A 57,671-nucleotide genomic window follows, 5' to 3' on the forward strand; every position below is an offset into this window, starting at 1 on the left:
AGGCGATGCGGTGGGTGAGGGCGCGGGTCTTGCCTGTGCCCGCACCGGCCAGCACGCACACCGGACCGTGCAGGGCGGTCGCCACCTCGCGCTGCTCGGGGTCGAGGCCCTCGAGCACCGCGTCGGGAGAGTCGGGTGCCTGCGGGAAGAGCGGGGAGTCCGTTGCTGCTGTCACCCCGCCATGCTGCCAGGGCCGGGGGTGGGGAGGGGGCGGCTGTCCACAGGGTGGGGGTGTTGGTCGTACGAATGGGGTCCGGGGGAATGGCCGGGTACCGTCGCGCGTTCACCCAAGGCACCGAACGAGACGAAGGAGCACTGGACAATGGCGGGCACTGTGACGATGTACAGCACCACCTGGTGCGGCTACTGCCGCCGGCTGAAGGGCCAGATGGAGCGCGAGGGGATCGCGTACACGGAGGTCAACATCGAGCAGGACCCGGAGTCGGCGGCCTTCGTGGAGAAGGCGAACGGCGGCAACCAGACCGTTCCCACCGTGCTGTTCCCCGACGGTTCGACGCTGACCAACCCGTCCCTGGCGCAGGTGAAGGAGAAGGTCGGGGCCTGAGTCCCGCGCTTCGCGGCCCCGCGGGGCGGCCGGTCCGGCAGGACCGGGGCCGCCCGGCGGGGCCGTCGTGTTTTGGGGAGAGCGGGGGCGGGGCCTCCGTGTTCAGCCGTGGTGGCGAGGCTGCGGCAGCGGGCGGCCGTACCAGCGTTCGACCAGGCGGGCCGCGATGGAGATGCCCGAGGGGGGAAGCACCTCACCGGACTCGATGGCGGCCCGCAGGTCGTCGCGGGAGAACCAGCGGGCCTCTTCGATCTCGTCGCCGTCCACCTGGATGTCGGGGCGGGTGGCGCGCGCCATGAAGCCGAGCATCAGGCTGGAGGGGAAGGGCCAGGGCTGGCTTCCGACGTAGGCGACCGGACCGACGGCCACGCCCGCCTCCTCGGCGACCTCGCGGCGTACGGCGGCTTCGAGGGACTCGCCCGGTTCGACGAACCCCGCCAGTGTGGAGAACCTGCCTTCCGGCCAGTGGACCTGGCGGCCCAGCAGTGCGCGGTCCTGCTCGTCGGTGACGAGCATGATCACGGCCGGGTCGGTGCGCGGATAGTGTTCCGCGCCGCAGGCCGAGCAGCGGCGGACGTGTCCGGCGGCGGCGATGGCGGTGCGCTCGCCGCAGCGGGAGCAGAAGCGGTGGGTGCGCTGCCAGTTCTCCAGGCCGATGGCGTGCGTCATCAGTTCGCTGTCGCGGTCGGAGAGCAACACGCCCGCCTCGCGGAGTCCGGCGGGCCGCGCGATGTCGTCCATGCGTCCGGGCAGGGTGTCCTTCTGGAGCGCGAAGTAGCGCACCCCGTCCTCGTCCGTGCCCAGGAAGTAGCGGTGGGCCTCGGTGAAGGGCGCGTCGAAGGAGGGCATCATGACGAGTTCCGTGGTGCCGTCCTCCTTGTCCTCGATCAGGGCCTGACCGCCGGAGACCACGAAAACGCGGGTGGTGGGGTGGCTCCAGGCCGCTGCGAGCCAGGCCTCGTCCAGGCGGTGGTGGGAGGCGCGGTCGATGCCGCCGGTGGCGGTGAGGCTGATCGGCCGCTCCGCGTCGGGCGCGGCCGGCGCCGAGCCGGTGGCGTGGTCCGCGGACCGTCCCGCGGCATCGCCGGTGGAGCGTTCGGGGCGGTCCGGGCGGTCGATCGAGGTCGAGGTGGTCACTGTGTGTTTCCTACTCCCCCAGGTGTCGGGGCCTCCCTGCCCGGTGGCGGGCCAGGGGCGGTCGGTGGGCGGTGGTGAGGCGGCCGGGCGTGCCCGCGCGGGGCGCCCGGTGGGGCTCACGGGAGGGGCGGCCGGCCCGGTCTCAGCCCGCGCTCCAGTGTGCCGCGAGGTCCTCCCACAGGTAGGCGGCCGTCTCCGCCCCCTTGAACAGGAGATCCATCTCGACCTTCTCGTCGGGCGCGTGCCAGCCGTCCGAAGGGACGGAGATTCCGAGGAAGAGCACCGGGGCCCCCAGGGCGTCCTGGAGATCGGCTGCCGGTCCCGAACCGCCCTCTCTGGTGAAGCGGACCCGCTGTCCGAAGGCGCGGCTCATGGCGCGGGTGAGGGAGCGCAGCGCGGGATGGTCGAGCGGGGTGAGGCAGGGGCGGGTGGCGCCGAAGAAGGTGATCTCGTGCTCGATACCGGCCGGCACCCGGTCGGCGACCCACGCACGCAGCATCCGCTGGATCTGCTCCTCGTCCTGTCCCGCGACCGTGCGGAAGGAGAGCTTCAGCTGTGCGTGGGCGGGCACGATGGTCTTGCCGCCGGGGCCCTGGTAGCCGCCGCCGATGCCGTTGACCTCGGCGGTGGGGCGGGCCCACACCCTCTCCAGGGTGGTGTAGCCGTGCTCGCCCAGTGTCGCGTGGGAGTGAGCGGTGCGGACCCAGGCGTCCTCGTCGAAGGGCAGTTCGGCGAAGAGGGTGCGCTCCTCGTCGGTCAGCGGGAGGACGCCGTCGTAGAACCCGGGCAGTGTCACCCTGCGGTCCTCGTCGTGCAGCGCTGCCGCGATCCTGGCCGCCTCGGTGGCCGGGTTGGGGACGGCACCGCCGAACGAGCCCGAGTGGATGTCCTGGTCGGGGCCGCGCAGGTCGATCTGGCAGTCGGTGAGGCCGCGCATCCCGGTGCAGACGGTGGGGGTGTTCTCGTCCCACATGCCGGTGTCGGAGACGACGACGGCGTCGCAGGCCAGGCGTGCGGCGTGGTCGCGCAGCAGAGCGGTGAAGTGCGGGGATCCCGACTCCTCCTCGCCCTCGATCAGCAGTTTGAGGCCGACCGCCGGTGCGGTGCGTCCCGTGGCGGCCAGGTGCGCCCGGACGCCCAAGGCGTGGAAGAACACCTGCCCCTTGTCGTCGGCGGCGCCGCGCCCGTAGAGGCGTCCCTGCCGCTCCTGCGGCTCGAAAGGCTCGCTGTGCCAGCCGTCGGCGACGTCGGCGGGCTGCACGTCGTGGTGGCCGTAGACCAGCACCGTCGGCGCGGCCGGGTCGGCGGCGGGCCACTCGGCGAAGACGGCGGGCGCCCCGTCGGTCTCCCACACCTCCGCGACGGGGAAGCCGGTGGCGCGCAGCGCGGCAGCGAGCCAGTCGGCGCTGCGCCGCACGTCGTCCGCACGCCCCGGATCGGCCGAAACGGAAGGGATGCGCAGCCACGCCGACAGGTCGGCGAGGAAGGCGGCACGCTGGTCGTCGATGAAGGCCCGGACGGCGTTGTCCGGAGGAGCCGGGGTGGTGCTCATGCCATCGAGCCTAACGGTCGTCGGGGGATTACTCGTCAGCCCAACGGTGACCGGCACCCGGCTCCCCGGCGCCGCCACCGCCACCACTGCCGCTGCCGCTGCCGCTGCCGCCGCCGGCCTGCCCGGAAGCGTCCGCCATGTCCTGTGCGCCGGTACCGCCCGAGCTGCCGACGCCGCGCCTACCGCCGGTGGCGCCGGCGCCGCCCGTACCGCCCGTACCGCCGGTGCCGGCCGTGCTGCCGGTCAGCAGCCTCTCCAGGTCCGCCCGGTCGGGCAGTCCCTCGGGGCGGACCAGTTCGCCACTGCGCACGTACAAGAAGCCCGCGCTGACGGAGGACAGCGGGAGACCATGCTGCTCGGCCCATGCCAGCCGGTAGACGGCCAACTGGAGGGGATCGGCGTCCTGACCGCGCCCGGTCTTCCAGTCGACGATGTCGAACATCACACCGCCGTCGGCCGCGCGGTCGCGGTAGACGGCGTCGATACGGCCGCGGATGACCCGTCCGGCCAGCATCAGCTGGAACGGTGCCTCGACGCGGTAGGGGGTGCGGTGGGCGTAAGGGGAGCGTTCGAAGGCCTCCTTCAGCGCGGCCAGATCCCGCTCGTCCGCGATGGACGGGGGCTCGCCGCCGTCCGTGCCCTCACCGTCCGCGCCCGGCAGCTCGTCGGGACCGAGCATGGGCAGGGTCAGCTCCTCGAAGCGGGACTCCACCCAGGCGTGGAACCGGGTACCGCGGCGGGCGGCGGCGGGCCGCGGCGGGCGCGGCATGGGGCGGGCGAGCTCCCGTGCGAACGCCTCCGGGTCGGCGGCCACGCGCAGCAGCTGGGTGGCGCTCAGTGTGCGCGGCAGCGGTACGTCCCGTACGGCTTCCCGTGAGCGGCGCAGCTCGCCTGTGAGGGCTTCCAGATCGCGGTCCCATGCCGCGGCCAGGCGGGCCTCCTCCGGGGTGAGGCCGCCCGCACCGCTTTCGTCGGCCACGCCATCGGCCCCCGGCTCACGCCCGGGCTCCCTCTCGGCCCCCCTCTCGCGCTCCCCTTCGGTGTCGCTCTCGCGCTCCCCCGCACACTCCCCTTCGCGCTCCCTGTCAAGCTCTCTCTCCCGCTCCCCCTCCGACTCCCCTTCGCGCTCCCTCTCGGCGCCGAGTCGTTCCGCCCCGGCTTCCGTTTCGCCCTCCCTCCGGGCGTCCGCCGCCGCCCCGTCTGCGGGTGCGCCCTGGAGGTAGGACAGGACCGCGTCGGCGGCCGCCCGGCGGCGGGCCAGGGCGCTCGGGTCCAGCGGCAGAGGCCAGGCACGCTCCTCGGCGGACTCCTCCAGCGCGGGGTTGACCGCGTCCTCCTCCGGCGGATCCGCCCAGTGCTCGACCTCGCCGTGTGCGGGGTCGGCCTCGCAGTGGGCGCGCAGGGACTCCAAAAACGCGGAGGGGCCGCGGGGACGCTTCTGCGCGGGCCCCCACCAGTGTCCCGAACCGAGCAGCAGGCTGCGGGGACGGGTGAAGGTGACGTAGCCGAGACGGAGCTCCTCGGTGGCCTGGTGGGCCCGCAGCGCGTTCTCGTGTGCCTTGAGGCTCTTGGCGTTCCACTCGGGGGCCGGCGGCAGAGTGGCCGCGTCGCCGCGCAGCGCGTACGGCAGCACCTTGGGCTGGGCGAGCCAGGTCTCGCGGGCCTGCTCGCTGGGGAACTGCTTGGCGACCAGCCCTGGTACGGCCACCACGTCCCACTCCAGGCCCTTGGACTTGTGCGCGGTCAGCACCTTGACCGTGTTCTCGCCGCCCGGCAGGGAACTGTCGAGGCCCTTCTCGTACTGCACGGCGGTGCGCAGGAAGGCCAGAAAGGCCAGCAGGGTGGCTTCGCCGTCCAGGGAGGCGAAGCCGGCGGCGATGTCGAGGAACTGGCCGAGCGTCTCGCGTCGCCGCGCGGCGACCGCCTGCGGTGAGGCGGCCAGCTCCACCTCGAGCCCGGTGGCGGCCAGCACCCGGTGGAGGACGTCCATGAGCGGGTCGGCCAGCGAGCGGCGCAGCTCGCGCAGTTCCGCGGCCAGCCTGGCGAAGCGCACCCGGGCCTCGGCGGAGAACGGCAGCTCGTCGTCGTGGCCCTCGCTCTCCAGGAAGGTGTCGAGGGCGTCGGCCAGTGAGCGCACCTCCGCGGGGTCGGCGCCCTCCACGGCGGCGGCGAGCCGCTCGTCGGGGTCGGCGTCGGTGCCGCCGCGCTGGTGGGCGACCAGCAGCGCGGCGCGCCGCCCGAGCAGCGCCAGGTCGCGGGGGCCTATGCGCCAGCGCGGTCCGGTCAGCAGCCGGACGAGCGCCGCGTTGGAGGTGGGGTCCTGGAGGACCTCGCAGACGGCCACCAGGTCGGCGATCTCCGGCAGGTGCAGCAGCCCTGAGAGGCCCACCACCTCGACGGGGAGCTCCCGCTCGGCCAGCGCACCCTGGATCTGAGCGAAGTCGCCCGCGCCGCGGCACAGCACGGCGATCTCGCCCGGCGGGGTGCCGGTGCGCACCAGGTGGGCCAGGGAGTCGGCCAGCCAGTCGATCTCCTGCGCCTGGGTGTCCAGCAGCGCGGCCCGCACCCGGCCCGCCCCGGCCGCGTCGGGGGCGGGGCGCAGCGCCTCCACCCCTTCGTGCCGCTCCCGCAGCGGCGCGGCCAGGCCGTTGGCGAGGGTGAGCAGGCGGCCGCCGCTGCGGCGGTTCTCGCTCAGCGACTGGCGTCGCGCCGGGCTGCCGTCGGCGTGCGGGAAGTGGCGGGGGAAGTCGTCCAGATTGGCGACGGAGGCCCCGCGCCAGCCGTAGATGGCCTGGCAGGGGTCGCCGACGGCCGTGACGGGGTGTCCGGTGCCCTGCCCGAACAGTCCGGCCAGCATGACGCGCTGCGCGACGGAGGTGTCCTGATACTCGTCCAGCAGGACGACGGAATACTGCTCGCGCAGTGCCCGCCCGACGTCCGGGAGCCCGGCGAGGCGGGCGGCGAGAGCGATCTGGTCACCGAAGTCGATGCGTTCGCGTTCCCGCTTGCGGGCGCGGTAGGTCTCCACCAGGTCCAGCAGTTCCTCGCGGGCGCGGGTGGCCTGCGGGACCTTGCGGAGCTTGTCGTTGGTCAGCCGGGCGCCCTCCAGCGAGGCGAGGAGTTCCGCGTCGTGGCCGCGGGCCCGCTCGGGGGTGACCAGGTGTTCGCTCAGTTCGGCGTCGAGCGCCAGCACGTCCTCGACGAGGGCGGGGACGGACTTGGTGAGCGCCTCGTAGGGGCCCTCGGCGGCGCGCAGCACCCCGGCCGCGAGCTGAAAGCGGGTGGCGTCGGCCAGCAGCCGCACGGACGGCTCGATGCCCAGGCGCAGCCCGTGCTCGCTCAGCAGCCGCCCCGCGAAGGCGTGGTACGTGGAGATCTGCGGCTCCCCGGCCTCCGCGCTGCCGGGGACGGCCGGGTCGGGATCGGTGACGCCCGCCCTGTGCAGGGCCTTGCGGACGCGGTCGGCCAGCTCACCGGCCGCCTTGTTGGTGAACGTCAGGCCGAGTACACGGTCGGGGGCGACCTGGCCCGTGCCCACCAGCCACACGACGCGGGCGGCCATGACGGTCGTCTTGCCGGAGCCCGCACCGGCGACGATGACCTGCGGGGCGGGCGGTGCGGTGATGCAGGCCGTCTGCTCCGGGGTGAACGGGATACCCAGCAGCTCGGCGAGCTGTCCGGGGTCGGTGAGTGGTGCGGGCACTCCTCAGACGCTAGCGGGCGCGGCTGACACCCGGAGCCGGGGCGGGGAGGAAACAGCCGAGGGCCGGTCACGCCCCACCACGCCATGGCGCGGCATGGAGCGGCACGGCAGGAGCGGCATGGCGCGGCACGGCGCGGTGGCCCGCCGGGCGTGACGGTGTGCGGACGGCCGGGTCACTCCACGATCTGGCGGCCCTCCGGGCGGGCCGAGCACGCCGAGCGGAACGCGCAGTGGGCGCAGTGCTGCCCCGGGGTCGGGGTGAAGCGTTCGTCCAGCACCCTGGCGGCCGCCGTGGCCAGCAGATCCCCCACCCAGTCACCACCGGAGTCGCCGGAACCGCCCTGGCCGTACTCACCGGAGTCGCTCAGGCCGGAGTCACCGGAGCCGCTCTGTGGGGCATCGGGGCCGGAGTCCTCAGGAGTGCCGTCGGGGGCCGGGGCTCCGTCGGGTCCGTCCTGGGCGTCGTGAGGGCCGCCCTCCGGCTCCTGGCGCTGCACCACGGGCAGGGTGTCGCCGCCGTCACGCTTGGCGGCCCCGATGCGCAGGTGCACCAGTTCGGCTCCGCCGGGCTCAGGGCGCCGCCCGTCGAACAGCGCGTCCGCAGCGCCTTCCCGTATGGCGAGCTGGTAGACGGCGAGCTGGGGGTGGCGCTCGACCTCGGGGCCTGTGGGGCGGGCGCGGCCTGTCTTGAAATCGACGACGTAGGCGCGGCCCTGGGCGTCCCGCTCGACCCGGTCCATGCTGCCCCGGATGCGGACGGCGTGCTCCCCCGCCCGCAACGTCACATCAAAACCGTGTTCGCTCCCGGCGGGCTCGCGGCCCTCGCCGCGCTCCATGACGTGCCAGCGCAGGAACCGCTCCAGCGCGGCCCGCGCGCTCTCCTTCTCCTGGCGCGACTTCCACGGCGCCTCGAAGGCGAGCCCGTCCCACACCGCGTCCAGCCGCTCCATCAGCACGGACAGGTCTGCGGGGCTGCTGCCCGAGGCGACCTCGTCCGCCAGTACGTGCACCACGTTGCCGAAGCCCTGCGCGGCCGTCGCCGGCTCGTCGGCCTTCACCTCACGGGTGAGGAACCACTGCAACGCACAGGTGCGCGCCAGCTGCTCCAGCGCGCTGCCGGACAGCGCCACCGGCTGGTCGCGGTCGCGCAGCGGCATATCGGAGCGGGTCGGCTCGGCCAGCCCCCACCAGCGCTGCGGGTGTGCCGCGGGAACCAGCGCGTAGCCCTCCTCGTCACGCTCCCCCGCGAGCCGGGCGAGCCTGCGCGCCGCCGCGTCCCGCAGCGCGGGCGAGACCTGCGGGTCGACGGTGGTGGCCCGCAGCTCCGCGACCAGCGCGGGCACCGACAGCGGGCGGCGCGGGCGACCCGCGACCTGCCGGGGCTCGACCCCCAGCTCGGCGAGGAACCGCGAGGGCTGGTCGCCGTCCTCCGCCTGGGCGCGGACGGCCGTCACCACCAGGCGCCGCGAGGCACGGGTGGCCGCGACGTAGAAGAGCCTGCGCTCCTCGGCCAGCAGCGCCCCCGCGGAGAGCGGTTCGGCGAGCCCGTCGCGACCGATGCGGTCGGCCTCCAGCAGCGAGCCGCGCCGCCGCAGATCGGGCCACAGCCCCTCCTGCACCCCGGCGACGACCACCAGCGGCCACTCCCGGCCCTTGGCCCGGTGCGCCGTCAGCAGCCGTACGGCGTCCGGGCGTACCGCGCGCTGGACGAGGGTGTCGGCGGCGATGTCCTGGGCCTCCAGCTCCGCGAGGAAGTTGAGGGCGCCCCGGCCGCCGCCGCGCTCCTCCGCCCGGGCCGCCACCGCGAACAGGGTGCAGACGGCGTCCAGATCGCGGTCCGCGTTGCGCCCGCCGAAGCCGCCCCGGCGGGCGGCGCGCTCCAGCCGGTCGGGCCATCCTGTGCCGGTCCACAGCGTCCACAGTGCCTCCTCTGCCGTGCCGCCCCCGGCGAGCAGTTCGCGGGTCTTGCGCAGCAGCAGTCCCAGGCTGTGCGCGCCCTCGACGGAGCGGCCCTGAGGCGCCGCCGAGGCCCCCGGGGACTGCGGCGTGTGAGCGACCAGCCGTTCGGGCTCGGCGAGCGCTTCGGCCAGCAGCACGTCCGAGGGGCGGGGCACTCTGGCGCCCGCCGCGCGCTCCTCCTCGCGCAGCGCCCGGCCCAGGCGGCGCAGGTCGGCCGCGTCCATCCCGCCCAGCGGAGAGGACAGCAGCGTCAGTGCGGTGCCGGTGGTGAGCGAGGCGTGTTCTTCCAGCGCTCCCTCGGCCGCGACCCGCAGCGCGGTCAGCAGCGGGGCGATGGTCGGCTCGTGACGCAGCGGCACGTCATCGCCGTCCACCTCGACGGGCACCCCGGCCGAGACGAGGGCGCGCCGCACGACGGGCAGGGAGCGTCCGCCCGCGCGCACCAGCACGGCCATCTCGCCCCAGGGCACGCCGTCCTCCAAGTGGGCACGGCGCAGCAGATCGGCGATGTGCTCCAGCTCGGCGCCGGCCGTGGGATAGGTGAACACCTCGACCCGGCCGGCGGCGGGCAGCCGCGCTCCCGCCGGCTCGGCGAGGGACGCCTCACGGGAGGCCCCCTCGGGGAAGGAGGGCTCCTCCGTGCTGCCGGGCCGCCGGCCGTCAGCACGGGGGGAAGGGATGGCGGGGGCGGGCGCCGGGACAAGAGCACGGTGGGCGCGGACCGCCTCGGCCGGCAGCCGGGTCAGCGGCATGCGCTCGGTCAGCCGGCGGGTGGCGGCCGACAGCGAGGGCGCGAAACGGTGCGCCGTACGCAGCACCCGCACGGGTGCGGGGGCGCCGGAGGGCTGCCGGAAGACGTCGGGGAAGTCCAGGATGCCCCTCACGTCCGCGCCGCGGAACGCGTAGATCGACTGGTCGGGATCGCCGAACGCCACCAGCGTGCGGGCGCCGCCGCCCGCCAGCGCGCGCAGCAGGCGCGCCTGGGCGGGGTCGGTGTCCTGGTACTCGTCGACATAGATCGCGTCGTAGGCGCCGTCGAGCCAGGAGGCGACCTCCCCGCGCTCGGTCAGCAGCGCGGCCCGGTGCACCAGCTCCGCGTAGTCGAGGACGCCCTGCGCGTCGAGCACGTCCAGGTACTCGGCGAAGAAGCCGGCCGCGGCCCGCCAGTCGGGGCGCCCGGCCCGCCGTGCGAAGGCCCCCAGCGCCGCCGGGCCCAGCCCCAGCTCCCTGCTGCGGGCCAGCACGGCCCGCACCTCGTCGGCGAAACCGCGGGTGGTCAGGCAGGCGCGCAGCTCGTCCGGCCAGCGCACCGTCGCCCGCCCCCGCTGCTCCAGCGCGATCTGGCCCTCCAGCAGCTCGCGGATGTGCAGGTCCTGCTCAGGGCCTGTCAGCAGGCGCAGCGGCTCGGCGAACAGGTCGGCGTCCTGGTGGGCGCGGACCAGCGCGTAGCAGTAGGAGTGGAAGGTCGTGGCCTGTGGCGCGGTCAGGGCACCGGCGTCCGCCGCCCGGGCCAGCCGGTCCGTCATCCGGTCGCGCAGCTCCACGGCGGCCTTGCGGCTGAAGGTGAGCACCAGGACGCGCTCGGGATCGGCGCCCTCGCACACGCGGCGGGCGACCGCTTCGACCAGCGTGGTGGTCTTGCCGGTGCCGGGGCCCGCGAGGACGAGGAGAGGGCCGCCCGTGTGGTCAACCACGGCGCGTTGTGCCGCGTCAGAAGCAGGGAGATCGACAGGTCCCGCCGGGGTGCGCACCAGCCGGTACGCGCCGGGCCCGCGGGACCGCTGATGCGCCTCGGCAGTAAGGGAGGGACTCACGTGGATCGCCTAGGGGGAGGTCTGTGCGGGGTGGTACAGACGCTACGCCAGCGGGCACATGTGCCGCAGCGCATCGCTCCTGTACCCCGTACGACCGCGGTACTCCGTACGGGCTCCAGGGTGCATGGAGCCGGGAGCCATGACGGAAGCTGGACACTGTGAGCAGCCGCAGCGCGGGATCACCCGGGCTTCCCGTCCCAGCGGGCCCGGCGCATGTCGATGCGCGGGATGTGCCCGGGCGTACCGGAGGCGGCGGAGCCGGACCGCAGCGGAGTGCCCTCCGCGTGGTAGTGCCTCAGCGCCTCGTGCTCCTTGCCGGGGAGCGGCACGCCGTCGGCGCGCACCACACGCCACCAGCACACCGCGCCGCCGTACAGCGCCATGGCCCGGCCCACCTGACGGGGGCCGCCCTCTTCGAGCCACTCGGCGATGTCCCCGTAGGTCAGCACGCGACCCGCGGGGATCAGGTCGGCCACGTCCAGTACGCGCTCCGCGTAATCGGGCAGCTCGGGCAGGGGGCTCCCGTCCGCGTCGGACGGCACGGACGAGACCGCCACGGGCGGTGCGGTGCGGCCGGGGGACGGTCGCCCGCCTCCGGGTTCTCCAGGCATACGGGCCATGCTGCCTCATGCCACCGACAGCCGTGCCCATTCGCCCGCGGCCTAACGGCACCACCTGGCGATTCGTCCCCGGGAACCCCGGAATGCACCCTCGTGCTCCCGGCGAGCCTCCCCTCGTGCCACCATCTTCCGGGCGGTGACGAGTGATACGGGACCAGGACGAGACGGAATCCGGACAGCGGCACGGTGACGGCCCCCGCTCAGGGGGCGCACCCGCCGCCGGCAGTGCTGCCCACGGGAACGGCGGAACCATCGGCAACCAGGACGGCGCGCCGGAGCCCGGCGACGAGACGGCCGAGAGCGTCGAAGCGGCCGAAGACGCGCAGACGCCCCAGGCCGCGGAGACGACCGAAGGCGCGGAGACGACCGAGGCCGCAGGGAAGGCCGAAGGCGTCGAAGGGGCGGAGGAGACCGAGGACACCGCGGACGGGGGTGAAGCCGACGAGACCCCTGAGGCGGAAAAAGGCGGCGAGACCCCGGACCCGGAGAAGGCCGCGAAGACCGAGCCGCTGGGGCCCGGCGAGAAGCTGGAGGCCGTCGCCAAGGGGGACCGTATCGAGAGCGACGAGCCGCTGCTCTCCGCCCGGGTGCACCGGCCCTCCGACCTGCTGCGGTTGGTGCTGGGGCTGCTGGGCATCGCGCTGGTCCTCACCATCGCCAACTTCGCGCACGGCACCACCGCGGGACTCGAACAGGACATCGACAAAGGCACCGCGGAAGCGCCCGACCTGCTCATCAGCCTGACCGGGCTGGCCTCCAGCATCGCCGTCCTGCTCGTACCCGTCGCGTTCGCGATCGAGCGGCTGATCAAACGGGACGGGCTGCGCATCGCCGACGGCGTCCTGGCCGCCGTGCTCGCTCACGGCGCCTCTCTGGCCGTGGACCTGTGGGTGGCGCAGGCAGCGCCCGACTCGATCAGGGACGCCCTGACCAAGGCCATCACCCCGCAGGACGCCACCACACCGGTGCACAGCTACCTGGCCCCCGTCATCGCCTACATGACGGCCGTCGGCATGGCGCGCCGCCCCCGCTGGCGGGTGGTTTTGTGGGGCGTCCTGCTGCTGAACGCCTTCGCCGTCCTGGTGCCCGGATACACCACCGCCTTCTCCATCGCCGTGACGATCCTCATCGGATGGTCGATCGCCTACGGGACGCTGTACGCGGTCGGCACCCCCAACGTCAGGCCGACCGGGCAGACGCTGCTGGCGGGGCTGCGCCGGGTGGGCTTCAAGCCGGTCGGCGCGCTGCGCGTGGAGGAGGCGAGCGACGCCGACAAGCGCGACCACAACGACCGCGGACGCCGCTACCGGGTGACCCTGGAGGACGGGGGGCCGCTCGATGTGACCGTGGTCGACCGCGAGCAGCAGGCACAGGGGTTCTTCTACCGCGTCTGGCGCAGGCTCGCGCTGCGCGGGATCACGCAGCGCCGCAGCCTGCAATCGCTGCGCCAGGCGCTGGAACAGGAGGCGCTGCTGGCCTACGCGGCGATCTCCGCCGGCGCCAACGCACCCCGGCTGATCGCCACCTCCGAGCTCGGCCCCGACGCCGTGATGCTCGTCTACGAACACCTGCCAGGACGCAGCCTGGACGCGCTGGCCGACGAGGAGATCAGCGACGAACTGATGCGCACGGCCTGGCAGCAGGTCGAGGCGTTGCAGTCCCGCCGGATCGCCCACCGCAGGCTGGTCGGGGACGCGCTGCTGGTGGACCGCTCCGGCGCCGTCTACCTGACGGACCTGCGCGGCGGCGAGATCGCGGCGGGCGATCTGATCCTGCGCATGGACGTCGCCCAACTGCTGACGACACTGGGGCTGCGAGTGGGGGCCGAACGCGCGGTCGCGGCCGCCGTGGACGTGCTGGGCCCCGACGCCGTCGCCGACAGCCTCCCGCTGCTCCAGCCGATCGCGCTCAGCCGCAGCACCCGCACCACCCTGCGCCACCTCGCCAAGGAGCGCGCCGAGAGGGAACGCGAAGCGGTCATCGAGGCCTCCCGCGCCAACAAGGAGACCAAGGCGAGAGAGGCCAGAGCCCGCGGTGAGGCCGCGCACGGGGCCGAGGCGGCGGGGGGCCGCGCGCACCGCAAGTCGCTGCGGGCCGAGAAGAACGCCGAGAAGAAGGCCATAGACGAGGCGCTGGAAGAGGCGCGCGAGGAGGACCTGCTGGCCCAGATCCGCCACCAGGTGCTGCGCGTCAGGCCGCAGGCCCCCATAGAGCCCGCCCGGCTCGAACGCATCAGGCCGCGCACCCTGGTCAGCTTCATCGCCGGCACCCTGGCCGCCTACTTCCTGCTCACGCAGCTCTCACAGGTGCCGGTCGACGTGGTGCTGGACGCCAACTGGGCGTGGGTCGGCGGGGCCGTGGCCTTCTCCACGCTCACCTATGTGTGCGCCGCGATGTCCCTGCTGGGTTTCGTCCCGGAGAAGGTGTCGTGGTGGCGGACGGTGCAGGCGCAGATCGCCGGCTCCTTCGTGAAGCTCGTCGCCCCCGCGGCGGTCGGCGGCGTCGCCCTCAACGCGCGTTTCCTCCAGCGTGCGGGGGTACGGCCAGGACACGCGGTGGCGAGCGTCGGCGCCTCCCAGCTCTTCGGACTGGGCAGCCACATCACCCTCCTGCTGCTGTTCGGCTACATCACCGGCACCGAGCACACGCCCACCCTCTCGCCGTCCCGCGCGGTCATCGCGGGCCTGCTGACGGCTGCCGTGCTGGCGCTGATCGTCACGGCGGTCCCCGCACTGCGCAGGTTCGTCTCCAACCGTGTGCGCTCGCTGTTCGCGGGGGTGGTGCCGCGGATGCTGGACGTGGTGCAGCGGCCGCAGAAGCTGCTCACGGGCGTGCTGGGGATGCTGCTGCTGACCTTGGCGTTCGTGATGTGTCTTGACGCGTGCGTGCGTGCCTTCGGCCACGAGACGAGCTACGCCAACCTGGCCGTCGTCTTCCTGACGGCGAACGCGCTCGGGTCCGCCGCCCCCACACCGGGCGGCCTCGGAGCCGTCGAGGCCGCGCTGATCGCCGCGCTCATCGCCTTCGGGGTGCCCAAGGAGGTGGCGACCCCGGCCGTGCTGCTGTTCCGGCTGATGACGCTCTGGCTGCCCGTGCTGCCCGGCTGGCTGTCCTTCACCCATCTGACCCGCAAGGGAGCGCTGTAACAGCGGACCCTTGGCAGCACTGTCAGCAGCGGACCCGCGCGTCGGCACTGTCAGCAGCGGACCCGCGCGTCGGCGCTGTCGCAAGGGAGCGCCGAAACAGGAGAGCGCTGTAGCGGGCCGTACACCCTAACGCCCCACACAGCGCGCCCCGCCCGCACCGCCGTACGCACGATGAACGTCCCACCCTCTGCACGGGAGGACGTCCCATGCGCCATACCCGCTCCCTGCGGCCCGGTGCCGCCCTCGTGGCGGCGCTCATAGCGACCGCGGCCGTCGCGAGCGGCTGCGGCAGCGACGCGTCGGACGGCACGGGGAAGCAGACGGCCCGTCCCGACGTCCGCGGCTCCTCCCCGCCGGGCAGCGCCCCGGACTCCCCTTCCGCCTCCTCCACCCGGCCCACCGGCAAACCCACCGGGCCCCCTTCTCCCGCGCTGCCCGACTCCGTCACCCGGCAGAAGCTGTCCTGGTCGCGCTGTCCCGAGCCGAACGCGGCGCAGGGCAGCGACGCCGGCTCGCCCTCCCCGCTGCCGGGAGGGACGCGCTGGGAGTGCGCCGAGCTGAAGGTGCCGCTCGACTACGACGAGCCCAAGGGCAAGACGATCGGCATCGCGATGATCCGGGCCACCGAACGCAAGGGCGGCGGAAGGCGCATCGGCTCGCTGCTGTTCAACTTCGGCGGCCCCGGCGGCTCAGGGGTGGCCACCCTGCCCGCCTTCGCCCGGGACTACGAGAAGCTGCGCGGCCGCTACGACCTGGTGAGCTTCGACCCTCGCGGGGTGGGCCGCAGCGAGGGGGTGAGGTGTTTGAGCGACCGGAAACTGGACGGCTACTTCGCCGCCGACTGGACGCCGGACACCGACAGGGAGCAAAAACGCCTCTTCGCCCGCCAGCAGAACTTCGCCCACGGATGCGAAAAACGGGCCGGGACGCTCCTGCCGCACCTGACGACGGAGAACACCGCACGCGACATGGACGTGATGCGCCAGGTGCTAGGCGATCAGAAGCTGCACTACTTCGGCATCTCCTACGGCACCGAACTGGGCGGCGTCTACGCGCACCTGTACCCGGACAGCGTCGGGCGCGCCGTCTTCGACGCCGTCGTCGACCCGCGCTCCACTCCGGTCTCCGGCTCGCTCAGCCAGTCCAGCGGCTTCCAGTTGGCACTCGACAACTTCCTCAAGGCGTGCGCGGCGCGTGGCGAGGACTGCCCGGTGGGCGAGGACCCCGACGAGGGGAAGCAGCGGATCACCGACCTGCTGGCCGAGCTCGACGCCGAGCCGATGCCCACCGACAGCGGCCGCAAGCTGACCGAGTCACTGGCCGAGGGCGGCATCGCGCAGGCGCTGTACGCCAAGGACACCTGGCAGCTGCTCGCACGGGGGCTGGAGGACGCGCTGGTGGACGGCGACGGGAGCACCCTGCTGCTGCTGGCGGACGCACTCAACGGACGCAACCAGGACGGTACCTACAGCACGCTCCAGTCCTCCCTGACAGCCATCAGCTGTGCCGACAACCGGCAGCGCTACGGCGTGCGGGAGATCAAGTCCGAGCTTCCCGGCTTCACCGAGGCGTCACCCGTCTTCGGGCCGATGTCGGCCTGGGGGCTCTCCTCCTGCCACGACTGGCCGGTCCACGGACAGTGGACGTCTCCGCCGGTGCGGGCCGCCGGCGCCGATCCCATCCTGCTCGTCGGCACGACAGGGGACCCCGCGACGCCCTACGGGGGCACGCGCGCCATGAAGGAGGAGCTGGGCGAGGGCGTCGGGACAGAGGTCACCTACCGGGGCGAGGGACACGGCGCCTACGACAGCGACAACACGTGCGTACGGCGTGCGGTCGACGGCTATCTGCTGCGCGGGAAGGTCCCCGAGGACGGCACGAACTGCCGGTGAACGCCGCCGGCACGACGAAGGGCGGTGCTCCCCTCGTCCGGGGAGCACCGCCCTGTCGCGGTCGCGGAGGCCGGCTCAGTAGACCGGCTTCTCGGGCTCGATCTGGTTGACCCACCCGATCACACCGCCGCCGACGTGCACGGCGTCGGCGAATCCGGCGTTTTTGAGGACGGCCAGCACCTCGGCGGAGCGGACACCCGTCTTGCAGTGCAAGACGATCTTCTTGTCCTGCGAGAGGTCCTGGAGCGCGTTGCCCATCAAAAACTCGTTCTTGGGGATCAGCCGGGCACCGGGGATCGAGACGATCTCGTACTCGTTCTGCTCGCGCACGTCGATGACGTCGATCTGCTCGCCGTCGTCCATCCACTCCTTGAGCTGCTTGGGAGTGATGGTGGAGCCGGCGGCGGCCTCCTGCGCCTCATCGGAGACGACACCGCAGAACGCCTCGTAGTCGATCAGCTCGGTGACCGTCGCGTTGGGGCCGCAGATCGCGCAGTCCGGGTCCTTGCGGACCTTGACCTGGCGGTAGGTCATCTCCAGCGCGTCGTAGATCATCAGGCGGCCGACCAGCGGCTCACCGATGCCGGCCAGCAGCTTGATGGCCTCGTTGACCTGGATCGAGCCGACGGAGGCGCACAGCACGCCCAGCACGCCGCCCTCCGCGCAGCTCGGCACCATGCCGGGCGGCGGGGGCTCCGGGTACAGGCAGCGGTAGCAGGGGCCGTGCTCGCTCCAAAAGACGCTCGCCTGGCCGTCGAAGCGGTAGATGGAACCCCACACGTACGGCTTGTTCAGCAGCACGCAGGCGTCGTTGACCAGGTAGCGGGTGGCGAAGTTGTCCGTGCCGTCCACGATCAGGTCGTAGGGGGCGAAGATGTCCATCACGTTCGAGGAGTCGAGCCGCTCCTCGTGCAGATTGACCTGGGTGTAGGGGTTGATCCCCAGCACCGTGTCCTTCGCCGACTCCGCCTTCGAGCGGCCGATGTCCGCCTGGCTGTGGATGACCTGGCGCTGGAGGTTCGACTCGTCGACCTCGTCGAACTCGATGATGCCGAGCGTCCCGACACCGGCTGCGGCGAGATACATCAGGGTGGGGGAGCCGAGACCCCCCGCGCCCACACACAGCACCTTCGCGTTCTTGAGCCGTTTCTGACCCTCCATCCCGACATCCGGGATGATCAGGTGACGTGAGTACCTGCGGACCTCGTCGACGGTGAGCTCATCAGCTGGCTCGACCAGGGGTGGCAGTGACACGGAGACTCCGATGGTCGGTGGGACGTGCGGGAAGTCACCCGCCCGAAGGCGGGCCGTTCCTCTCGTAACACTGCCACGCGCTATCTCATTCCGAGACACCAGGTCCAAGACACGAGACGATCTCGTCCCAGTACCCGGGCAGCGTCTCCCAGGGGTCCCGGCCCGCGCCGCGGGTGCGGTCCGTGAAGCAGACGGTGCCCGCGCCCTGCCAGCGGGCGATGCGCAGCGCCTCCTCCAGGTGCAGCCGCGGCAGCGAGTGCACCAGGTGGCAGAAGCGCTCGGCAGGGTGCGCCGCCGTCCACTCCTCGGCCTGCGACCAGCGGTAGTCCGCCCAGTTCCCGGCATAGGTGACCAGCTGATCGACGCACTCGAGGTAGGCCGGGTGCGAGGGGCCGCCGGGCGCCAGGACGAGGTGTCCGCCGCCCTGCTCACCGCCCAGCAGGGCGCGCAGGGTGGCCGCCAGGCGCTGGACGTGCCCCAGCCGGTCAGCGCCGCCGGGCGCGTGCACCAGGTGGAAGCCGTCCACCCGGTACCAGTCGAGGAACCTGTGGGCCTCGGAGACCAGCTCGCCGAATGTCCGCGTACCGTCCCGCATGTCGAGACGGCCGAGGAGTGCGACACCGGCGGAACGCAGCGCGGCCGCCGCGGGGGCGCAGTACGGGTCGGGGCGCGCGCCGGGACCGTCGGCGATGTCCAGCACCACCCAGTGCAGCGGCCCCGCTTCCCGTTCGGGCCCGGGGAAGGCGCCGACCCCGGGCCGGGAGAGCTCCGCCCACTCCGCGGGCGCCAGCAGGGGATGCGCACAGCCGGGAACCCCCAGGCCGAGCCGGCGCACCCCGCTGCCGTCGCCGGCCCGGCGGGCCCGCCCCGGCGGTGTCGTCAGATACGGCACGCGGCCTCCATCCAGATGTCGGCCAGCGACTCCTCCATCCCGATGCGCGGCCGCCAGCCGAGCCGGTCCCTGGCCGTACGGACGTCCGCCTGCTGCCAGGCGCCGCACCCGTCCGGGTACGGGTAGGAGGCGGGCGGGCCGGACGGAGCCACGGGTGCCGACTGCGCGGAGGGCGCCGCGTGCGGGACGTGCTGCGAGGCCGCCGGGGGCTGTCCGGGGTGGTGCCCGTGTGCGCCCTGCTGCGCGTGCGCCGCCTGGAGGGCGTGGCCGGCGTGGACCTGTGCGGGGATCACCGGCATCTGCCCGCCGGGCCCCGCGGGGCCTCCGTTTCCGCCGGGGCCCGCAGGTCCGCCGGGGGCGCCAGGGCCGCCGGGCCCGGTGCCGTGTGCGCCTGCCACGGCCCCCGGATGTCCGTCGCCGGGTGCCGGACCGCCGCCCTGCTCGTGCACGGACCCGGCGTATCCGGCGACACGGGCCAGCAGGGAGGCGGCGTCCCGCAGGCGCACCGCCCGGCCGGTGCCGATGTTGACGATGCCCTGGGCCGCCGACAGCGAGGCGGCGTGCACGGCGCGCGCGACGTCGCGCACGTCGACGAAGTCGCGCTGCACCCCCAGCCCCCCCAGCTTCAGTTCGCCGTCCCCCTGCTGCATCGCGCGCCGCATCGCTTCGGCGATGCGCCCGAGGGGCGATCCCGCGGGGGTGCCGGGCCCGACGGGTGAGAAGACCCGCAGCACGACGGCGTCCAGCCCGGAGGCGAGCACCAGTTCGGTGCCGGCCAGTTTGCTGACCCCGTAGGGACCGCCGGGGCGCGGTACCGCGTCCTCCCCCGTGGACGAACCCGGCTGGGAGGGCCCGTACTCGGCGGCGCATCCCACGTGCACGAGACGGGCGCCGCAGCCGCTGCGGCGCAGTGCCTCGCAGACGGCGGCGGTGGCCACCACGTTGTGCCGGATCAGCTCGCGCCCGTTGCCCCTGGTGGTACCGGCGCAGTTGATGACGACGCCCGGGTGGACCGCGTCCAGGAAACGGGTGAGCGCCCCCGGACTGCCGGTGGACAGGTCGAACCGCACGTCCGCGTCGTCGCCCCTGCCGAGCGCGGTGAGCTGCACGGCGGGGTCGGCGAGCAGCCGGTCGGCGACGAACCGGCCCAGGTATCCGCCGGCGCCCAGCAGCAGCACCCTCATCGTGTGACCTCCTCGTGCGGGAGGCCGTCCTGAAGCGGTCGCACGGCTGTGTGGGCCGGCCGCCCTGCGGTGCCGCGGTGTGCCGACTGCGCGTGGGTCATGGGGTGGGGCTCCTTGTCGATGTCAGACAGCGGGCTCGTAAGCCCGTGCCGGTACGGGGACGGAAGGGTGGCGCGCCGCTCACGCGGGCGCCGCCTCCCGGTGGTGTGCGGAGGCGCGGGGCAGCGTGATTGACGCGTACGCCAGCAGGACGAGGGCGGCGCAGCCGCAGGCCGCCAGCGGGACGGACGCCGTGCCCTGGTGTGCCACCAGCGCCTCCACGGGCCTGCTCAGCGCCTGTAGCCAGGGCAGCCGTGCGACCGGAACGGACAGCAGGACGGCGGCCTCCAGCGCGCAGGCGGTCAGGAGCCCGGCACGGGCGGCCTGCCGGAAGCCGTGCGCGCCCAGCAGCAGCGCCGCGAACAGCAACAGCAGCACAGCGGCGGTGGCGGCGAAGGCGGGCCCGGCCGGGACGTCGACCCTCTCCCCTCCCGCGTAGGCACCGTCGGCAAGGGTGTGCGCCCCCCACAGGAGCGCCGGGCAGCTCACCGCGAAGGCGAGCAGGGCCAGCGCCAGCGCAGGCCGCACGCGGGCGGAGAACTCCTCCAGGCTGCGGCACCCGGCGAGCTTGCGCCGCGCGGCGTGTGCGAACCAGCGCGCGCACCACACCGCGGGGGCGAGGGCCAGCGTGAGGCCCAGGGGGACACCGGGCGGGGGCGGTGCCGGGGCGCTGCCGGGAAACTCGGGCCCGCCGCCGAGGAGTTGCCGCAGCAGCCAGTCACCGTAGAGCGCGTATCCGGCCAGCCAGCACACGCACAGGAACGGCAGTACGGGGAACGGCCGCGGTCTCATCCCGGCCGCGCGGGGTGTGGCCGGGAGGGCGCGTACGGACGCGACGCCACTGCCGAGTACCGCGCCCGCGCCCACGGCGCAGACGACGGCGCGCAGAGCGGGCGGCGCGCTCTCCAGCAGGACGAGCCAGGCCAGGGTGCCCGCGCACAGGAGGCCGGGCAGCAGGGGCAGCCCGAGCGCGGCGGCCCCGGAGAGCAGCCGCGCGGGCACCGGACCGCGAGCGGGCAGGGTGGGATCCGCCCCGCCGCCCGGGTGCCCGGAGCCGGTCTCGGTACGGGCACCGAGACCGGAAGCGGAGGGCGCGACAGGCGTACGGTCCTGCGCGTCGTCCTCCCGCCGGGGCGCGCGGGCGTACAGCTCCTCGGCCAGGGAGAAGACGTCGCGGTGCCGGCACGAGGCGACCGTGCGGTCCGTGACGCCGCCGGCCTCCAGCCCGGCGGCGATCTCCAGGGGATCGACCGCCCGTTCGCACAGCGTGCTGTGCCGGCGCAGCAGCACACGGACGGGGTCGGCGGAGGAACCGGAACCTTGGTCGGCGGGAGCGGGGTGGGTGTTCACGGGGTCGTCGCCTCCTCCGGTTCGGCGCCGACGGCGGCGCGCTCCGGTGCCGCACGCCACGGTGGCGCGTTCCGTGCGGGAAGCCCGTCCGCAGGGCGGTTCCGTGCGGAAAGCCCGTCCGCGGGGCGGTCCTGTCCGGCCCAGCTCGGGGTGTGCGTGGCGCCGCCCGCCGGGACTCGTGTGGTGGTGCGGCGGCCCGCGCGGCCGGTCGTGCCCGCCGAGCGCCCTCCTTCGGGGCCCGCGGGGGCGGTGCCGGCGCCGCGCCGGGTCGCGCCTGCCCAGCGGCCTGGCAGATGGGACTCGGCGGGACGCGCGAACGGATGCGCCGGGGTGGCGACGTCGTCCTCGTCCGGCGCCTGGGCCCGGTCGGCCGCGCGCGCACCGGCCGGGTGCCGGGCCAGCACCTCCAGGTAGAGGGCGCGGAAGGTCTCCACGTTCTGGCGGACGGTGAACAGTTCGAGCGCCCGCGCACGCGCGGCGGCGCCCAGGCGTGTGGCGCGCGTCCGATCGCCCAGCAGCGCCGCGCACGCCTCGGCGAGCGCGCGCGGGTCGCGCGGCGGGACGACCAAGCCGGTGCCGCCGATGACCTCGCGGACCGCGCCGACCTCCGTGGAGACGGTCGCCCGCCCGCAGAACATGGCCTCCACCAGCGAGACGGGGAAGCCCTCCACCGCGCTGGAGAGCACCACCACGTCCCCGGCGGCGTAGGCGTCGGCGAGGGTGGGCACCGTGCGGCTGCCCACGGCGTCGAAGGCGACGGGGCAGGCGCCGCCGGCGTCCGCGGGGAACAGCCGAGCGGCCAGCGCCCGGCACAGCGGCAGGTAGGCGTCGTCCCCGTCGCCGCCGGCCGCCGCGGGCCTGGAACGGCCGTCGGAACCGCCCGTCTCGACGATCCGCAGCCGCGCCGCCGGCAGCGTCTCCCGCACCCGGGCGAAGGCGTGCAGCAGGGTGCTCACGTCCTTGGCGGGGCCGATCCGCCCCGCCCACACCAGCGTCGGCGCGCCGTCCGCGCGGCACCCGTCGCGCGGCGGCAGGTCGGCGGAGCGCTCCCCCACCGCGTCGAACGGCGCCGGGTCCATGCCCGGGTAGACGGTGCGCAGCCGGGCGCGGTCCGCGCCGCACCGCTCCTGCCACGTCCGGTCGTGCGCGTTGCCCGGCGTGATGACGTGGGCCCGCGCGTACGCCTCCTGGGTCAGCAGCCGCTGGAAGGAGCCGAGCAGGGCGCGGACCGGGGCGCCCGCCACGCCGCGTGCGACGGCTCCCGTGGCACCCGCGGCGCTCGCCAGGTAGTGCGCGCGCAGCCGCACGCCGTACTCCGTGATGAGCAGGGGGACACCGGCGGCACGGTGGGCCAGCAGCCCGGGCAGTGCGGCGGGCCCTGCGCCGACCGCGTGACACAGGTCGGACGCCGACAGACCCGCTTCCCCGCCGCGCAGTCCGTACCAGTCCAGCGAGAGCGGACGCAGTGCGCGCTCCAGCCGCTCCGCCACCGCGAGGAGGTCCTCGACCCGGGCGGCGTGCGCGGCGCGCAGCGCACCCGGCGCGCGGCAGGCGCCCTGCAGGATGCGCACCGCCTGCTCGGAGCGGAGGGCGGCGCTCAGTCCGTCGCGTTCGGCCGCCAGTTCGGCCAGCCCGTACAGACCTGCGGCGAAACGGTCCGCCTGCGAGGTGACGACCGCCCCGACGGCGGCACCTGCACCCCGGAGCGCGTCGGCCCGCACGCCGTACTGCGCGGTGCACACGGCCTCGGCGAGCAGGGAGAAGCACTCGCGGAAGCGACGCCTCTCGCGCCGTCCGTGGAGACCGTGCCCGAGCCCGCGCACGGTCTCACCGGCCGGCTCCCCCGGGCCCCACAGCGGCGCCGTGCGCACCCGGGTCACGTTGGCAGGCAGCTCACACCAGCCGGCCCGCTCCTGCCGTGCGCTGCGGCTGAGGGCGTGAACGGCGAACTCGTGGCCGTCCAGGCCGCGCAGCAGGCGGTCGCACCACAGCGCGGACTCACCCCGCAGATAGGGGTAACCACCTTCCGTAAGCAGTGCGATGCGCACGTGCGCACCCCCAACCCTCGTCGCGGCGTGCCACCGGCCGCGAACGGCTCGGTGGCGGGACGCGGATGACGCTATGCGCGCCCCCGTCGCACGGTGGACGGTTGTCCGTCACACCACCGGAAGGGGTGAAGACCCGTGACTTTCCCGCGCGTCACGCGTTTTCCCGCATCACGGGAACAGCCCGCTCTACGGGAACAGCCCGCTCTACGGGAACAGCCCGCTCTACGGGAACCACCGCGCACCGCACGAGCCGTACGGGCGATGACGATTGCGGGGGTCAGCCGCGCGGGTGGGGCCAGGCGTTGGGGCGGCAGGTCTTGCCCTGCGTGGTCAGGTACTTGGTCTGCTGCATCATCACCGGGGCGGGCTCACCGTCGCCGGGGCAGCCGACGTGGTCGTGGCCGAGCCGGTGGCCGACCTCGTGGTTGATCAGCATCTGGCGGTAGGCGTGCATCTGTCCGGGGCCGAACGTCTTGGCCCCGCGCGCCCACCGGTAGCCGTTGATCATGACTCGATCGGTGGCCGCCGAGTCGCAGGACACCTTCTGTTCGCTGGTGTCCAGGCCCGACTTGGCGCACCACAGGTCGGTGGTCTTCGGCGTGGCGAGGGTGATGACGAACGTCGCCTTCCCCGACGAGACCCGCTCGAAGCTGCGCTTGCCGCCGTGCGCCCAGCTGCGCTCGTCGTTGAGCGTCTTGTGGACCGCCTCGGCGAACAGCTCGCCGTCCAGCGGCAGTTCCTTCTCCACGTCCACGCGGTAGCGGATCACCCCGCCCTTGCCGCCGCCCTTCTGGTGGCCGGGGACCGCGGAGAACTCGTTCGTTCCCTCCAGGTCGTCGGCCAGCGGATAGACGTGCGCCATCTTCGCGTCGTACGAGGCGGCCTCGTCGCCCGGGGTGGGCCGCGTCCCGCGGTCGGCGCGGTCGTCTTTCGCGGTGGTTCCGCCCGGCGCCCGCTCGCCCGTGTTGGCTCCGTCGTCGGACTGGCCCGAGCTGTGTTCGCCGCCCGCCACCTGCCCGGCGATGACGATCGCCAGCACGGTCGTGATGGCCGCGGCGGCGATGCCCGTGTACGTGCGCGCTCTGCCGCCGGTGCGCTGCCGCCGTGGACGCGGCTGCGCGGACACCGCCGCGCGGTCGCCGCGCGGCTCGTCGTCCGCGGGGGGCGCGGCGGCGGTGGCCTCCGGCGCCTGCGGTCCGGACGCGGCGGGCCCGGCGGCGCGGTGGGGCGCCCGCGGCACGCCTGAGGGGCCCGCAGGGCGCTGACGCGCGTCGGCAGGGCGCCGGCGCGCGTCGGCGTCGCCCAGGGCAGCGGCGGTGCCGGGGCCGCCGGCTGCCCTGTGGGTGAAGACCGCGTCGTCGAAGGCGTCCAGGTAGTCCTGGCGCGGCCCGTGCGGGCCGCCGCGGTGCTGCTCGGACGCCTGGGAGCGCCACGGGTTCTGCGCCTGGCCGCGCCCCTGGGGCCGCCCTTGGCCCTGGCCGTACGCGGAGCCGTAGCCGTGCGCCCCGCCACCGGGGCCGTGGCGGTGCTCCTCGCCGAACTGCGGGTGTCCGCCGCGGGTGGGCTCGTCGACGTGCGCGGGGACGCCGTGCGCGGGGGTGCCCCGCGGTCCTGGGCCGGCTGAGGGGGCGCCCTCGGCGGGGTACGGCGCGGCGAGTTCCCCCTCCCGCCCGGCGGCACCGGGCCGGCCGGGGACGCCGGCGTCGCGGGACCGGGCGGCGGCCCGCCCGCCGTCCGCCTGGTGCTCCGGTATACCGGGGCGCTGCCGGCCGCGCGCGGTACCGGCCTTGCCCTTACGGCTGTGGCGTCCCACTGGTCACCTTTCGAGGTTGCCGGTTCCTTGTGCGGCGGTCCCGGCTGCGGGGGTGTTCGACCGCCGTGCGGCCGTGGCCGCGTCGTCGATCAGCTCGCGGACGGCACTCGCGACGATCTCGGGGTACTCCATCATGGCGACGTGCCCCGCGTCCGGCAGAGCCAGCAGCCGGGAGTCGCGGAACGCGGCCGAGGCGCGCCGGGCCATCCGGAAGGCGACCAGCTGGTCGCGCCCTCCGTAGATCAGCAGCGTGGGCGCCAGTACCCGCTCGGCCTGCCGCCAGAGCGCGTGCTGGCCTCCCAGGGTATAGGCGTCCATGATGCCCCGTGTCGAGCGGACCATGGCGTCCCAGAAGTAGGGCAGCCGCATCCTTCGGTCGTACTCCTCAGCGGCGGCCGCGAAGTCCTCCGGGCTGACCCGCGCCGGGTCGCCGTAGCACAGTCCCAGGATCCCGCCGGTGCGGCGTTCGGCCGGCCAGTCGCGGGTGAGCCTGCCGAACAGCGCGGCGATGCCGGGCACCGCCATCAGCGCGGTCGGCCAGGCGGTGCGCTGCGGCGGGATCTCCGGCAGCGCGGGGGATATCAGTGTCAGAGTGCGCACCAGGTCGGGGCGTACGGCGGCCACCCGGGTCGTCACGGCGCCGCCGAGGGAGTTGCCCAGCAGGTGCACGGGGCCCGCTGCGCGGGTGTCCAGGTAGCGGATGACCGCGCGGGCGTGGCCCGAGACCGAGTAGTCGCCGTCGTCGGGCGGCGGGGAGTCGCCGAAGCCGGGCAGGTCGAGTGCCTCGCCCGCCACGTCGGGGGCGAGCTCGCCCATCAGGGCCGTCCAGTTGAGGGAGGAGCCCCCCAGCCCGTGCACGTACAGCGCGCCCGTACGGGTCCGGGCCCCGGACCGTGCGCCCCGCGAGGGGAAGGGGGTGTCCGACCCGGCGGGAGCGCCGTCGGGGGCCTCGTCGCGCAGGGCGCGCACGGCCAGCGTCAGGCCCGGCAGCGAGACCGTCCTGAGCGTCTCCCGGGCGCCGACGCGGGAGCCCGGCGGCGTGCTGGACGGCGCGGCGGCGCGGGCCGCGGCAGCGGAGGTCTCCGGCTGCTCGGTGGAGGACATGGGGCAATGTTACGAGACGATCACACACACCCTCACGTGTCCACCGTCACAGAAGAAACACACCGGTGCACGGGGGATGGCAGAGGCACACGGCGTCCGCTCCCGCCCGCACGCAACCGTTCCGCAGGAAACGTGCATGCGGGCGTGCGCCCCTGGTGACCCGCTCCTAGTCTCGGAAGTAGACCCGCTCAGGCGGGCAGCACCCTGGAGAGGGGAGCAGGCATGCCGCTCGACCCGACCGACCCGGAAACCTTTGACGACACGTACACCGACGGCGCCCAGGAGGAAGAGCCGGAGGGGACGGAGAACCCCGAGGCCACGGAGGCGGACGCGGCCGAACAGCACACCGATGTGCTGCGGCAGCGCGACGAGCCGCTCGCCCCGTCCGGCTCGCACGAGGCCGACCCCGCCGACGCGGCGGAGCAGGCACGCGTGGTGGAGCTGAATGAGGACGAGTACCGATAAAGCACCCGCCGTGCCCGGGTGACGGCGGAAAATTCGGGGGCCCGTGGAGCCCCCACTCCCGTTACTGAAAAGTACGATGGCGGCACAGCGCAGCTCGCGCTCAGAAACACACAGGGAGGCGGCGTGACAGCCATCGAGCAGACCGAAGCGCGCCCGCGTGGCACGCGTCTGCCCCGCCGGGCCCGACGCAACCAACTGCTGGGCGCAGCTCAGGAGGTCTTCGTCGCGCAGGGTTACCACGCGGCGGCGATGGACGACATCGCCGAACGTGCCGGCGTCAGCAAACCGGTGCTCTACCAGCACTTCCCGGGAAAGCTGGACCTGTACCTGGCGCTTCTCGACCAGCACTGCGAGGCGCTGCTCCAGGCGGTACGCAGGGCGCTGGAGTCCACGACGGACAACAAGCAGCGCGTGGCGGCCACCATGGACGCGTACTTCGGTTTCGTGGAGGACGAGGGCGGCGCTTTCCGCCTGGTGTTCGAGTCGGACCTGACGAACGAGCCCGCGGTGCGCGAGCGCGTGGACAAGGTGAGCCTGGACTGCGCGCAGGCCGTCAGCGAGGTCATCGCCGAGGACACCAAGCTCTCCCAGGAACAGTCCATGCTGCTGGCCGTCGGCCTGTGCGGCATGGCGCAGATCACCGCGCGCTACTGGCTGGGGTCGGGGCAGCGGATCCCGCGGGACGCGGCGGCCAAGTTGATCTCCTCGCTGTCCTGGCGCGGTATCGCCGGGTTCCCGATGCAGTAGTCCGGCGTCCTCCCCGGTCCGAGGGGGCGCGGTTGTTCGCTGCCGGCGTGCGACCGCGCCCCCTCGGCGTCCCTCGCCGAGAGCTAGGGTTACTCCAGTACGGCGCGGCTGGCCGCGCATCGCATCCCGGGCATCGGCACGGGGACACCAGACCGTCGGAGGGACATAGCCGTGGAGGTCAAGATCGGCGTGCAGTACGCGCCTCGCGAGATCGTCATGGAGAGCAAGCAGACTCCTGACGAGCTCGAGAGCACGGTGGCGGCGGCATTGGAGAAGGGCTCCGGGCTGCTCAGCCTCGAGGACGAGCACGGCCGGAAGATCCTGATCCCGGCGGACCGTGTCGCCTACATCGAGATCGGCCAGCCGTCGGGCCGCAAGGTGGGCTTCGGCGCCATCTGAGACGGGCCTCGGCGCCGTCGGGGAGACGGCAGGGTCACGCGCACGGCGGCGGCCGCGGATTTTGCTTCCGCGGCCGCCGTTTCAGCGTCCGTACCCAGGGGGAGACCGGGAACGACCGCGACCAGCGGTCAGCTCACCGCCACCCCGTGGAGGTCCTCATGATCTGGGAGGCTCTCGGCTCCGCAAGCCTTGGACTCGCCCTCGCCCTCGTCGCGAGCAGGCGGTTCCCCGAGCGGCTTCCCGACCGGCGGCTCGTGCTGGCCACGGGCCCGGTCGCCGCCCTCGTCGGCGGTCTCATCAGCCACACCGTCTTCGGCGCTGGACACCTCCTGTTGGCCCTGTGCGTGGCCCTGGGGGTCAGCGCGGCGCTGCTCTCGCTGCTGCTGCGGGACGCGCCCGGGCGCCGGCAGTGGCGCAGGGACACCCTGCGCACCACCCCGCCGCGCTCCGTGGATCCCCGGTTCCGGGAGCCCGGGTTCGCCAAGGCCCCCTTCGCCGAGTCCGGGCTCGTGGAGTCCTCAGTCAGGCGGCGGGCCTGAGCCCCGGCCCGTGGAGTCCGTCATCAGGCGGCGAGCCCCAGCGCGGCCATCCGCTTGGTATGGGCCTCGGTGATCCGGGAGAACATCTTGCCGACCTCGGCGAGGTCGAAGCCGTCGGCCAGCCCGCCGACCAGCATCGTGGAGAGCGCGTCCCGCTCGGCGACGACCCGCTGCGCCTGGGACAGCGCCTCCCCCATCAGCCGCCGCGCCCACAGCGCGAGGCGCCCGCCCACGCGGGGTTCGGCCTCGATGGCGGCCCGCACCTTCTCCACGGCGAAGCTGGAGTGCCCGGTGTCGGCCAGCACGCTGAGCACCAGCGCACGGGTGTCGGTGTCCAGCCTGGTCGCCACCTCGCGGTAGAAATCGGAGGCGATCGAGTCCCCGACGTACGCCTTGATCAGGCCCTCCAGCCAGTCGGAGGGCGCGGTCAGCCGGTGGAACTCCTCCAGGGGCGCGGCGAACGGCTCCATCGCCGCCGTGGGGTCCTCGTCGATCCGGGCCAGCCGCTCGCGCAGTTTCTCGAAGTGGCCGAACTCGGCCGACGCCATCGAGGCCAGCTCGGCCTTGTCGGCGAGCGAGGGTGCCAGCTTCGCGTCCTCGGCGAGCCGCTCGAAGGCCGCCAGCTCCCCGTAGGCCAGGGCCCCCAGCAGGTCGACGACCGCGGCACGGTAGGTCGGGTCCGCCGCGGCCTGCTCCCAGTTCTGGGAGGCGGTCGGGGTGGCGGGGGCGTGCTCGGAACCTTCGTCGGCGGTCTTGTCAGGCGTCTCCATACTGCGCACGATAGCCCGAGGCCCCAGCTCGCGGGGGCCCTGCCCGGTGCCGGGAAGCCCGCGCGGACCTGCGGTGAGCTCGTACACAACGATTGCCCCGGTACACATGCGCGGATTCGGGGTACAGTGATATTGGGTCCGCCGGATGACGTGGACTCGCTGCATGCATGAAATGCGGATGCCCGGTCGGTGGCCCGATCGGCTCCGACCCGACAGCCTTCCGCCGGTTCGTGCTCCCCGCACGGGTCGCGCTGAGAGGGACCGCTCGCGCGAGTGAGGCGCTTGAGCGGGAGCCAGTGGTCCCGCACCCACAGGGCGGGCCGATACGACGGCCGCCCGGATGCGGTAGATCCTCTCCTCGCTCCGCTGGACCGTCCCACATGCTGGGACGTCCGGACGCCGCAGCCCCACCCGCGCGTCACACAGAAGAGGCAAGCACCCTGTCCACCACGTTCAGAGATCTGGGGATCCTTCCCGAGACAGCCGAGGCCCTCGAAGCCGTCGGCATCACCTCACCCTTCCCGATCCAGGAGATGACGCTCCCGGTCGCCCTCGCGGGCACCGACGTCATCGGTCAGGCGAAGACGGGCACCGGCAAGACGCTGGGGTTCGGGCTTCCGCTGCTGGAGTCGGTGACCGTCCCCGCCGACGTCGAGCTGGGCCGCGCCAAGCCGGAGGAGCTGTCCGACGCGCCGCAGGCCCTCGTCGTCGTCCCCACCCGTGAGCTGTGCCAGCAGGTCACCAACGATCTGCTCACCGCGGGCAAGGTCCGCAACGTGCGGGTCGTGCCGATCTACGGCGGCCGCGCCTACGAGCCGCAGGTCGAAGCCCTCAACAAGGGTGTCGACGTCGTCGTCGGCACGCCGGGCCGGCTGCTGGACCTGGCGGGCCAGAAGAAGCTGCGGCTCTCGCAGATCAGGGCGCTCGTCCTGGACGAGGCCGACGAGATGCTCGACCTGGGCTTCCTGCCCGACGTCGAGAAGATCATCGAAATGCTGCCGACCCGGCGCCAGACGATGCTCTTCTCCGCGACGATGCCAGGCCAGGTCATCTCGCTCGCCCGCCGCTACATGAGCCAGCCCACGCACATCAGCGCCACCTCGCCGGACGACGAGGGCCAGACGGTGGCCAACACCACCCAGCACGTCTTCCGCGCGCACTCCATGGACAAGCCGGAGATGGTCGCCCGGATACTGCAGGCCGAGGGCCGCGCCCTCGCGATGGTCTTCTGCCGTACGAAGCGCACGGCGGCCGACGTCGCCGAGCAGCTGACCCGGCGCGGCTTCGCGGCCGGCGCCGTCCACGGCGACCTGGGCCAGGGGGCGCGCGAGCAGGCGCTGCGCGCCTTCCGCAACGGCAAGGTCGACGTCCTGGTGTGCACGGACGTCGCCGCCCGCGGTATCGACGTCGACAACGTCACCCACGTGATCAACTACCAGACGCCCGAGGACGAGAAGACCTACCTGCACCGCATCGGCCGCACCGGCCGCGCGGGCGCCTCGGGTACCGCCGTCACGCTGGTCGACTGGGACGACATCCCGCGCTGGCAGCTGATCAACAAGGCGCTGGAGCTGGACTTCAACGACCCGGAGGAGACCTACTCCACCTCGCCGCACCTGTACGAGGCCCTGTCCATCCCCAAGGAGGCCAAGGGCGTCCTACCGCGTGCCGATCGCACGCGTGCCGGGCTCGCGGCCGAGGAGATCGAGGACCTCGGCGAGACGGGCGGCGGCGGCCGCGCGCGTGCCAAGTCCGCGGGTTCCGGCGGCTCCGGCCCCTCGGCCGAGCGCGCCCGCCCCGCGCGCAAGCCGCGCGAGCGCCGGCGCACCCGCGGGGCGCTGCGCACGGACTCTCCGGCGGAACAGGCCGCCGCCACGGCCGAGGGCAGCTCGGTCGCCACGGAGGCGGGCGAGGACACCGCGGCGCCGCGCAAGCCGCGCCGGCGCCGCCGTACCCGTTCCGGGGCCCCCGCCGCCGCCTCGGAGGCGCCCGCCACCAAGGAGACCGAGGCCGCCGGCGAGGGTGAGACGCGCAAGCCCCGCCGCCGTCGCACCCGCTCGCGCGCAGCCGCCACCCGCTCCGCCGAGCAGCCCGCGTCGGAGAGCTGATCCACGTCCCTGGCCGGGACACAGCGGCTCGGTGCCCCTGAGGGGTGCCGAGCCGTTCGCGTGTGCGCCGCGCCGCCCCTGCCGCCCCTCCCGTCCCCTTCCGGGGCCGTCCCGGCCGTACGTACACGGAAGAAGGCCGGCGGCCTGCACTCGGGGGCGCGCCGGTCACGTGAGGCACCTGGGCCGCTTTGTCCGCTGCCCGGCCCGCCGGCCTCCCGGTTCCCCGGTCCCCAGGTCCGCCATGGGGCGGGGAAACGGGAGGAGGGGGCGCGGGTAGCGTCTGGGCATGAGCAAGCCCCCTTTTCTCACGCTGCCCGCCGGTGTGCGCAGGTACCGTCTGGCCACCGCACGCGGAGAGTTCGCGGTGCACGACACGAGCGGCCACGGCGCGGACGAGGGCGGGGCCGGGGCGGTCGCGGTACTGCTGCCCGGGTTCACCGGCAGCAAGGAGGACTTCATCGGCCTGCTGGAGCCGCTGGCACGGGCCGGGTTCCGGGTGGTGGCGGTCGACGGGCGCGGACAGTTCGAGACGGGCGGCCGGGCCGACGAGGGCGCCTACGCACAGCACGAACTCGCCCGCGACGTGCACGCCGTGGTGGCGGCCGTGGCCGGCCGTGCCCCCGGTGGCGTGCACCTGCTGGGCCACTCGCTGGGCGGTCTGATCGCCCGCGCCGCCGTGCTGGAGGACGCCGCTCCCTTCGCGTCGTTGACGCTGATGAGCAGCGGCCCCGGCGCCGTCTCCCTTTCCCAGCAGGAGCGCGTACGGATGCTGCTGGGCGCGCTGGAGACGATGAGCATGGCGGCCATCTGGGAGGTCATGCGGGAGCTGGACCAGTCGGTCGGCTCGGCCGGTGAGGCCCCGTACTCGCGGCGGGAGGCGGCTCAGACCTCCGAGGCGACGGAGGAGTTCCTGCGGCGCCGCTGGCTGAGCAACGTGCCCGAACAGTTGGCGGCGACGGGCAGGCAACTGCTGGCCGAGCCGGACCGGGTGGCCGAACTCGCGGCGCTGACACTGCCGGTCCACGTGGTCTCCGGCGCCGAGGACGACGCCTGGCCGGTGGAGTGGCTGGACGGTATGGCCGGACGGCTGGGCGCCCGGCGCACCGTCGTTCCGGGCACCGGGCACTCCCCCAACGCCGAGCGGCCCCGGGAGACGGCGCGCGCCGTGGTGGACTTCTGGCTCAGCCTTTGCCCTGGATGAACTGGGTGATGCCGCCGGCGATCTGCTGCACGGCGATGGCCGACAGCAGCATGCCCGACAGTCGGGTGACGAGGACGACGCCGCCGTCCTTGATGACGCGGATGATCAACAGCGAGTAGCGCATCACGAGCCACAGCACCAGGTGCATCGCCACGATCGCGGCCCATACCGACAGCTGTCCGCCCCAGCCGTGCGCGTGCTGGACGGCGAGGATGACGGACACGATGGCGCCGGGCCCGGCCAGCAGCGGCATGCCCAGGGGGACGAGCGCGACGTTGACGTCCTTGGTCTGGGTCGGCTCGTCGGACTTGCCCGTCAGCAGGTCGAGCGCGACGAGCAGAAGCAGCAGCCCTCCCGCGACCATCAGGGCGGGGATGGAGACGTGCACGTAGTCGAGGATCTGTTTGCCGCAGATCCCGAACAGGGTGATCACCCCGAACGCGACGACGGCGGCCTGCCAGGCCATCCTGCGCTGCACCTTCACGGGCCGTCCGGAGGTGAGGCCGAGGAAGATGGGCGTGATACCGGGCGGATCCATGATCACGAACAGAGTGAGGAAGACGGAGCCGAAGAGCGCGAAGTCGAACACGAGGTGCCTGTGCCTTGGAGGGGAGGGGATGGAGAGGGACGTGCCGACACGGGGCGTGCCGACGCGTCAGGACGCGGGGCCGCCCGGGCGCGCGGAGAGGCGGACGGCACGCGGCCTCACCGGGAGGCTCGACGGTCACCGGAGTGACCGGACGCGTCCACGCCGCCGCGTGGCTCAAGGGCGGTGCAGCGGTGCCGCGGTGCGGCACCCGGCGTCCGCCCGCCGGGCTCAGCCCGTGACGGGGGCGGCGCCTGAGCCGCGTGCCGCGATCTCGGCGTAGACGTCGGGCGCTGTGGTGAAGTCGCCGAGGGCGATGGGCTTACGGGTGCCGTGGTAGTCGCTGGATCCTGTGGCCAGCAGACCGAGCTCGTCGGCGAGGGCGTGCAGCCGGGTACGGGTTTCGGGCGTGTGGTCGGCGTGGTCCGCCTCGATGCCGTCGAGCCCGGCCCGTGCGAGCTCGGCGATCGCGCTCTCGGGGACGCACTGTCCCCGCTTGGCGGCCAGCGGGTGGGCGAAGACGGCGACGCCGCCCGCGCCCTTGATCAGGCGCAGCGCTTCGAAGGGGTCCAGCTCGTGCTTCCCGACGTAAGCGCGCCCGTCGTTCGCGATCCACTCCTCAGTGAAGGCGTCGGAGACCGTCTCGACGACACCTTCCTCGACCATGGCCGTCGCGATGTGGGGCCGCCCCACCGAGCCGTCGCCCGCGATGCGCCTGACCTGTTCCCAGGTGACGGGCGCGCCCAGCTCACGCAGCGCGGCGACCATGGCCCGGGCGCGGGGTACGCGGTCGTCGCGGACGAGTTCGCGCTCCCGGGCGAACGCGGGCTCGTCCGGGTCGAAGAGGTAGGCGAGCATGTGGAGGCTGACGCCGTCCAGCCGGCACGAGAGTTCGGCCCCGGTGACCAGGGTGAGTCCGGTGGGCAGGGCGGCGAGGGCTTCCGCGTGGCCGCCGACCGTGTCGTGGTCGGTGAGCGCGACGACGTCGAGCCCCGCGGCCGACGCGTTGCGGACCAGTTCAGCGGGGGTATCGGTGCCGTCGGAGGCGGTGGAGTGGGTGTGCAGGTCGATGCGCACTGCGACGGGCTCCGAGCGGTGGTGGGCGGCGGGTGACGGGCTCATGGCGAGCGTCCTTAAGGATAGCCGCACCGTCCGGCGCCGCTGCGGCCAGGAAAGCGGGCCCGCGAACACCCGGCGGCCGGGGGCCTCCCGGAGGGCCACGGGCCTCGACGGGCCAGGCCCCGGAGGGTCAGGGGATGAGCCGCGGGGAGAGCGCTCCGCAGGGCACCAGGTCGACCTCGGCCCCGGCGTCGCGCAGGTCGGTGAGGACCAGTTCGTCGTAGAGCATCAGTCCGGACTCCTGGGGCCACACGATCGCCCACAGCCACAGGCCGCACGCCTCACCGGCGAAGACCGCACGGTCGGCGGGCGCACCGTCCACGTGCCACAGGTGGGTGGGGTGGCCCGCGGCCAGGACCTTGGCCTGCGGTGGTTTGCCGCCGCAGATCGCGGGGCCGGGGTCGGGGCCCTCGATGCCGGCGTGGCGCGCGCCGAGTCCGACGCCCAACTCCTCGGCGATCAGCAGGAGTTCTCCCGGGCCGCCCAGCGGTGCGGGGCCCGAGCAGGCGACAGCGGTGGCGCGGCCGCCGCTGCGGTCGTCTCCGGCGCAGGCGACGCCGGTGAAAAGCCAGCCCACCGGGAGCGGCCACGGCATCCACACGGGCACCTGGGTGCGGCCGACGACGACGGCGAGGGCGTCGACGCTGGGCGGGAGAACAGGCTGGAGCGGGTGCACGGCGCCGTGCACGCCGCACTGCCAGGTGTCGGCGAAGAGGCCGGGTGCCCTGACCCGGCTACCGCACTTCGGGCAACTGGGTTCGCCCCTCATGAGCTCCAACAGTCCTACCGGCTCGCGTTCCCGTCAAGGACGATCACCCGGGTGGAGCCCTGGCCTGTGCACCACCCTCGGTGAGGCCCGCAGGTGGTGACCCGACAAGCCGGTGATCACATCGACGCCCATCGCACCGGTAAGCCCGCGTCGGATGTCCTGCCCTCCCCGGACCCCGTTCCCGGGGCTCCGGTGCCCCGGCCCCCGGCTCCGTCAGTGTGACCCGCCCCGGCTCCCGGCTCCGTCAGGCGAGCGGCACGGCACCGCGCAGCGGATCGCGGAGGTCGGTCTCGAAGCGGAGCCAGCGCTCGTGGAGCGCGTCCGCGCCGTGGACCCGCTTCCAGGCCGCCTCCGTCGGCGTCATGGGCAGCAGGGGGAAGAAGCGGACGGGCTCGTTAGGCGGCTCCAGAGCCAGGTCCTCGACCAGGCCGCCGGCTTCGGCCACCAGCACGGAGGTGAAGGGCGCCCCCGGCCACAGGGGCTCGCCGGTGTCCAGCGAGGCGCCCGGAGCGACGACGACACCCTCGACCTGCGGTGCCGCCGCGAGTACGGCGAGTGGCCGCAGCGCCTTGTCGGTGTCGGCGGCCCCGGCCCGCACCGTGAGCAGGAGTTCGGCGCGCGGACCGCGCTCGGGGTCGGCGAGCGCCTCGGCCGGATCGGTCATGGGCGCCGCCGACATGCCACGCGTGACGTAGCGCACGATTCCGTCCTCCGCGTCCGGGAACCGCATCACCTCGATGCGTTCCGTTCCCAGGAAGGTGACGGCCGCGCGGGCGTCCGGCTCGCCGAAGACCCTGCGCACGTGGGTGTCGACCAGTGTGAGGACGTCGTTCATCCGGCGAGCATAGATCCCGGGCCCCTCGGCCAAGAGCGCGGCATGGTCGCGTAAGACGGTGGCAAAGGGGCACCCGCAACGGGCGGCGGCGGCACGGGAACCCGCGTACCAGTGCTACCGTTGGCTGCCGGTCAAGGCGTGTACACATCGTCCCCCACAGGGGCCCGGCCGGAGGAGGTGGGACTGACATGGATCCGAGTCGACCGTGCAGTACCAGCCGCTCTTCCGCCCCCGCAGTGGTCGCGCCGCACCGGCCCTGAGGTTCCCGCGCCGCCGCGTGGTGACAACGTCCGCAGGGGCCGGGGTTTCCTTCTTCCCGGCGCAGGCATGGCGGGAGAGCGCCCGCGTTCCGCAGTCACGCACTGTTTCGTTCGTCAGCGAATGTCGTCGCCGCGGCCCGCGTGTGGTGCCCGCTTTGCGGACCTCCGGGTAGGTACCCGTAGGCCCCCGTTCCGGGCAGCACGACGCCCGGCCCGTGTGCACGGCGGCATGGCACGGCACCGTGGAGGGCCTCATGTCGATGATCCGAGAGCTGCGCGCCGCTGTGCGCCCGGCACTGCGCAAGGACAACCGTTCCGGGTACGGCACCGGTGTGCACGAGAGCGGGGGCCCGTCGATGAGCAGCGCGGTGGTGGACTGCGCGGCGTATCTGGACGGGCGCCGCGAGACCGAGACGCGCTCGCCCGCCGACGCGCTGTGCAGAGTCCGCTCCGCCGAGGGGCAGAGCCGCGACGGGTTCGTGTGGATCGGGCTGCACGAGCCCACGGAGGAGGAGTTCTCGGGGATCGCACAGGAGTACGGCCTGCACCCGTTGGCCGTCGAGGACGCCGTGCACGCGCACCAGCGCCCGAAGCTGGAGCGTTACGACGAGAGCCTGTTCACCGTCTTCAAGACGATCCACTACGTCGAGCACGCCGAACTGACCGCCACCAGCGAGGTGGTGGAGACCGGCGAGGTGATGTGCTTCACGGGCCGGGACTACATCATCACCGTGCGCCACGGCGGCCAGGGGTCCCTGCGGGCGCTGCGGCACCACCTGGAGGACGACCCCGAGCTGCTGGGCAAGGGCCCCTCGGCCGTCCTGCACGCGATCGCGGACCAGACCGTGGACGGCTACCTCGCGGTCGCCGACGCGGTGCAGGACGACATCGACGAGGTCGAGATCGAGGTCTTCTCCGACCGCACGGGCGGCGGCAAGCGTGGCGGCGACGCGAGCCGCATCTACCAACTCAAGCGCGAGGTACTGGAGTTCAAGCGCGCCGTCTCGCCGCTGATGCGGCCGATGCAGACGCTGAGCGAACGGCCCGTACGGCTGGTCGATCCGGACATCCAAAAGTACTTCCGCGACGTGGCCGACCACCTGACCCGCGTCAACGAGCAGGTGCTGGGCTTCGACGACCTGCTCAACTCGATCCTCCAGGCGAACCTGGCGCAGGCGACGGTCGCGCAGAACGAGGACATGCGGAAGATCACCGCCTGGGCCGCCATCTTCGCGGTGCCGACGATGATCGCCGGCATCTACGGCATGAACTTCACGTACATGCCGGAGCTGCACTGGAAGTTCGGCTACCCGCTGGTGCTGCTGCTCATCGTGGCGATCTGCTACGGCATGCACCGCGGCTTCAAGCGCAACGGCTGGCTGTAACCTGCGGCCATGACCGCCACACCCGCCGCACCGCGCCCCGCCGAAGGACACCTCGGCCGTGCCCTGATCGAGGAGACGGCCAAGAAGTCAGGACTGGTCTGGGTCAGGGGCCCTGTGGGCCCCGCACGCGGACTGTGGCACGTGTGGCGGGAGGGCGCCGTGTGCCTGGTGGGAGACGGTTCGCTGGAGCAGCCGCTGGCGGACATGGGGCTGTCCGACGGCGCCACCGCGACCGTCACCGTGCGCGGCAAGGACAAGGGCGCCCGCCTGGTCGTCTGGTCCGCGCGGGTGCGCGAACTGGCGCCGATGGGCGAGCAGTGGCAGGCGGCCGTGGACGAGTTGAAGGGCAAGCGGCTCAACGCACCGGACGCGGACACCATGCTGCGCAGGTGGGCCGACGAGAGCCGCGTCCTGCGCCTGGAACCGACGGGCGAGCCGCTGGAGCAGCCCGGATCGATGCCCCATGACGCACAGGCGGCGCCGCCGCCGGCGACCCCGGCCACCACCCGCCGCCCGCAGCCCGCGGGGCTGCCACGGCTGCTGGCCCGCCGCGGCAAGCGCCGGACCGGCTGACTTCCGGCGGCTCCCCCGCCACGCCCGCGTTCACCGTGGAGGCGGGGTTCCGCCTCGGGGCAGGGGCCCGACTCCGGCGTCGGGGAGTCCGGTGCCGTCCTTGCCCGCATGCGTGCGGGTCATCGCGCGGAAGCCGCCGTCCAGGGCGCCCTCGATCCGGCGTCGGCGTACGCGGCGTCGGCGTCCGGGTGGACGGAGCTGATCACCTGTGGTCCGCGTCCGGCGCCGAGCGGACCGCCGCCGGACTCCATGTGGTCGAGGAACGACGCGAGGAAGGCGAGCGCGACCATCGCGAGGAGGAGCAGCAGCTTCCCCCAGAGGCTCAGGTCGCACAACCAGCGCCACGCCTTCCACAGGCCCCTGCCCGTCGCGCTCAGGGCGACCATGTAGGCCGGCTTGCCCTCCCGTTCGGCGGAACCGCCGGCAGGGGCGCCGTCCATGCCGGCCGTTCCCTGTGCGGGGTGCGCCGCGACGGGCGCGTCCGCCGGAACCTGCGCTCCCGGCGTGCCGGGCGTGCCCGGCAGGGACGAGGGACCGGGAGCGCCCGGCGCGGACGAAGGACGGGGGGTTCCCGGCGCGGACGACGGGCCGGACGACGGATCCTGGCTGTCGTCGGGAGCCGGGCCGAAGCCCTGCCCGGGGACCGGCGTGTGAGCCGGGCCGAAACCGGGCACCGCGCGGCCGCCCCCGCCGGTCCCCGAGCCCCGGATGGCGAAGGTCACGTCGTCCACCGCAGAGCCCTCCGCGACCCGGGAGAGCCGCGTCATGGCGGAGCCGGTGTCGGTGCGCTGGTCGGGGTCCTTCTCCAGCAGCCCGAGCAGGAGGGCGCGCAGTTCGGGGCCCGCGTTGGCGGGCGTCTGCGCCGGTTCGAGGAGGGACGCGGAGAACGAGGCCATGGCCGAGCCCCGGTCGAAGGGACCGTGCCCCTCGGACGCGCAGTACAGCGCCGCGCCGAGCGAGAAGAGGTCGGACTCGCGCCGCTCCTGGTCGCGCATCCGCTCGGGTGCCGTGAAACCGGGGGTGCCGATGACGCCGGTCTGCGTCATCCGCGTCTGTGAGGAGTCGGCTTCGAGCGAGATGCCGTAGTCGGTCAGCATGACCCGTGCGTGCCGGTTCCCCGCATGGTCGGAGGCGAGGAGGATGTTCGCCGGTTTGACGTCGCGGTGCAGGATGCCGTGCGCGTGTCCGGCTTCCAGCGCCTTGAGCACGGCCACGCCGATACGGCAGATCTCGGCGTCCGGGAGGCGGGGCTCGTCGCGGATGACCTTGGCGAGGTCCGTGGCGCCCGAGACGTACTCCATGACGATCCACGGCAGACCCTCGTGCTGCACCACGTCGAGGACCGTCGCCACGTGCGGGTGCCCGCGCAGCTTGGTGGCGTGCAGCGCCTCGCGGCGGGCGCGGCGGATGGGCGACAGGTCGCCGGAGCCGTCGCTCCCTTCGCCGCCCGACCCGCTACCGGCGCTGTCGCCGGTCCCGGCGGGCATCTCGATCTGCTTGATGGCGACCTGTGCGCCCAGGCTCTCGTCGTCGGCCAGCCACACACTGCCCATGCCGCCGGCCCCGAGGCGCTCCCGCAGTCGGTAGCGGCCCACGTACTCCCCATGCGTCCCGGCCACCCGTTCCGTTCCCCTCGCTCAGCAATTCGTCTTTTCTCTTCATCTGTTGATCGTTCACCGTAACGGGCGCCACAGTACTCAGTGGTCCTGGTGGGGCCGGGGTCAGCCCGTCCGCTCCGGGGAGATCCGTTTGCCGTAGTCGACGGTCTGGTCCTTCTTCGGTGCGTGGAGCGCGAAACCGTCGTTCCAGTCGGTGAGCCGCACGGTGCCGGCGCCGCCCGGGCGCTGGAGCCGCAGCGGGTAGGGGTCGCCCTTCAAGGAGACGTCGATGGTGCCGCCGCGCCCTTCGCCCGCGGTGACCCGGACGGTTCTGGTCCCGTCCACCTCGCCGCGCTCCCCCGTCTGCCGCTTGCCCTCCATGGCCAGCAGCCCGTCGAGGAGGGTACTCATGTCGGTGAAGACGCTCAGCTGCTTGTAGGCGGGGTCCGTACGGGGCACCTTGACGTACTTGCCCTTGAGCTTCCGCGCGGCCGCCACGTCGCCCTTCCCTGGCTTCTTCTTGCCGCCCTCCTGCTGGGCCCAGAAGCCGGTGCCCGCCTTGAGGTACAGGTCGCGGTCCATGCGCAGCAGTTCGAAGGTGGACCCGCCCTCGGCGGAGACCTCCCCGACGCCGCCGTCCTTCTTCAGGCGCATCTTGAGACGGTAGGTCTGGCCCTTGCTGACGACGCTGCCGTCGACGCGTACGGCCTCGGCGTCCTCGGCGGCCGACCTGGCCTTCTTCTCGATCCTGGTGGCCGAGAGCTTGCCCACCCCGTTGGTACCCGCGTCCGGGTCCTCGCCCGCGCACCCGCTCAGAGCGGTGACCGCTCCGGCGCTGACGAGAGCGAGCAGCGCTGCACTCCGGTGTGCGCGGGCGCGTCCAGTCACGAGGGGGTCCTCCTGTGGTCGGCGGCAGGACGGCACCCTACCCGCATGGAGGGCCCCCTCCGGAAGCCAGCCGTCCGGACCACAGCGCTACGACGCCTGTGGCGCCGGTCACGCTAGCCTGAATCCGTCATAACCGGGCAAGCGACCGGAAACGTAGCGAAGGTTTCCGCGCGGGAGCGATCGGTCGGCGCGGGCGAGGAGGGTGGACGACTCATGGCAGCGGGCGCTCCCCGGGTCTTCGTCTCCCATCTGGCGGGCGTCGCGGTCTTCGACCCCAACGGCGACCAGGTCGGCCGGGTCCGCGACATCGTGACGATGCTGGGCGGGCGCCGCCGGCTGCCCAGCGTGCTGGGGCTGGTAGTGGAGGTGGTCAGCAGGCGGCGCGTCTTCCTGCCCATGACCCGGGTGACCGGCGTGGAGTCCGGACAGGTCATCACCACAGGGGTGCTCAACATCCGCCGCTTCGAACAGCGCCCCAACGAACGCCTCATCCTCGGCGAGCTGCTCGACCGCCGGGTGACCCTCCTGGAGACGGACGAGGAGGTCACAGTGCTCGACGTGGGCCTGCAACGGCTGCCGGCCCGCCGCGACTGGGAGATCGACCGGCTCTTCGTCCGCAAGGGCCGCAAGGGCGGCGGGCTGCGGGGCCGCCGCGGTGAGACGCTGACGGTGGAGTGGGACGCGGTGACCGGTTTCGCCCTGGAGGAGCGCGAGCAGGGCACCGCCAACCTGCTGGCCACCTTCGACCAGCTGCGCCCCGCCGACCTGGCCAACGTCCTGCACCACCTCTCCGAGAAGCGCCGCGCCGAGGTCGCCGCAGCGCTGCACGACGACCGGCTCGCCGACGTGCTGGAAGAACTCCCCGACGACGACCAGGTCGAGATCATCGGGAAGCTCGCCGACGAGCGGGCCGCGGTCGTCCTGGAGGCCATGGACCCCGACGACGCGGCCGACCTCCTCGGCGAACTCCCCGAGGACGACAAGAACCGCCTCCTGGACCTGATGCAGCCCCAGGAGGCCGCGCCGGTGCGGCGGCTGCTGTCCTACGAGGAGGGCACGGCCGGCAGCCTCATGACGACCGAGCCCATCGTGCTGCGCCCCGACGCGAGCGTCGCCGAGGCGCTGGCCCGGGTCCGCGAGGAGGACCTGCCGGCGCCGCTGGCCTCGCAGGTCTACGTCTGCCGCCCCCCGGACGAGACACCCACGGGGCAGTACCTGGGCGTCGTCCACTTCCAACGGCTGCTGCGCGAGCCGCCGTTCGCACTCGTCGGCTCCCTCGTGGACGCGGACCTGCGCCCCCTGCCGCCCGGCACGACACTGCCCGCGCTGACCAGCTACATGGCGGCCTACAACATCGTCTCCGCGCCCGTGGTGGACGAGGGCAGCCACCTGCTGGGCGCCGTCACCGTCGACGACGTGCTGGACGACCTGCTGCCCGAGGACTGGCGGCAGGCGGCGGCCGCCGGCGGGCTGCCCGGCTTCTCCGACCAAGCACTCGAAGGGCGCGCACGCGAGGGCGGGGTGGAGCGCGATGGCTGAACGGGAAGGCCCCCGGCTCGACGTACCGCGCGCACCCCGGCGCGCACTGCTGCCGTCCTACGACCCGGAGATGTTCGGACGCTTCTCCGAACGGATCGCCCGCTTCCTGGGCACCGGCCGCTTCCTGCTGTGGATGACGATCGTGATCGTCGTGTGGATCGGCTGGAACATCAGCGCGCCGCAGGGGTGGAAGTTCGACGAGTACCCGTTCATCTTCCTCACCCTGGCCCTCTCCCTCCAGGCCTCCTACGCGGCGCCCCTGATCCTGCTGGCGCAGAACCGGCAGGACGACCGGGACCGGGTCAACCTGGAGCAGGACCGCAGCCGCAACGAGCGCAGCATCGCCGACACCGAGTTCTTGACCCGCGAGATCGCCGCCCTGCGCATGGGCCTGGGCGAGGTCGCCACCCGCGACTGGATCCGCTCGGAACTGGCCGAACTCCTCAAGGAGCTCCAGGAGCGGGAGCAGGACGGCGCGGCCCCCCAGGAGAGCGACTAGGACCGCTGACCGGGCGAGCGGACCCGCACGCCGGGCACCGCGGGCCCGGGCACCGCGGCCCGACCCCCGCCCCTTATCGGACACGGCCCGCACGGCCTTACTATTCAGTTATGGCTACCGAGACCCAGGCGACCACCCCCACCGAAGACGCCGTCCGCGCGGCGCTCGCGACGGTGAACGACCCGGAGATCCACCGGCCGATCACCGACCTGGGCATGGTCAAATCCATCGCCATCGCGTCCGACGGCACCGTCGATGTCGGTATCTACCTGACGGTCTCGGGATGTCCGCTGCGCGAGACGATCACCGCCAACGTGACCGAAGCCGTCCAGCGCGTCCCCGGCGTCGCGAGCGTGCGCGTCGAACTGGACGTGATGAGCGACGAGCAGCGGCGTGAGCTGGCCACCTCCCTGCGTGGCGGCAAGGCCGAACGGGAGATCCCCTTCGCCCAGCCCGGATCGCTCACCCGGGTCTACTGCGTGGCCTCGGGCAAGGGCGGCGTGGGCAAGTCGTCCGTGACGGTCAACCTGGCCGCCGCCATGGCGGCCGAAGGGCTCAAGGTCGGCGTGGTGGACGCCGACATCTACGGCCACTCGGTCCCCCGCATGCTGGGCGCCGACGGGCGGCCCACCCAGGTCGAGGACATGATCATGCCGCCGTCTGCGCACGGCGTGAAGGTCATCTCGATCGGCATGTTCACCCCCGGCAACGCCCCCGTCGTCTGGCGCGGCCCCATGCTGCACAGGGCACTCCAGCAGTTCCTCGCGGACGTGTACTGGGGCGACCTGGACGTGCTGCTGCTCGACCTGCCGCCCGGCACGGGTGACATCGCCATCTCGGTGGCCCAGCTGATCCCGAACGCGGAGATCCTGGTCGTCACGACGCCGCAGCAGGCGGCGGCCGAGGTCGCCGAGCGCGCCGGCTCCATCGCGGTGCAGACCCACCAGAAGATCGCCGGTGTGATCGAGAACATGTCCGGCATGCCGTGCCCGCACTGCGACGAGATGGTCGACGTCTTCGGCACCGGCGGCGGCAAGCAGGTCGCCGAGGGGCTCACCCGCACGACCGGGGCCGACGTCCCGGTCCTGGGCGGCATCCCCATCGACCTGAGGCTGCGCGAGGGCGGCGACGCGGGCAAGCCCGTGGTCCTCAGCGACCCCGACTCGCCCGCAGGCGCTGCGCTGCGCGACGTCGCGGGCAAGCTCGGCGCCCGCGAACGCGGTCTGGCGGGCATGTCCCTGGGTCTGACCCCCAGCAACAAGTTCTGAAGGGTGCCTGGAGGGCGCCAAGGGGCTTGAGGACGCCTGAGGGCCGAGGGCCTGTGAGGGCTCGAGGGCTCTGGAGGGCCCACAGAACTCCGGCCTCCGCGCGTCGCCTCCGCCTCCGCCTCCGAGAGATTCCCCTCGCCGTACGCCGCGGGCCCCGCACGGAACCGTCCGTGCGGGGCCCGCGGCGTACGAGGGCCGGGGTCAGCGCGGCTCGTAGCCGGTGATGTCCTTCACGACGCGGAAGCCGAGTCCGTAGGCGCTCATGCCGCGGCCGTAGGCGCCCAGGTGGACGCCCTCCTGGGCCGAGCCGGCCAGCACCCACCCGTACTCGGACTCGCGGTAGTGGAAGTCGGTCGGCACCCCGTCGACCGGCAGGGAGAGAGTGTTCCAGCCCGCCCCCTCCAGATCGTCGGCGAGCTCCCAGGCGACGCCCGTCTGCTGGTCGAGCCAGTCCTGGCGCAGGCTGCGGTCCATCTCCATGGGATAGCTGCACGAGAGCAGCCCGGAGCCCGCCAGCCAGGCGGCGGTGGAGACGGAGGTGGCCTCCAGCGTGCCCGTACCGTCACCGCTGCGCCGCACCGGGCGGCTGGCGAGAGTGACGACGACCGTGAAGCTCTGCTCCTGCGGCGAGTTGTCCGCGTGCAGAGAGGGCTCCTCGCCGTGGCCGGTGGAGCCGTGCTCCACCGTGCCGTCGGCCGCTGTGCCGACCCGCATCAGCCAGCGCGGTCCCGTGAAGGCCTCGTCCAGGCCGTACCACGGAAAGGCGGCCATCAGGTAGTCGTCCACCGCCCGCCGCGCGCCGGGCACACCCTGCGCGGCGGGCCCGGATTCCCCGGCCAGCCGACTCGTCGTCTCCATCTACGCGACGCCTCCTCATTGCCCTGTGCCAATGGGCAGCCGAGCCCGGCGACCCCCGACACTGGGAGGATAGCCACACCGGTCCGTCGTGTCGGGCATGCCCAGGGGATCAGGACGCGGTGCGGGTGGCGAGATGGACGGCAAACGCCGCAGATGTCCCAGTGCCGAAAGAGCAACGGTGACGCGATCGTTGCCTGCCGCGTGTCACGTGGCGTCCGCGTCGAACGGCGGCGGATCACCCCGGCGGGGACCGTCGCCGCCCACCGGCCGGCCGTTCACCCCGTCGGAGCCATGCTTGGCCAGGTCAGGGGTACCGCGGCTGGGCGAGGAGGCGCCCTTCTTGACCATGTCGATCGCGCCGGAACCGTTCTTCCCCGCGCTCGAACCGTTCGACCCGGGACCGTCGGCCGCACCGCCGCCGTTCACCGCGTCGGTGACCTCGTCCAGATCCTTGCGGAAGTCGAAGCTGTTGCTGATCTCCTTGAGGCCCAGGTCCTCGTTCTCCAGCAGATGCTTGCGCGCGAACGTCTTCGGATTCAGGTCCTCGAACTCGAAGTCCTTGAACTCGGGACCGAGCTCCTCCCTGATGTCCTCTTTCGCGCTGTCGGAGAACTGCCGCACCTTGCGGATGAAGGCGGCAACGTCCTGAATCACCTTCGGGAGCTTCTCCGGGCCGAACACCAGCACGGCGAGCACGATGAGCGTGACCAGCTCCAGTGGTCCTATGTCGAAGAACACCGCGCAGCTCCCTCACTCCGTCCATGGCTCTCACGGCCATCAGTCACGGTACCCGCCCTCGGCCCGAACACGGGACCCCGCCCTCACAACCGACTTGACCGCGCGCGTCCAGGCGGCCTTTCTCCCGCCCTCCGACGAGCCCTCCGGCCCAGTGACGACCTCAGCCCGTCGCCGAACCGAGCGTGACGGTCACGGTCCGTTCCTCCCCCGAGCCGCCGGGCCGCACCTTCAGCTCCAGCTTGTCGCCAGGACGGTGGCTGCGAACCCGCACGATCAGCTCCTCACCGCCGGCCACCGCCTTGCCGCCCACCTCGGTGATCACATCGCCCTCCCGCAGCCCCGCCGAGTCCGCGGGCCCGCCCCGCACCACCGCGGCGCCGTGCCCGCCCGGGCCACCGATCCGCGCCCCCTCACCGCCGTACTCCATGTCGAGGGTGACGCCAATGACCGGATGGGTGGCCCGTCCCTCGTTGATCAGCTCCTCGGCGACCCCGCGGACCTGGTTGACGGGGATCGCGAACCCGAGCCCGACACTTCCGCCGCCCTCCCCCTCGGGCACCGCGCCATCACCGCCCGCCCCCTTGATCGCGCTGTTCACCCCGATCACCCGGCCCCGGCGGTCCACGAGCGGACCCCCGGAATTGCCCGGATTCATCGGGGCGTCCGTCTGGAGCGCGTTCACATAGCTCATCTCATCGCCCGGCTCCTCACCCCCGGCCGTGATCGCGCGCTCCTTGGCGCTGATGATGCCGGTGGTGACCGTCCCGTCCAGGTCGTACGGCGCCCCGACGGCGACCACCGGGTCGCCCACCCGGACCGCGTCCGAATTCCCCAGCGGCAGCGGGCTGAGACCCGACACCCCGGACACCTTGACGACCGCCAGGTCGTAGCCGCTGTCACTGCCGACGACCTGCCCCGTGGCGGTCTGCCCGCTGTTGAAGGTGACCCGCACCGAGTCACCCCCGTGCGCCGAGGCGACCACGTGGTCGTTGGTGAGGATGTGACCCCGCCGGTCCAGCACGAACCCGGTCCCCGTCGCCTCCGCCCCGCCGCCGGTCGCGTGCAGCGTCACGACGCCGGGCAGCGTCTGCCGTGCGATGCCCGCGATGCTGCCCTCGGGCCGCTCGCCGCCCGCACCGCCCGCACCCGCCGCCGTCTGCGGCAGCTCCACGTCGCCCACGCCGCCGTTGCGCTCGACGTACGCGCCGATCAGACCTCCCGCCCCGCCCGCGACCAGCGCCAGCACGACAGCGCCCACCGCCAGCCGGGAACGGCGGCGGGGAGCGCGCCGCGGCACCGTACCGGCCGGCTCCGACGAGAGCGGCAGCACCGCCGTCGCCGTCCCCGTCGGTTGCGGCCCGGACCCCTGGAGACCGCCACCGCCCGACGGCACGCCGTGGGGCGGGGTGGTCCCTGTAGGCGGCACGGGGACGCCGTGCGGCGGGGTGGTGCCGGCAGGCGGTACGGGGACGCCGTGGGGTGGAGTCGTGGCGGGAGGCGGGAGGTGGACACCGTACGGCGGAGTCGTGCTCGCAGGCGGTACGGGGACGCCCTGCGGGGGCGTCGCGGCGGCAGGGAGCTGGACGGGCGGTGCGGGCGCCCACGGGCCCGGCCCCCCGTACGGCGGTGTCGCGTACGGGTCCACGCCGTGCAGCGGTTGCGGGCGTGGAGCGGGGAGCTCCGGTTGCGTCCGCGCCGCCGGAAGCTCCGGGCCGGGCAGGGTGACCGTCGCGCCCTCTTCCGCCGCCTCAGGGGCGCCCGGCGGCTCCCCCGGAGCCCCGGTGTGTCCGGGGGACGACTCGTCGGCGCGCGACGGCTCGGCCGCGGGCGGCGCGTCGGCGGCGGGCCGCGGCGCGACGGGGCCCGGCGCCCCGGCCCCGGTCGCCTGCTGCCCGTCCTGGGCCCGGCGCGAGCGGCTCCACCACGTCGGCGGCTGCCTGGTGGCCTTCGGCTCATCCATGCTCTCTCCAGCTGGTCGCCCGCACTGCTGACCGTCCCCCGCTCCGTCCGGCCTCCCGGGCCGGACGCGCCGCCCACCAGGACGGCGCCACCCGTCGGGACGGCGCCACCCGAAGGTGCGTCCGTATCGGGTGCGTCGCAGGGCACGAGGGGGTCAGGAGGATTCAACCAGGTGCGCCCGGCCCCGCACAGCGGGCGTCAACACGGCACGACCCGGACCACCGGACGGGGCGACCCGGAACCGAGCCGGGATGCCGCGCAGCCGAATGCCGGTGACGGTGACGGTGCCAGGGCGCATGCCACGGCGACGACGGGCGGGGACCTGGGGTGGGGGATGCGTCTCACCCGGGGCGCCCGGGGTGCCCCGGGGGCGCCCCGGGGGTGGCTCGGGACGGGCCCGAGCACTCGACGTCCGGCCCTCACCAGGGGTGAGGGCCGGAACAGCAGAAGGTACGGCGTCGGGTTCAGCGCCCTGCCGGGGTGGCCGCGGCACTCGCAGGTGCGGGGTCAGCGCCCGTGGCCAGTGGCGCGCGGCCGGGGAGGGAGCGCAGCACCGTCGGGTCGTCCTGCCCCGGGGCGCGCTGGGCTTGCCGCGCGCCGGGAGCGTTCTGGCCGCCGCCCGGCGCCTTCGGGGAGGACTTCCCTTTCCCGCTCAGCGCCCGCAGGGCATCCTCCGGGCTGTCCTGCTTCGACCATCCCGCCAGGTCCATCGAGGGCGACAGCCGACGGGGGTGGAGCGCGGACAGCGGGGAGAGCTGTGCGGACGCGGAACGCTGCAAGAGGCTCACCGGCGCCGTCAGCCCCGCGCTGGGAGCGGCTGCCCCCCGTGCGGTGGCGGCGGGCGCGAAGGTCGGGCCGGGGGCCGTGCGGGAGCTCAGGGTGCCGCTGCGTGGCTCACCACCGCGGCGCCTGGTGTCGCGCAGGCCCGTGCCCGAGCCGGTGGAGCCGGTGGAGCGCACCGAGTTCGCCGAGGGGCTGTCGCCCCCCGCACCGGTGCCGCCGCCCGTGGCCCCCGACGCGAGGGTGCCGCCGAAGGCGAGGGCCGCGAGGGAGAACGCTCCCGCCGCGGCGAACGCGAAGCGGCGCCCGCGAGAGGCGGAGCGCTCCCGCTCGGCACGCTCCCGCTCGGTGGTCCCGAGTCGCTCCGGGCGGTCCACGCGAGGCGTCTCGTGTATCCGGAAGCCCCGCTGCGGCGTCAGGGGGCCGCGCCCGCTGTCGCCGCTGACCGGCAGGTACTCGAACGCCCAGGGCGAACGCTCGGAACCCCCTGACAGTCCCGCGACGGCGAGCGCCCCCAGCTCGCCGCGCTCGGCCGGGGAGGCGCCCGGGCCGCCGGGGCCCGGGCCGAAGTCGTCCGGACCCTGCGGGCCCAGCACATCGCTCGCGGGCAGCCCCTGGAGGCGGGCGAGGAACCCTTCGGAGGGCGGCGGCGGCGCGGCGGCCGAGAAGACGTTCTTCAGCCGGCGCTGGGCATCGGCCTCGGCCTTGCAGCCCTCACAGGTCGCCAGGTGGGCGAGCACCCGCTCGCGCGCGTCATGGCCGAGCTCGCCGTCGACGAGGGCGGCGAGACGGTCCCCGAGGTGGTGTTCCGCGGGAGTCACCCGGCACTCACCTCCCCCGCCCGGGCGGCCGGCACCGCCGCGCTCAGCGCGCGCTGCTGCTCGGCCCTGGCCTCGGGCGACCGGTGCTTGAGCGCCTTGCGCAGGTGGGAGCGGCCGCGGTGGATACGGCTGCGGACCGTGCCCAGCTTCACGCCGAGGGTGGCGGCGATCTCCTCGTAGGAGAGGCCCTCGATGTCGCAGAGGACCACGGCGGCGCGGAACTCGGGTGCGAGGGTGTCCAGCGCCTGCTGGACGTCGGCGTCGAAGTGGGTGTCGTTGAAGTGCTGCTGCGGCGTGGGCTCACGGCTGGGCAGCCGCTCGGCGGCGTCGTCGGCGAGCGCGTCGAAACGGATGCGCTGCTTCCGCCTGACCATGTCCAGGAAGAGGTTCGTGGTGATGCGGTGCAGCCAGCCCTCGAAGGTGCCGGGCGTGTACGTGGACAGCGAACGGAAGACGCGGACGAAGACCTCCTGGGTGAGGTCCTCGGCGTCGTGCTGGTTGCCCGTCAGGCGGTAGGCGAGCCGGTAGACGCGGGCGCTGTGGGTGCTGACGATCTCCTCCCAGGAGGGAGGGGTCCACGCCTGGGCGTCCGCGGCGGTCTCGAAGGTCGCCGTTGTCGCGGAATCGGCGGAGCGGGCCTGGTCAGCAGTGTTGGTCACGGATTTCGGCTGCCCCGCGGACCGGCGGATTCTGGCGAAGACGCCGCGGTCCCGGCTCGCAGCCGCACCTCCCCTGTCGGCTCTGGTGGTGTCCCCTGGAGCCCCTACCATAGCCACATCTCCCGTTAGCTCCGGATAAGCGTCTTTGCCCGGCTTTGGCGACCGTCGCCCGCCGGTCTCTCCCTCCTCAACGCCCAGTCCCATCAGCAGGTTCCCGGGCCAACGGATACAGTCACGATTGCGTGGAGGACGGGGACAGGAGAGGGCCATTACCGGCAACCGGCAGACGAGCTGGGCGCTCGCCGACGCGTACGGCGCCGAGCTGGTCGAGAGCGCCGAGAGCGAAGCGCTGCGCTGGGCCCGCGCCAGGGCCCAGGACATCGCTCTGCGCTCGGTCTCCCCCGCCACCGGGGCGACGCTGCGGCTGCTGGCCGCGACGGCCGGAGCCAAGGCGGTCGCCGAGATCGGCACCGGCACGGGCGTCTCGGGCCTGCACCTGCTCCACGGGATGCGCCCCGACGGGGTGCTCACCACCGTGGACATCGAGCCGGAGCGCCAGCAGTTCGCGCGCGAGGCCTTCAGGGCCGCGGGGTTCGTCGGCAACGGCGGCAACCGGGTCCGCTTCATCCCCGGCCGCGCCCTGGACGTGCTGCCCCGTCTCGCGGACGGCGGATACGACCTCGTCTTCTGCGACGGCGACCGCGCGGAGTGCCTCGACTACCTCGCCGAATCGTTGCGGCTGCTGCGCGAGGGCGGACTGATCTGCTTCGCCGGGGTCTTCACGGAGGGCCGCGCCGGCGACTCCGCCGTGCCGCCCGCCGAAGTGCTGCGGCTGCGGGAGCTGTTGCGCACGGTGCACGAGAGCACCGTTCTGGTGCCGTCACTGCTGCCGGTCGGCGACGGCCTGCTGTGCGCGGTCAAACGCGGTGAGTGACCGGCCCCTTGTGCCGCGCGGTGCGTGAGCGGCCACCGCGCGGAACGACGACAGCGCCCCGGGGCGTACGCGTGCACACGTACGCCCCGGGGCGGCGGTCGTTCTTCGGTGGTCCTGACCGGCCGGTCGTCAGCCGCAGACCTTCTTCAGTTCCTCACCGAGAGCCGTCGCCTCGTCCGGTGTCAGCTCGACGACGAGTCGCCCACCGCCTTCGAGCGGAACGCGCATGACGATGCCCCGCCCCTCTTTGGTCACCTCGAGCGGGCCGTCACCCGTCCGCGGCTTCATGGCCGCCATGCTCGTTCCCCTTCCTGAACCAGCCGATCGCGCCGTGGGCACGTGAACAGGCGCAGCCTCACCGGCATCGAACACATTGCTTCCCGACCATTATCCCGCATCGCAGGACCCGATGACCAACATCAGTCCGCATCTCTTCCGGCTCGATCACGCACAAAACCGCCCAATGCGGCGATCTGGCTGCGATACTGCCCCGCTCCCGCTCTCCGCTCGGCGTCCACCGGTTTGACGCAGGTCACATCCGGCCACCGCGCCGACGCCGGTGGGGCCCCTGTCCGGCACCGATGATCTAGGCCATGCTGAGCGCATGTCCGACACCGTGCGCTACGAAGTGAACGAGGGCCTCGCGACGGTCACCCTCAACCGCCCCGACGCGATGAACGCCCTCGACGACGAGACCAAGAACGCCCTGCGCGACACCCTCCGGCGGGCCGCCGCCGACCGGGAGGTGCGGGCCGTACTGCTCACCGGCAACGGACGGGCCTTCTGCGTCGGCCAGGACCTCAAAGAGCACACCGGCTCCCTCGAACGCAGCGGCGGAAGCGCCCTGAACACGGTCGAGGAGCACTACAACCCGATCACCCTCGCGCTCGCCGGCATGCCCAAACCCGTGGTGGCGGGCGTCAACGGCGTCGCCGCGGGCGCGGGCGCCGGCTTCGCCTTCGCCTGCGACCACCGCGTGATGGCGGACACCGCCGCGTTCAACACCTCCTTCGCCGGGGTCGCGCTGACCGCCGACTCGGGCGTCTCCTGGACCCTGCCGCGGCTGGTCGGCCCCTCACGCGCCGCCGACCTGCTGCTCTTCCCGCGCAGCGTCAAGGCCGAGGAGGCGCTCCAGCTGGGACTCGTCAACCGAGTCGTGCCCGCCGCCGAACTCGCCGCCGAGGCCGAGGCCGTCGCCCGCCGGCTCGCCCAGGGCCCGACCGCCGCGTACGCGGCGCTCAAGGAGTCCCTGGCCTACGGGTCGTCCCACTCGCTGGCCGAGACCCTCGCCAAGGAATCCGAACTCCAGGTACGGGTGGGGGGTTCGGCCGACCACCGGATCGCCGTCGAAGCCTTCGTGAAGAAGGAGAAGCCGCGCTTCACCGGACGCTGAGCCACCTGAGCGCCGCCCGTACGCGGAGACGCGCGGGCTCCCAGGCGCGCGAGGCAGCGGACGCGCGAAGCAGCGGGCGCGAGCCACCGGGAGGTGCGGGACGCGACCGAGCGGTCGCCTGCGGCCGTCCACCGGACCACCCGGCGGTGGACGGCCCGCACACACGCACTCAGCGTGCGTTCTCCCCACTCGTCCCGGGGGCGTGGCACCAGCAGTCCGCCAGGTGGTCGTCGACCAGCCCGCACGCCTGCATCAGCGCGTAGACGGTCGTCGGGCCCACGAAGCGGAAGCCGCGTCTCTTCAGCTCCTTGGCGAGCGCCGTCGACTCGGGTGTACTCCCTGGCACCTGGGCCGTCGTCCGTGGCACCGGGCGGCGGGCCGGGTCGGGGGCGTACGACCACACCAGACCGTCCAGCTCGCCGGGCTCCCACGCCGCCGCCACCCGGGCGTTGCCGAGGGCGGCGCGGATCTTGGCGCGGTTGCGCACGATGCCGGGGTCGGCGAGCAGACGCCGCTCGTCCTCCTCGGTGAACCGCGCGACGGCCGGGATGTGGAACCCCGCGAACGCGGCACGGAACGCCTCCCGCTTCCGCAGGATCGTCAGCCAGGACAGGCCCGACTGGAAGCCCTCCAGACACAGCCGTTCGTACAGCGCGTCGTCGCCGTGCACCGGTCTGCCCCACTCGGTGTCGTGGTACACCGCGTAGTCCTCCGTCGTGCTGCCCCACGGGCAGCGCGGACGGCCGTCGGGACCGACCAGGGCCCCACCCTCCGAGCCGGTGCCGGTATCCGTGTCGGCGCCGACTCCCGTACCCGCGTCGGTGCCGGTCTCGGTCTCGGCGCTCACCGCTCCCCCGCCTCCCGGCCGCCCTCCGCGGGGCCGTCCCGTGGCTCGTCCTTCGTGAGGCGGTGGCCCTCGCCCCGGCCCATCGCCACGGCCTGGGCCCCGGCCAGCGCCGATTCCAGCTCGGCGATGCGGGCGTCCCGCTCCGCGAGCTCGGCGCCGAGGCGGTCGAGGACGTCGTCGACCTGGTCCATCCGGTAGCCGCGCACGCCCACGGCGAGGCGCAGCCCCGCCACGTCCGCGTGCGTGACGGAACGCTCGGGCGGCAGCGGCTCGTCCAGCAGATCCGGCGGGGCGTCGGCCAGGCCACCCGGCGCGCCGCGCGGGGACGCCCCGGACCGCTCGGCACCGGCGACGATGGCGAGCGTGACCGCGGCGACGACCACGACGAGCGAGATCAGCAGGAACACGAACACGGCACGACTCCCCGAACGATCGCCTGATGGTGGGCAGACCCCGATCGTGCCACGGCCCACCGACAGCTATGGTCGGCGGCGGGGATCGGTGCGCGGGCCACGCGGGTGCTGGCCGGGACGGCACCGCGGAGAGGACGAAGACGGGTGATGCTGCGCCTGGGCACGCGCGAGTTCGGTGAGCACGAGCCGGTGATCATGGCCATCGTGAACCGGACGCCGGATTCCTTCTACGACCGCGGCGCCACCTTCCGCGACGAGCCGGCACTCGACCGGGTGGAACAGGCCGTCGCCGAGGGCGCCGCGATCATCGACGTGGGAGGGGTGAAGGCCGGTCCCGGTGACGAGGTCACCGCCGAGGAGGAGGTGCGCCGCACCGTCGGTTTCGTCTCCGAGGTACGGCGGCGCTGGCCCGATGTGGTCATCAGCGTCGACACCTGGCGGCACGAGGTGGGCGAGGCCGTCTGCGAGGCGGGCGCCGACCTGCTCAACGACGCGTGGGGCGGGGTGGACCCGCGGCTGGCCGAGGTCGCGGCCCGGTACGGCACCGGCCTGGTGTGCACCCACGCGGGCGGCGCCGAGCCGCGCACCCGCCCGCACCGCGCGGTGTACGCGCCGGCGCAGGGGGGCCGGGACGCGGGCCCCAGCGGGGTCGTGGACGACATCCTGCGGGTGACGCTCGGACTGGCCGAACGCGCCGCCGGGCTCGGGGTGCGGCGGGAGGGCATCCTCATCGACCCGGGGCACGACTTCGGCAAGTCCACCCGCCACTCGCTCCAGGCGACCCGCGAGCTGGGCCGGATGACGGAGACGGGCTGGCCGGTGCTGGTCTCGCTGTCCAACAAGGACTTCGTGGGCGAGACCCTGGACCGCCCGGTCAAGGAGCGGCTGCTCGGCACGCTGGCCACGACGGCCGTCTCCGCGTGGCTGGGCGCACGGGTCTACCGCGTGCACGAGGTCGCCGAGACCAGGCAGGTGCTTGAGATGGTGGCCTCCATCGCGGGCCACCGCCCTCCAGCGGTGGCCCGCCGGGGCCTGGCCTGACCAACCGCGCGTGCGGTAGTCGGGCTCCCTTCGGCCCGGCGGGGGCGGCTTTCAGCCGCCGACCTCCTTGGTGACCAGGGTGACGGCCTCGTCGATGTCGTCCGTGACGTGGAAGAGTTCCAGGTCGCGTTCGGACGCCTTGCCGGTGCCGACGACCGAGCCGCGGACCCAGTCGACCAGGCCCTTCCAGTACTCGGTCCCGTAGAGCACGATCGGGAAGCGGGTGACCTTCTGCGTCTGCACGAGGGTCAGCGCCTCGAACAGCTCGTCCAGGGTGCCCAGGCCGCCGGGCAGGACGACGAAACCGCTGGCGTACTTGACGAACATCGTCTTGCGGACGAAGAAGTACCGGAAGTTGATGCCGATGTCGACGTACGGGTTCATGCCCTGCTCGAAGGGGAGCTCGATGCCCAGCCCCACGGAGGTGCCGCCCGCCTCCAGCGCGCCCTTGTTGGCGGCCTCCATGGCTCCCGGGCCGCCGCCGGTGATGACCGCGAACCCGGCCTCGGCCAGCGCCTTGCCGATCCGGATGCCCTTGTCGTATTCGGGCGCGTCCTTGGGTGTGCGCGCTGAGCCGAAGACGCTGATGGCGGGGCCGAGTTCGGTCAGGGCGCCGAAGCCCTCCACGAACTCGGACTGGATGCGCATCACCCGCCAGGGGTCCTGGTGGACCCAGTCGGAGGGGCCCGCGGTGTCCAGCAGCCGCTGATCGGTGGTCCCCGGCTGCACGTGTTCGCGGCGGCGTACGACGGGGCCCAGGCGCTGTTCCTTCGGCTCCCTGCCGCTCTTGTCGGTCATGTACGGCTCTCTTTCCGTCTGCGATCTTTCCCGTTCAGGGTAGGCGGACGGCGGGGACGCCCGTCGGGAAATCGCGCGGCCACGAGACGACGGCCGGCTGACCACGGGATGACGGACCGCGAGGAGGCCGACGGCGAGGTGACGGACCGGCCCGCCAGTGGGGTCGCACGCGCCTGCGGCCCGCCGGCGGCGTCACGGGCGGGCGGCCCGGTCCGCCGGCGCTGTCAGTCGGTGAGCCAGCGGCGCAGCCGCTCCTCGCATCGGGTGATGAGCGCGATGTCCACCCGCTCGTCCCTCTTGTGGGCGAGTTTCGGGTCGCCGGGACCGTAGTTGACGGCGGGCACGCCCAGCGCGCTGAAGCGGGACACGTCGGTCCAGCCGTACTTGGGGCGCGGACGGCCGCCGACGGCGTCGAGGAAGGCGCGGGCGGCCGGGTGGGAGAGGCCCGGCAGGGCGCCCGGTGAGCTGTCGTCCACCTCGAACTCGTCCACGCCGCATCCGGCGAAGACCTCGCGCACGTGGTCGAGTGCCTGCTGCTCGTCGCGGTCGGGCGCGTAGCGGTAGTTGACGGTGACGGTGCACAGGTCCGGGATGACGTTGCCCGCCACGCCGCCTTCCACACGTACGGCGTTGAGGCCTTCGTGGTACTCCAGGCCGTCGATCACCGGCCGCCGCGGCTCGTAGGCCGCCAGCCGCCGAAGGATCGGGCCCGCCGCGTGGATGGCGTTGGCGCCCATCCAGCCGCGTGCCGAGTGCGCACGGACGCCCCGGGTCCGCAGGTGCACCCTGAGGGTGCCCTGGCAGCCGCCCTCGACCTCGGCCTCCGAGCCCTCCAGCAGGACGGCGAAGTCGCCGGCCAGCCAGTCGGGGTGGGCGTCTGCGATGTGGCCGAGGCCGTTGAGGTGGGCGGCGACCTCCTCGTTGTCGTAGAAGACGAACGTGAGGTCGCGGTTGGGTTCGGGCACGGTCGCCGCGATGCGCAGCTGCACGGCGACGCCGGACTTCATGTCGCTGGTGCCGCAGCCCCACAGCATGCCGTCGTCGTCCAGCCGGGAGGGCAGGTTGCCGGCGATCGGGACGGTGTCGATGTGCCCGGCCAGGATGACGCGTTCCGCGCGGCCGAGGTCGGTGCGGGCGACGACGTTGTTGCCGTGCCGCGTCACCCGCAGGTGCGGCAGCCCGCGCAACGCCTCCTCGACGGCGTCCGCCAGCGCTTTCTCGGTTCCGCTCTCGGAGGGGAAGTCCACCAGCCGCGCGGTGAGCCGGGCGGCGTCCTGCTGGAGGTCGAGTGCGCTGTCGCTCATGGGGCCACCCTACGGTGGACGCGCCGCGCCGCGCGGTGTGCCCGGGCGGAACGTCCTGTCTGTTCCAGCGGCTACCTTGGTGCGCGTGCCCCTCTTCGGATCTGATCCCTCCTCGCGCGCGCCCGCACGCACCAGCCGTGCGACGGGCCGCGGCATGCTGCTGCGGATCTCTGTGGCCTGCGTCGTGTTGCTCACCGTGGTCGCCTACGTGGCGGTGCGCGGGATGACGGGCGAGGACGCCGCGGTGTGCACGGCCCGCTCCGCGGGCGGCGGCGCCGACGGCTCGCGGGACGCGCCGTCCTACCGGCTCAAGCCGGTGCAGGCCGCCAACGCGGCGACGATCGCCGCGGTGGCCTCCCAGCGAGGGCTGCCGGGCAGGGCCGTGACGATAGCGCTGGCCACCGCCATACAGGAGTCGCAGCTGCGCAACATCACCCACGGGGACCGGGATTCGGTCGGCCTCTTCCAGCAGCGTCCCTCGCAGGGCTGGGGCACGGTCGCGCAGATCGGCGATCCCGTCTACGCGGTGGGCAAGTTCTACGACCACCTGGTCGACATTCCCGGGTACTCGCGGCTGCCGCTGACCGTGGCGGCCCAGCGGGTGCAGCGCAGCGGCTACCCGCGGGCGTACGCCAAGCACGAGACGAACGCGGCCTTGCTCACGGCCGCGCTCACCGGCCGGGAGGCCGCCACCCTCACCTGCACGGCGGGCGCCCGCAAGAAGGGCGAGAGCGGCGATCCGGCACGGGTACGGGAGCGGCTGACCCGGGAGTTCGGGCGCGACGTGCTCGCCGACGGCACCGGCAGCCTCGGCACGTCCGCCGCGGGCGGGGGCAGCGCGCACGGCGTGCGTCCGGCGGGGCACACCGAGGCCCAGCCGGCGGTGTCGGTTCCGGCCAAGGGCCGTCGCCAGGGCTGGGAGCTGGCGCACTGGGCGGTCGCCAACGCCGAGGGGCTGCACATCACCCGGATCTCGTACGGGGGACGCGAGTGGAGCGCGGGCCGGTCCAGGGAGGGCTGGCGCTCCACGGGTGAGGGCGACGCCAAGGGCGGCGCCTCGCGGGGTCCCGTGCGGCTGCTGCTCGCCGCCGGTCACTAGTACCCACGCTCACCCGCGGGAGGGAAGCCGGTCCACCGCGCGGGCGCGCGGTCGCTCGGGTGACGGTCACCGCGAGGGGTGAACACGAGCGGGCGAACGCCGCTGGCAGCGTGCCGTTTCGACTTCTCCGGTACAGGTCAACCCCCGGTGATAAATGCCCAGTTTGAGGGCTCACGCGGCAAACCTGGTTTGCCAATCCTTTACCCTCGCTTCCCGCAACCTCCACGGCGCTCAGGACGATAGGCACAGCGTCTGACCGGGCGACCCCGGCTGACACGCCAAGAACCCCTCTCCGTCAAAGGAGCACCATGTCCCTCCCCCTCACGCGCCGGATCGCCCGCACCGCG

Annotated in this window: 49 protein-coding genes (2 of these 49 running past the window's edge); 19 read left to right on the forward strand and 30 right to left on the reverse strand. The window is 73.6% G+C overall.

All coding sequences use genetic code 11. The features are described 5' to 3' along the window. Positions 1 to 175, reverse strand: partial view of an ATP-dependent DNA helicase UvrD2 gene (locus tag DQ392_RS05965; protein WP_114014417.1) — the 5' portion only. Its footprint begins 2,024 nt before the window's first position; 175 of the gene's 2,199 nt are visible here — the first part of the coding sequence; the start codon lies at positions 173 to 175; its stop codon lies off the left edge, out of view. Positions 176 to 322: 147 nt separating this feature from the next. Between DQ392_RS05965 and DQ392_RS05970 the strand changes: the two genes are divergently transcribed. Then, positions 323 to 565, forward strand: a complete 243-nt coding sequence (locus tag DQ392_RS05970) for a mycoredoxin (RefSeq protein WP_114014418.1) — start codon at positions 323 to 325, stop codon at positions 563 to 565. Between the two features lie 102 nt (positions 566 to 667). On the opposite strand, the gene nudC is transcribed toward DQ392_RS05970, so the two are convergent. The 5 genes from nudC to DQ392_RS05995 all read right to left on the reverse strand — a co-directional run bounded on the left by nudC (position 668) and on the right by DQ392_RS05995 (position 11,341). Continuing rightward, entirely contained in the window at positions 668 to 1,579 is a 912-nt protein-coding gene (gene nudC, locus DQ392_RS05975) for an NAD(+) diphosphatase (RefSeq protein WP_114014547.1), read from the reverse strand. Between the two features lie 265 nt (positions 1,580 to 1,844). Beyond that, on the reverse strand, positions 1,845 to 3,254 hold the full coding sequence (locus DQ392_RS05980) for a dipeptidase (RefSeq protein WP_114014419.1): 1,410 nt from the start codon (positions 3,252 to 3,254) through the stop codon (positions 1,845 to 1,847). A 28-nt stretch (positions 3,255 to 3,282) separates the two neighbouring features. Next, complete coding sequence (locus DQ392_RS05985) at positions 3,283 to 6,957, reverse strand: ATP-dependent helicase (RefSeq protein WP_114014420.1); 3,675 nt, start codon at positions 6,955 to 6,957, stop codon at positions 3,283 to 3,285. A gap of 173 nt (positions 6,958 to 7,130) precedes the next feature. Next, positions 7,131 to 10,730 (reverse strand): ATP-dependent helicase, encoded by a 3,600-nt coding sequence (locus tag DQ392_RS05990; protein WP_114014421.1) that lies wholly within the window; start codon positions 10,728 to 10,730, stop codon positions 7,131 to 7,133. 179 nt (positions 10,731 to 10,909) lie between these two features. Continuing rightward, entirely contained in the window at positions 10,910 to 11,341 is a 432-nt protein-coding gene (locus DQ392_RS05995; RefSeq protein ID WP_114014548.1) for an MGMT family protein, read from the reverse strand. Between the two features lie 152 nt (positions 11,342 to 11,493). On the opposite strand from DQ392_RS05995, the gene DQ392_RS06000 reads away from it, so the two are divergent. After that, complete coding sequence (locus DQ392_RS06000; protein ID WP_181856292.1) at positions 11,494 to 14,496, forward strand: lysylphosphatidylglycerol synthase transmembrane domain-containing protein; 3,003 nt, start codon at positions 11,494 to 11,496, stop codon at positions 14,494 to 14,496. A gap of 206 nt (positions 14,497 to 14,702) precedes the next feature. Further along, entirely contained in the window at positions 14,703 to 16,388 is a 1,686-nt protein-coding gene (locus tag DQ392_RS06005) for an alpha/beta hydrolase (RefSeq protein ID WP_114014422.1), read from the forward strand. A gap of 75 nt (positions 16,389 to 16,463) precedes the next feature. On the opposite strand, the gene moeZ is transcribed toward DQ392_RS06005, so the two are convergent. From moeZ to DQ392_RS06040, 7 genes are all read right to left on the reverse strand, one after another. Beyond that, a complete protein-coding gene (gene moeZ, locus DQ392_RS06010) occupies positions 16,464 to 17,642 on the reverse strand; it encodes an adenylyltransferase/sulfurtransferase MoeZ (protein WP_114014423.1) in 1,179 nt (392 codons plus the stop codon). 85 nt (positions 17,643 to 17,727) lie between these two features. Continuing rightward, the gene (locus DQ392_RS06015) at positions 17,728 to 18,534 is read right to left on the reverse strand and encodes a spherulation-specific family 4 protein (protein ID WP_114014424.1); all 807 of its coding nucleotides are present in this window, start codon (positions 18,532 to 18,534) and stop codon (positions 17,728 to 17,730) included. Continuing rightward, complete coding sequence (locus DQ392_RS06020) at positions 18,522 to 19,718, reverse strand: SDR family oxidoreductase (protein ID WP_114014425.1); 1,197 nt, start codon at positions 19,716 to 19,718, stop codon at positions 18,522 to 18,524. The genes DQ392_RS06015 and DQ392_RS06020 overlap by 13 nt, the downstream gene beginning before the upstream one ends. Before the next feature lie 180 nt (positions 19,719 to 19,898). Then, a complete protein-coding gene (locus tag DQ392_RS34300; protein ID WP_181856293.1) occupies positions 19,899 to 21,167 on the reverse strand; it encodes a hypothetical protein in 1,269 nt (422 codons plus the stop codon). Beyond that, positions 21,164 to 23,215, reverse strand: a complete 2,052-nt coding sequence (locus DQ392_RS06030; protein WP_114014426.1) for a DUF3492 domain-containing protein — start codon at positions 23,213 to 23,215, stop codon at positions 21,164 to 21,166. Before DQ392_RS06030 ends, DQ392_RS34300 begins: the two co-directional genes overlap by 4 nt. A gap of 277 nt (positions 23,216 to 23,492) precedes the next feature. Next, the gene (locus tag DQ392_RS06035) at positions 23,493 to 25,028 is read right to left on the reverse strand and encodes a DUF3152 domain-containing protein (protein ID WP_114014427.1); all 1,536 of its coding nucleotides are present in this window, start codon (positions 25,026 to 25,028) and stop codon (positions 23,493 to 23,495) included. A gap of 3 nt (positions 25,029 to 25,031) precedes the next feature. Continuing rightward, complete coding sequence (locus DQ392_RS06040; RefSeq protein ID WP_114014428.1) at positions 25,032 to 26,132, reverse strand: alpha/beta fold hydrolase; 1,101 nt, start codon at positions 26,130 to 26,132, stop codon at positions 25,032 to 25,034. Between the two features lie 222 nt (positions 26,133 to 26,354). Here DQ392_RS06040 and DQ392_RS06045 point away from each other — a divergent pair, with 222 nt between their 5' ends. The 4 genes from DQ392_RS06045 to DQ392_RS06060 all read left to right on the forward strand — a co-directional run bounded on the left by DQ392_RS06045 (position 26,355) and on the right by DQ392_RS06060 (position 28,282). Further along, a complete protein-coding gene (locus DQ392_RS06045; protein WP_114014429.1) occupies positions 26,355 to 26,597 on the forward strand; it encodes a hypothetical protein in 243 nt (80 codons plus the stop codon). A gap of 123 nt (positions 26,598 to 26,720) precedes the next feature. Then, a complete protein-coding gene (locus DQ392_RS06050) occupies positions 26,721 to 27,344 on the forward strand; it encodes a TetR/AcrR family transcriptional regulator (RefSeq protein ID WP_114014430.1) in 624 nt (207 codons plus the stop codon). A gap of 171 nt (positions 27,345 to 27,515) precedes the next feature. Beyond that, positions 27,516 to 27,743 (forward strand): DUF3107 domain-containing protein, encoded by a 228-nt coding sequence (locus DQ392_RS06055; protein ID WP_114014431.1) that lies wholly within the window; start codon positions 27,516 to 27,518, stop codon positions 27,741 to 27,743. Positions 27,744 to 27,901: 158 nt separating this feature from the next. Then, positions 27,902 to 28,282, forward strand: a complete 381-nt coding sequence (locus tag DQ392_RS06060; RefSeq protein ID WP_245981211.1) for a hypothetical protein — start codon at positions 27,902 to 27,904, stop codon at positions 28,280 to 28,282. Positions 28,283 to 28,305: 23 nt separating this feature from the next. Here DQ392_RS06060 and DQ392_RS06065 read toward each other — a convergent pair whose 3' ends face one another. After that, a complete protein-coding gene (locus DQ392_RS06065; protein WP_114014432.1) occupies positions 28,306 to 29,052 on the reverse strand; it encodes a ferritin-like fold-containing protein in 747 nt (248 codons plus the stop codon). A 380-nt stretch (positions 29,053 to 29,432) separates the two neighbouring features. On the opposite strand from DQ392_RS06065, the gene DQ392_RS06070 reads away from it, so the two are divergent. Then, entirely contained in the window at positions 29,433 to 31,160 is a 1,728-nt protein-coding gene (locus DQ392_RS06070) for a DEAD/DEAH box helicase (protein ID WP_114014433.1), read from the forward strand. A 286-nt stretch (positions 31,161 to 31,446) separates the two neighbouring features. Then, positions 31,447 to 32,361: an alpha/beta fold hydrolase gene (locus DQ392_RS06075; RefSeq protein WP_114014434.1), complete on the forward strand. Its 915-nt coding sequence runs from the start codon at positions 31,447 to 31,449 to the stop codon at positions 32,359 to 32,361. On the opposite strand, the gene DQ392_RS06080 is transcribed toward DQ392_RS06075, so the two are convergent. The 4 genes from DQ392_RS06080 to DQ392_RS06095 form a co-directional block, all read right to left on the reverse strand. After that, positions 32,342 to 32,950 (reverse strand): MarC family protein, encoded by a 609-nt coding sequence (locus DQ392_RS06080; protein WP_114014435.1) that lies wholly within the window; start codon positions 32,948 to 32,950, stop codon positions 32,342 to 32,344. The genes DQ392_RS06075 and DQ392_RS06080 overlap by 20 nt on opposite strands. Before the next feature lie 228 nt (positions 32,951 to 33,178). Then, a complete protein-coding gene (locus DQ392_RS06085; protein ID WP_114014550.1) occupies positions 33,179 to 34,024 on the reverse strand; it encodes a PHP domain-containing protein in 846 nt (281 codons plus the stop codon). 172 nt (positions 34,025 to 34,196) lie between these two features. Then, on the reverse strand, positions 34,197 to 34,835 hold the full coding sequence (locus tag DQ392_RS06090) for a DUF6758 family protein (RefSeq protein ID WP_114014436.1): 639 nt from the start codon (positions 34,833 to 34,835) through the stop codon (positions 34,197 to 34,199). A gap of 244 nt (positions 34,836 to 35,079) precedes the next feature. Continuing rightward, positions 35,080 to 35,670, reverse strand: coding sequence for a suppressor of fused domain protein (locus DQ392_RS06095; RefSeq protein WP_114014437.1), 591 nt, complete (start codon positions 35,668 to 35,670; stop codon positions 35,080 to 35,082). Between the two features lie 514 nt (positions 35,671 to 36,184). Between DQ392_RS06095 and DQ392_RS06100 the strand changes: the two genes are divergently transcribed. Both DQ392_RS06100 and DQ392_RS06105 read left to right on the forward strand, forming a co-directional pair. Next, complete coding sequence (locus tag DQ392_RS06100; RefSeq protein ID WP_114014438.1) at positions 36,185 to 37,315, forward strand: magnesium and cobalt transport protein CorA; 1,131 nt, start codon at positions 36,185 to 36,187, stop codon at positions 37,313 to 37,315. 9 nt (positions 37,316 to 37,324) lie between these two features. Next, the gene (locus DQ392_RS06105) at positions 37,325 to 37,888 is read left to right on the forward strand and encodes a hypothetical protein (protein WP_114014439.1); all 564 of its coding nucleotides are present in this window, start codon (positions 37,325 to 37,327) and stop codon (positions 37,886 to 37,888) included. 119 nt (positions 37,889 to 38,007) lie between these two features. Here the strand turns inward: DQ392_RS06105 and DQ392_RS35070 are convergent, their stop codons facing one another. Together DQ392_RS35070 and DQ392_RS06115 are read right to left on the reverse strand one after the other, a co-directional pair. After that, positions 38,008 to 39,507, reverse strand: coding sequence for a serine/threonine-protein kinase (locus DQ392_RS35070; protein WP_245981212.1), 1,500 nt, complete (start codon positions 39,505 to 39,507; stop codon positions 38,008 to 38,010). A gap of 102 nt (positions 39,508 to 39,609) precedes the next feature. Further along, a complete protein-coding gene (locus DQ392_RS06115; RefSeq protein ID WP_181856294.1) occupies positions 39,610 to 40,374 on the reverse strand; it encodes a hypothetical protein in 765 nt (254 codons plus the stop codon). A gap of 213 nt (positions 40,375 to 40,587) precedes the next feature. Between DQ392_RS06115 and DQ392_RS06120 the strand changes: the two genes are divergently transcribed. The 3 genes from DQ392_RS06120 (at position 40,588) to DQ392_RS06130 (ending at position 43,680) form a co-directional block, all read left to right on the forward strand. Then, entirely contained in the window at positions 40,588 to 41,913 is a 1,326-nt protein-coding gene (locus DQ392_RS06120; RefSeq protein ID WP_114014440.1) for a magnesium transporter MgtE N-terminal domain-containing protein, read from the forward strand. Next, positions 41,906 to 42,412 (forward strand): DUF1003 domain-containing protein, encoded by a 507-nt coding sequence (locus DQ392_RS06125; RefSeq protein ID WP_114014441.1) that lies wholly within the window; start codon positions 41,906 to 41,908, stop codon positions 42,410 to 42,412. Before DQ392_RS06120 ends, DQ392_RS06125 begins: the two co-directional genes overlap by 8 nt. Before the next feature lie 110 nt (positions 42,413 to 42,522). After that, positions 42,523 to 43,680 carry an Mrp/NBP35 family ATP-binding protein gene (locus DQ392_RS06130; RefSeq protein ID WP_114014442.1) on the forward strand — a complete coding sequence of 386 codons (1,158 nt, stop codon included), beginning with the start codon at positions 42,523 to 42,525 and terminating at the stop codon, positions 43,678 to 43,680. 201 nt (positions 43,681 to 43,881) lie between these two features. Here DQ392_RS06130 and DQ392_RS06135 read toward each other — a convergent pair whose 3' ends face one another. The 5 genes from DQ392_RS06135 to sigE form a co-directional block, all read right to left on the reverse strand. Beyond that, on the reverse strand, positions 43,882 to 44,538 hold the full coding sequence (locus tag DQ392_RS06135) for a hypothetical protein (RefSeq protein WP_114014443.1): 657 nt from the start codon (positions 44,536 to 44,538) through the stop codon (positions 43,882 to 43,884). 204 nt (positions 44,539 to 44,742) lie between these two features. Further along, complete coding sequence (locus DQ392_RS06140) at positions 44,743 to 45,276, reverse strand: sec-independent translocase (protein WP_114014444.1); 534 nt, start codon at positions 45,274 to 45,276, stop codon at positions 44,743 to 44,745. 160 nt (positions 45,277 to 45,436) lie between these two features. Next, positions 45,437 to 47,236, reverse strand: coding sequence for a S1C family serine protease (locus DQ392_RS06145; protein WP_114014445.1), 1,800 nt, complete (start codon positions 47,234 to 47,236; stop codon positions 45,437 to 45,439). Between the two features lie 463 nt (positions 47,237 to 47,699). Next, a complete protein-coding gene (locus tag DQ392_RS06150) occupies positions 47,700 to 48,836 on the reverse strand; it encodes an anti-sigma factor family protein (protein ID WP_114014446.1) in 1,137 nt (378 codons plus the stop codon). Then, positions 48,833 to 49,606 carry an RNA polymerase sigma factor SigE gene (sigE, locus tag DQ392_RS06155; protein ID WP_181856295.1) on the reverse strand — a complete coding sequence of 258 codons (774 nt, stop codon included), beginning with the start codon at positions 49,604 to 49,606 and terminating at the stop codon, positions 48,833 to 48,835. Before sigE ends, DQ392_RS06150 begins: the two co-directional genes overlap by 4 nt. A 127-nt stretch (positions 49,607 to 49,733) precedes the next feature. Here sigE and DQ392_RS06160 point away from each other — a divergent pair, with 127 nt between their 5' ends. Beyond that, positions 49,734 to 50,429 (forward strand): O-methyltransferase, encoded by a 696-nt coding sequence (locus tag DQ392_RS06160; RefSeq protein WP_114014447.1) that lies wholly within the window; start codon positions 49,734 to 49,736, stop codon positions 50,427 to 50,429. Positions 50,430 to 50,558: 129 nt separating this feature from the next. On the opposite strand, the gene DQ392_RS06165 is transcribed toward DQ392_RS06160, so the two are convergent. Then, the gene (locus tag DQ392_RS06165; protein WP_016469583.1) at positions 50,559 to 50,726 is read right to left on the reverse strand and encodes a DUF3117 domain-containing protein; all 168 of its coding nucleotides are present in this window, start codon (positions 50,724 to 50,726) and stop codon (positions 50,559 to 50,561) included. Positions 50,727 to 51,033: 307 nt separating this feature from the next. On the opposite strand from DQ392_RS06165, the gene DQ392_RS06170 reads away from it, so the two are divergent. Beyond that, positions 51,034 to 51,822, forward strand: coding sequence for an enoyl-CoA hydratase/isomerase family protein (locus DQ392_RS06170; RefSeq protein ID WP_114014448.1), 789 nt, complete (start codon positions 51,034 to 51,036; stop codon positions 51,820 to 51,822). A 169-nt stretch (positions 51,823 to 51,991) separates the two neighbouring features. Here DQ392_RS06170 and DQ392_RS06175 read toward each other — a convergent pair whose 3' ends face one another. Beyond that, entirely contained in the window at positions 51,992 to 52,582 is a 591-nt protein-coding gene (locus tag DQ392_RS06175) for a DNA-3-methyladenine glycosylase I (protein ID WP_114014554.1), read from the reverse strand. An 83-nt stretch (positions 52,583 to 52,665) separates the two neighbouring features. After that, the gene (locus tag DQ392_RS06180; protein WP_114014449.1) at positions 52,666 to 53,082 is read right to left on the reverse strand and encodes a DivIVA domain-containing protein; all 417 of its coding nucleotides are present in this window, start codon (positions 53,080 to 53,082) and stop codon (positions 52,666 to 52,668) included. 147 nt (positions 53,083 to 53,229) lie between these two features. Between DQ392_RS06180 and folP the strand changes: the two genes are divergently transcribed. Further along, positions 53,230 to 54,123 (forward strand): dihydropteroate synthase, encoded by an 894-nt coding sequence (gene folP, locus DQ392_RS06185; RefSeq protein WP_114014450.1) that lies wholly within the window; start codon positions 53,230 to 53,232, stop codon positions 54,121 to 54,123. 51 nt (positions 54,124 to 54,174) lie between these two features. On the opposite strand, the gene DQ392_RS06190 is transcribed toward folP, so the two are convergent. Together DQ392_RS06190 and dapE are read right to left on the reverse strand one after the other, a co-directional pair. Beyond that, the gene (locus tag DQ392_RS06190) at positions 54,175 to 54,921 is read right to left on the reverse strand and encodes an LOG family protein (RefSeq protein WP_114014451.1); all 747 of its coding nucleotides are present in this window, start codon (positions 54,919 to 54,921) and stop codon (positions 54,175 to 54,177) included. Positions 54,922 to 55,145: 224 nt separating this feature from the next. After that, positions 55,146 to 56,225, reverse strand: a complete 1,080-nt coding sequence (gene dapE / locus DQ392_RS06195; protein WP_114014452.1) for a succinyl-diaminopimelate desuccinylase — start codon at positions 56,223 to 56,225, stop codon at positions 55,146 to 55,148. 154 nt (positions 56,226 to 56,379) lie between these two features. On the opposite strand from dapE, the gene DQ392_RS06200 reads away from it, so the two are divergent. Then, positions 56,380 to 57,324 carry a VldE C-terminal domain-containing protein gene (locus DQ392_RS06200; RefSeq protein ID WP_114014555.1) on the forward strand — a complete coding sequence of 315 codons (945 nt, stop codon included), beginning with the start codon at positions 56,380 to 56,382 and terminating at the stop codon, positions 57,322 to 57,324. Between the two features lie 308 nt (positions 57,325 to 57,632). Then, positions 57,633 to 57,671 carry the beginning of an ATP-binding protein gene (locus DQ392_RS06205; RefSeq protein WP_114014453.1) on the forward strand. Its footprint extends 369 nt past the window's final position, so only the first 39 of its 408 coding nucleotides appear in the window; it begins with the start codon at positions 57,633 to 57,635; the stop codon falls past the right edge of the window.

It is taken from the genome of Streptomyces reniochalinae (assembly GCF_003323735.1).
Lineage (GTDB): Bacteria > Actinomycetota > Actinomycetes > Streptomycetales > Streptomycetaceae > Streptomyces > Streptomyces reniochalinae.

Bases quoted from the DNA above. Each gene is read 5' to 3' on its own strand.
- DQ392_RS06040 (WP_114014428.1), bottom strand. From the start codon at position 26,132: ATGTCCTCCACCGAGCAGCCGGAGACCTCCGCTGCCGCGGCCCGCGCC.
- dapE (WP_114014452.1), bottom strand. From the start codon at position 56,225: ATGAGCGACAGCGCACTCGACCTCCAGCAGGACGCCGCCCGGCTCACC.
- DQ392_RS06145 (WP_114014445.1), bottom strand. From the start codon at position 47,236: ATGGATGAGCCGAAGGCCACCAGGCAGCCGCCGACGTGGTGGAGCCGC.
- DQ392_RS06130 (WP_114014442.1), top strand. From the start codon at position 42,523: ATGGCTACCGAGACCCAGGCGACCACCCCCACCGAAGACGCCGTCCGC.
- DQ392_RS06070 (WP_114014433.1), top strand. From the start codon at position 29,433: ATGCTGGGACGTCCGGACGCCGCAGCCCCACCCGCGCGTCACACAGAA.
- DQ392_RS06190 (WP_114014451.1), bottom strand. From the start codon at position 54,921: ATGACCGACAAGAGCGGCAGGGAGCCGAAGGAACAGCGCCTGGGCCCC.
- DQ392_RS06065 (WP_114014432.1), bottom strand. From the start codon at position 29,052: ATGGAGACGCCTGACAAGACCGCCGACGAAGGTTCCGAGCACGCCCCC.
- DQ392_RS06100 (WP_114014438.1), top strand. From the start codon at position 36,185: ATGTCGATGATCCGAGAGCTGCGCGCCGCTGTGCGCCCGGCACTGCGC.
- DQ392_RS06105 (WP_114014439.1), top strand. From the start codon at position 37,325: ATGACCGCCACACCCGCCGCACCGCGCCCCGCCGAAGGACACCTCGGC.
- DQ392_RS06125 (WP_114014441.1), top strand. From the start codon at position 41,906: ATGGCTGAACGGGAAGGCCCCCGGCTCGACGTACCGCGCGCACCCCGG.
- DQ392_RS06005 (WP_114014422.1), top strand. From the start codon at position 14,703: ATGCGCCATACCCGCTCCCTGCGGCCCGGTGCCGCCCTCGTGGCGGCG.
- DQ392_RS05995 (WP_114014548.1), bottom strand. From the start codon at position 11,341: ATGCCTGGAGAACCCGGAGGCGGGCGACCGTCCCCCGGCCGCACCGCA.
- DQ392_RS05980 (WP_114014419.1), bottom strand. From the start codon at position 3,254: ATGAGCACCACCCCGGCTCCTCCGGACAACGCCGTCCGGGCCTTCATC.
- DQ392_RS06045 (WP_114014429.1), top strand. From the start codon at position 26,355: ATGCCGCTCGACCCGACCGACCCGGAAACCTTTGACGACACGTACACC.
- DQ392_RS06090 (WP_114014436.1), bottom strand. From the start codon at position 34,835: ATGAGGGGCGAACCCAGTTGCCCGAAGTGCGGTAGCCGGGTCAGGGCA.
- DQ392_RS06120 (WP_114014440.1), top strand. From the start codon at position 40,588: ATGGCAGCGGGCGCTCCCCGGGTCTTCGTCTCCCATCTGGCGGGCGTC.
- DQ392_RS06200 (WP_114014555.1), top strand. From the start codon at position 56,380: ATGCTGCTGCGGATCTCTGTGGCCTGCGTCGTGTTGCTCACCGTGGTC.
- DQ392_RS06075 (WP_114014434.1), top strand. From the start codon at position 31,447: ATGAGCAAGCCCCCTTTTCTCACGCTGCCCGCCGGTGTGCGCAGGTAC.
- DQ392_RS06020 (WP_114014425.1), bottom strand. From the start codon at position 19,718: ATGAGGGTGCTGCTGCTGGGCGCCGGCGGATACCTGGGCCGGTTCGTC.
- sigE (WP_181856295.1), bottom strand. From the start codon at position 49,606: ATGGTAGGGGCTCCAGGGGACACCACCAGAGCCGACAGGGGAGGTGCG.
- DQ392_RS05970 (WP_114014418.1), top strand. From the start codon at position 323: ATGGCGGGCACTGTGACGATGTACAGCACCACCTGGTGCGGCTACTGC.
- DQ392_RS06060 (WP_245981211.1), top strand. From the start codon at position 27,902: ATGATCTGGGAGGCTCTCGGCTCCGCAAGCCTTGGACTCGCCCTCGCC.
- DQ392_RS06095 (WP_114014437.1), bottom strand. From the start codon at position 35,670: ATGAACGACGTCCTCACACTGGTCGACACCCACGTGCGCAGGGTCTTC.
- DQ392_RS06135 (WP_114014443.1), bottom strand. From the start codon at position 44,538: ATGGAGACGACGAGTCGGCTGGCCGGGGAATCCGGGCCCGCCGCGCAG.
- DQ392_RS06170 (WP_114014448.1), top strand. From the start codon at position 51,034: ATGTCCGACACCGTGCGCTACGAAGTGAACGAGGGCCTCGCGACGGTC.
- DQ392_RS06165 (WP_016469583.1), bottom strand. From the start codon at position 50,726: ATGGCGGCCATGAAGCCGCGGACGGGTGACGGCCCGCTCGAGGTGACC.
- folP (WP_114014450.1), top strand. From the start codon at position 53,230: ATGCTGCGCCTGGGCACGCGCGAGTTCGGTGAGCACGAGCCGGTGATC.